Here is a 57,671-nt window from a genome sequence, read left to right on the forward strand (position 1 = left end):
GAAGACGGCATGCTAAGGGGCAGGATCGAGTCTCAAAATTATTTACATACCACTCTGGTCCAATTGGGAATGGGCCAGGTTGCTAGAGTGGAATTCGTGAAAAACGCAAGGAAACCTGATGACGAAACGGCTGCAGAAGGCACCCTGCATGATCGGCTGCTGGATCAGTGGGGGGCGGCCATTGTAGATGGCACCATCGCTCCGGGAGACCGGCTACCCGCCCCTGACCTGGATAGCCAGAGGCCTTCGCGCACGGTCACCCGCGAGGTCACCAGGGTTCTTGAGGCCATGGGTCTGGTCACTGTCAAACGCAAGGTCGGTGCCACAGTCAATCCTCGTCAACTCTGGAATATCTATGATCCACAGGTGATCGAGTGGAGACTGCGCGGACCTGACCGGGGACGGACCTTGCATGAGCTGTCTGAGCTCAGGGCATGCGTGGAGCCCATGGCTGCCCAGCTGGCGGCCGGCAACGCTGATCAGGATCAATGGGCGAAGCTGACGCGGGCCGCCATTGATATGGTGGCCAACGCTGACCGGGCCGACGGGCCGGACTATCTTCGGGCTGACGAAACGTTTCATCGAACCCTGCTTGAGGCATCGGGCAACGCTATGTTCGCGGCCTTGGGCGATGTGATTGCATCAGTGCTGTCTGGGCGGACCCGGCATGAGCTTATGCCCAGGAAGGCCGATGAGAAAGCGTTGCGGTTGCATGGCGACGTGGCTGCGCTGATACGTCGGGGCGATGCAGGGGGGGCCCGCCACGCCATGGATTGGATCGTTGACGAATCCGATCGGGCTGTCGAACAAATGACAAGAAAGGACTCCGAAGACTCCGCTCCTGCTGCGGATAAGGGATCTTCGGAGTCCTGAGATCTGTAGAGGCTCTTGGTGCAGAAGGCTCAGTTCAGTTTCGAGGCGGCATCAGCGTCCAGGAGCCAGAGGGTCTCTCGGGTGCCCCTGGCATAAGAGGAGGGGACATGGGGATTGTCTGTGGTTCCCAGGGCAGCAGCCACGGCCGAGGCCTTTTCGGCAGTTGAGGTGAAGAGCCATACCTTGGGGGTTCTGCGGATGAATGGCGTGGTCATGGTGACCCTGAGCGGGGGCAGCTTGGGGGAGTTGCTGATGCCCGTCACCAGCAGATCGTCGCCCTGCAGCCTGACCTCGGGGCGGTCGGGGAAGAGGGAGGCATAGTGGCCGTCGGGGCCTACACCGAAGACGGCCAGATCCATCCGGCCCTCAGGGCCCAGTTGGTCGATAATCTCCTGCTGATACGTGGCTGCCGCCTGGGTCAGAGCCCGTTCGTTCTCCTCTTGGTCGGCGGCCTCAACCTGAGCTGGGCTGCGAGTATCCACGGGCATGGAATGTACGTTGGCCTGCGGCAGCAGCCCCTGGTCGATCAGCGAGCCATACCAGGCCCGCAGTGCCTGTTCGTCGTTGCGGTCCGGGTCTTCCAGGCCCACGAACCGCTCATCGCTCCACCAGAGGTGGACCCGGCTCCAGTCCACGCTCTGGCTCAGGGGATCAGCACCCATCAGGGCATAGACATCCGCCGCATCTCGCCCGCCGGTCAGCGCCAGGTCGGCCCGGTCCTGACGGGCCAGAAGGTCTCCCAGCTCCAGCAGGATGCGGGCTGCTGTAGCTTGGTTGAGCAGCTCGGTTGTGGCATAGGTAACGATACGACGCTCGGTCATCTGATCCTCCTCGCATGCAGGTGATGCTTGCCTCAGCCTACACCCCTGTGTTTGCATATGAATTCAGTCGCTGCCGGGGCCTACTGGTGGTCGACCATTCCCCAGCCGGCGTGGATGACCTCCTGATAGACCTCGTCAGGATCCAAACGACCCAGTTCCTCGCTCATGCAGTCCACAGCGGTGCGCAGGGGCATGGAAATGGTCTGTGAAGCTTGTCCAGGTTGGTTGATTCGGGCCTGGTCGTCATTGTGGCGCTCCATGCTCATGATTCCGTCCGGGCGTTCGAAGTAGACGCCGGTGACGGCCTGGGCCTTCGGATCGCGCTCGACGGTGACCGGCACCTTAAGTTTCAGTGCCAACCAGGAGGCCAAGAGCTCCAATGGCAGGTAGTGGGCCTGGCCGGTCACCCTGACCGAACGGATGGGCAGGTGGGGCGGCTGCTGCACCATTGAGGTCAGCTGTGCCCGCCAGATGGTGATCCTGGTCCAGGACAGGTCCACGTCCTGAGCGCGCGAATGGGCCAGCAGCCCAGCGAAGGCAGCCTGACGATCGTCGGCCTCCATGGCATCAGTGATTCTACTTGCGGCCATGGTTCCGATGGAATCCTGCGAGGGATCCAGTGGCGGATTGGTAGGCCACCAAACCACCAGAGGGGCATCAGGCACCAGGAGGGGGATGACCAGAGCATCTGAATGGTTCAGCAGAGCCCCCACTGGTCGCAGGACCACTACCTCGCCGGCACCGGCATCCGAGCCGAAGCGGATCTCGGCATCCAGTGTGCGGTCGCCGTCATGGTCGGTGTTCTTGTAGGAGACGCAGTCTTCAGAGGACTGTGCTGCAGCGAACCTCTGATCCGCTTCCTGCTCGGCCTGATGGTCTTCGGCGTCGGTCACCATGGCGATAACCCGGCAGGGGTGTTCGCGGCTTGCGGCGTTTACGGTTTCCAGGGCCGTCTCCAGATGGGCCTGCTCGGTGACGATGACCAGGGTCAGCACCCGTCCCTGGGCCGCCTCTCCCCGCTCCACGTGGAGCTCGTCAATCTCCCGGGCGATGGCGGAGGTGGTGGTGTTGTTCAGTCTGACGATCATGGCATCCTCCAGTGGTATCCGTCGCGGGCCAGCATCAGATCTGCCTCCCGCGGACCCCAGGTGCCGGCGCGGTAGGGCTGGGGTTGGCCCTGTCCGGCCCAGAACTCCTCGATGGGGTCCAGAATCTTCCAGGACAGATTGACCTCCTCGGTGGTGGGGAAGAGGGGCGGGTCTCCCAGGAGCACGTCCAGGATCAGCCGCTCATAGGCCTCCGGGGAGGCCTCGGTGAAGGAACGTCCGTAGGAGAAGTCCATGTTGACGTCACGCACCTCCATGGCCGAGCCAGGGGTCTTGGCTCCGAAACGCAGGGTCACGCCCTCATCAGGCTGTACGCGGATGACCACGGCGTTGGCGCCCAGTTCCCGGGTAGCTGTGGCCTCGAAGGGCAGGTGGGGGGCACGCTTGAAGACGATGGCGATCTCGCTGACCCGCTTGCCCAGGCGCTTGCCTGTCCGCAGGTAGAAGGGGACGCCGGCCCAACGGCGGGTGTCCACATCCAGCCTGATGGCCGCGTAGGTTTCGGTGGTGGAGGAGGGATCGATCCCGTCCTCGTCCAGGTAGCCGACCACGTGCTGGGAGCCCTGCCAGCCGGCCGTGTACTGGCCTCGGGCGGTGTGGGCCGCCAGGTCCTTGGGAAGGTGGACAGCTGAGAGGATCTTGGTCTTTTCAGCTGTCAGATCTGAAGCCGAGAAGGAGACCGGCTCCTCCATGGCTGTCAGGGCCATCAGCTGCAGGAGGTGGTTCTGGATCACATCCCTGGCTGCTCCGATTCCGTCGTAGTAGCCGGCCCTGCCGCCGATGCCCATGTCCTCGGCCATGGTGATCTGCACATGGGAAACGTAGTTGGAGTTCCAGACCGGCTCGAACATCATGTTGGCAAAGCGCAAGGCCAGGATGTTCTGCACGGTCTCCTTGCCCAGATAGTGGTCGATGCGGAAGACCGAATCCGGCTCGAAGACCTCGGAGACCACTCGGTCCAGCTCCTTGGCCGAGGCCAGGTCGTGACCGAAGGGCTTCTCGATGATGACGCGGCGCCAGGCCCCTTGGGTGGAGTGGGAGAGCCCCGACTCGGCCAGCTGACGGGCCACCTGGGGGAAGGCCTTGGGCGGCACCGACATGTAGAAGGCATGGTTGCCACGGGTGCCACGGACCCGGTCCAGCTCAGAGACGGTGGCCGACAGGTGGCGGAAGGCCTCGGCATCGTCGAAGCTGCCTTTGACGAAGCGCATGCCCTGGCTCAGATGTCGCCAGGTGGATTCGTTGAAGGGGGTGCGGCAGTGGGCGCGGACGTTCTCCTCCGCAAAGGCGACGAATTGCTGGTCGCTCCAGTCGCGCCGTCCGAATCCGATCAGCCCGAAGCTGGCTGGCAACAGTCCCCGGTTGGCCAGGTCATAGACGGCCGGCAAGAGCTTTTTCTTGGCCAGATCGCCGGTGACGCCGAAAATGACCAATGAGCTGGGTCCTGCGATGCGCGGCATGCGCAGATCGCGCGGGTCCAGCAAGGGGTTGTGCCAGGGCGCCTGTCGGCCGCCGTCCTCGTCGGGGGGAGTGGGCTGGTCGGCGGAGCGCGCAAGTGGTGAAGTGTCCATAGTGCTCCTCGTGAAATACCGTGGCTCCCAGTGTACTGTCGGCAGCAGAAGGGCAGGGCTGATTATCCGCTGAAGTGTGCATAAGCGTCGCAAAGGTCACATTTGCGGCAAGGATCCCTAGAATGGTCGGTATGATTCCCAATGTTCCCATGGCTGAGGCCCTGCATCGTCAGTATGCGCCCTCCCAAGCCGCCTATGAACTGATACACACCCACTGCCAGATCATTGCCGCGCTCGCGGTGCGCATGACCGACCAGGTCAACGAGCGCCTGTCGCGTGGTGATGACCCTGACGGGGTCCTGCCCGAACGGCCGTTGGACCGTGACCTGGTCCGCATAGGCGCCCTGCTGCATGACATTGGTACCTACCGGATCCTCAAGGACGACGGTTCTCAGGGCCGGCCCCTGACCTTCCAGGGTGAGCGGTACATCGAGCACGGGCTGGAGGGCTATCGTCTGCTGCTGGACGCTGGCGTGGACGAGTCGGTGGCCCAGTTCGCCCGCAACCATACCGGGGTGGGGCTGACCCGTCGCCAGGTGGAGGAGGAGCATCTGAACCTGCCGCCGGACGACTACCTGCCGGTCAATCCTGAGCAGGAGGTGGTCATGTATGCGGACAAGTTCCACAGCAAGCACCAGCCGCCTATCTTCGTCTCCGAGCCTACTGCCGCCAAGCGCACGGCCAAATATGGTCCCGACAATCTGGCCCGTTGGAGGCAACTGGTGGCCCGATACGGGGTGCCGGATCTGCAGCCCCTGGCTAAGTACTACGGCATGACCATCGTCTGATCCGGTCGGGTCGACCCCCAGGAACTGCGGAAACGACCAGCGAATTCGCGCGCCATCCACGGGTCTGGTTGATAGGGGTCGACTGGATCGGTCCGGCAGTCCGCGACGGCTTTCAGAAAAGAGATCATGCCCTGTGGCCCGTAAGCGTAAGGGGCTGCGCACCAGACTGGGTTTCCCTCCAAAATCAGCGGCCGATCCGACCCGCGGAGGAAGGCCAGGTCCACGCTGATTGAAGCAGAAGATCGACCATTGGCTGCCTGGAGGGCGCAGTCCTCGGCGATTGTTCGGTGTTTGGGATCGAAAACTGCACCGTCAAAAATCGTGGTGATGACTCTGGAGTCCTCGCCCTCATGCAGGCAGTATCCGCTGGATGCTGCAATCCGTCCCTTGTTGATGATGACCCGCCACTCCTCTTGGATATCGGGCAGGTGGGTCTGGATGCGAATCAACGATTGCGCAGGGGCCGTCCGCAGCTTGCTCTGCAGATCTTCAAGGTTTCGCCGGGCTGCAGGCAGGCCCGATACACGACCGACGGCCAGCTGCGACCAGGGGCGCTGCCCCAAGCCCGATGGCAGTCGGCGCCAGGTCAGAATGGTTTCGGCCGTCACAGTCAGAATTCTGCGTCCGGTCAGAGACTGGTCCAGTCCATCCAGCCACATGGTCGGTGGGGCTGACAGGGCCCATGAGGGACGGCCGTGGGATACCAGCCAGGCGTTCTGGGCAATCAGCAGCCCTGGGGTGATCCATATGGCTTCCTTGACGCCGACATCCCGAATGGGTCCGAATCCATGGTGATGGTGCAGAATGATTCCCCGTTGCCGATGTGGGTCCTTGTTGCACAAATCGATTTGTTCGGCCATGACCCGGGGTATCCACTCCTCATGGGTGATGACCGAACAAATCAGTGCAGTGCCATCCGTCTTCGGTCCGGAAGGCTGAGGCTCAATCGACGATGAATCGGTCGTCGTAGGTGCCCTCGTCTACAGTGTCCGAACCGCCCGAGGTCAGGATGATCACGGTGCAGTCATGACGGCGGGAGACCCGCTTCAGGGTGGCCAGCAGGGTATCCCAATCGCCCGGCTCCAGCCCTTCGGTGGGTTCGTCGGCGATAAGCACATCGCACTCGCAGCACAGGGCTCGGGCCACGGAGGCCAGGCGGAAGTCCAGGTGGCCCAGATCAGCGGTCAGTTTGTCCTGCAGACGCTCCGGGAAGCCGACCTCGTCCAGCAGTTGACGGGCCAGATTGTCCTTGGGGCCCAGGAAGGTGCGGCCGCTGGCATCCATGGTGTAGACAAGATTCTGCACAGCGGTCAGGTCGTGCCTCAGGGCATCGGTGCCAAAGATGGCCCCAATTTGGTGGCCCCGATAGTCGGAGGCCAGCAACTGGCGCAGATCTGTGCCCCGGAAGAGCACACTGCCCTGGGTGGGGGCGCGCAGGCCAGTCATCAAGGCCATCATGGCGGCTCGTACGGAAGGGGAGGTGGTCTCCACCGAGTAGATGCGGCGACGCTGGAATTCCAGATCGACATCGTCCAGAATCTGTTCGGAGCGACCCTGGATCTTGCGCGTATAATCCACGTGCTTCAGGGAAAGCACCGGGTAGCCTCCAGGAACCAGCACCCGTTGGTCATCGGTATCCAACAGCGGGTCCTCTTCCTGATCGTCATCGAGATCTTCGGTATCTTCATGCTCAATGACCACTTTGAAGGCAGCCAGTGAGACATCTTCTTCTGAAGAATTATCCTCCTCGGTCTTTTTGTCCGTCTGAGTGGTTGCTTCTTCCTTGGATTCCGTTTCCGTCTCCGACCCTGTGCTGGGTTCGGACATGGGTTCGGCGTTGGTGCTCTCGTCGGCTGTTTGCTCAGCTTCGGCCCTTGTCTGAGCGGCTTGCTTCTGATCGGTCTGTTTCTGATCAGTAGTTGCCTGGGACTCTTCGTCTGGCTGCTGGTCCGATGTCTTTTCGCTCATGCCTCGTCCTCCAGGTCGTTGGTGTATAGCTGGGCGGTTCTGAAGGCCGCTACTCTGGCGGCTGCTGCCAGAGCGAGGACCAGGCAGACGGCCAGGCCAATCAGGATTATCTTCCAGATCAGGCCAGCATGAGGCATGCTGGCCAGGCTCCCCAGATGGAAGAGCGACCGCCCCAGCGGCCGACTGATCGCGGTGCCCAGCGCCAGGCCCAAGGCCAGTCCGGGCAGGGTGAGCAAGAGGGTCTCCAAGGCAAACTGCCAGCCCAGCCGGGCCTTGTGGACACCGATGGTGATGGCCATGCCGATTTCGTTGGTGCGGCCGTGCAGCATGAGGAATAGGCAACCCAGCAGAATCAGCCCGCCCAGCAGGCAGACCAGGATGATGACAGTTCGCGCCTGGTCGGCAGCCTGGTGGACCGGCTCCATCCGCCGCTGATAGTCCTTCAGGCTGGGAGAGTCTATGTCGTACTGCGAGGCCTTGAGCCCGTCCTTGCGGAGCTCCTTGATGAACTTTTGGTAGGTGCTCGGCGAATCCAGGACGAAGGCCACCAGCAGCTCATGGCCAGGGTCACCGGGTTTGCTGGCCGTATCCAACCCCAGCATGGCAAAGGTGGGATAGGCCGTGTAGATGGCCCGGTTGGCTGCCTGGTCGGCGGCCTTGCGGTAGTGATAGATGCCCGAGACGGTCAGCTTGACCTGCTGATCCTGCTGGCGGGGATCCTTGATGGTCAGGGTGTCGCCCACCTTGAGCTTGTTGGCCTGTGCCATCTGCTTGGAGATCAGCACGGTCTGGGTGCCGGAGGTATTCTGCGAGGCGTAGTCCAGCCCCTTGCCCTGGTCCAGCACGAAGGGACCATGAGGCAGGGTGGGCTCGGCCTGCTTGTCTGAGACGCCCACCAGGGAGTAAGTGCCTGACTGGGTCAGTCCCTCCGGGTTGATGTCGGCGGTCTCATGGAAGTAGGCCTTGTACTGCATGCCATCCATCTGCAGGCGCTGGGCGTACTTGGAATACTCGTTCCAGCCCAGGGGGGAGGCCTTGGTCCCCTTGCGCGGGCTGATGACGGCATCCACCTGTTGGGATTCGTAGTCTGTGGTACGTGCCTTGGTGTCAGCTTGGAGCACGGTGGCTGCTGCCGTGGCCAGCGCCGCCACGACCAGACAGGCCAGAACCATGACCAGGCTCCGCGCCGCATGCCGCCTGATGGTGAACCAGGCGTTCTTGAGAACGAACATGACACCCTTCCTGATAGCGTTCCAGGGATGACCGGGCGGCCCGCGATGGCGGGCCTTAAGTCCGGTCGCCGTCCTCCAGTCTAGCCAGGGACGTTCCCAAGCTAGCGGTGCGAACTTGGAGCTTGCTGAATGTCTCGATCGGCCTCTGGCTGCTCGGCGTGGGAGAAGTTGCGCACCTTCAGGGAGACGGCCAGAGCAGCCAGGATCAGCACCAGGGTGAATATCAATCCATAGTGGGTGCCTCTGGTGAAGGCCTGGGCTTTATCAACACCGGCTGCCTGCCCTTCGCCCATGGCCAGCAGGGAGGTGGTGATGGCTGTAGCCACGGCTCCTACAATCTGCTGCATGGTGTTGATGATGGTGCTCCCGTCGCCGGACTGCGGGCCACTCAGAGAGTTGAGCGCGTAGGTCTGTGCTGGCGACATGGCCAAGGGGCAGCCGATCATGAGGATGATGTGGGCTGCCACCACCAGGGCCACAGGGGTGTGCGGGCCGGTGAACAGGAGGATGATCGTGCCGAGCAGGGCGACAAGGAATCCGCAACGGACGGGAATTCGGGCCCCGAAGCCGTCATAGAGCCGGCCGGCGAAGGCTGAGACCAGGGCGTTGATGGCGCCGCCGGGCAGCATGAGGATGCCGGTCATGGCTACGGGCAGAAGCAGCCCCCGCTGCAGGAACTGAGGCAGCAGATACATGGAGGAAAGGATGACTGCGAAGTCAAGCATGACCAGGGTGGCGCCGTAGCGGAAGGCCGGGATGGAGAAGATGCGCAGGTTGAGCACCGGGTGTTCCAGACCCAGCTGACGACGAATATAGAGGACCAGCGCAGCCAGGGCCACGACCAGGATGATCAGGGTGACCGGGGAGAGCCATCCGAACCGGCTGGCCAGGCTGACATCTGCCACCAGTCCGCCGAAGCCGACAATGGATTCCAGAATGGAGGCCAGATCGGGCCGCTGGTGGGTGATGGTGCCAACGTTCTTCAGGAAGCAGACGGCGAAGATCAGGGCCACAACCAGGAATGGGGTGAAGAACCAGAAGATCCAGTGCCAGGTCAGCTTGCCCAGGATGATCCCGGTCAGGGTCGGGCCGATGGCGGGGGCGAACATGATGACCAAGGCGCACATGCCCATGACCGTGCCCAGACGGGCAGGCGGGAAGATCAGCATGGCCACGGTGAACATGAGCGGCAGGATCAGGCCCGTGCCGATGCCCTGGATTAGCCGTCCAGCCAACAGGACAGGGAAGGTGGGTGCCATGGCCGAGATCACCGAGCCCGCCAGGAAGGCGACCAGACCGAAGATTACGGTCTGCCTGGTGGTGAACCACTTGGAGATCAGGCTGGAGAAGGGCAGGACGATGCCGATGACCAGCATGTACCCAGTCACCAGCCATTGCACGGTGGCAGCGGGGATTTGGAAGCTCTCCATCAGGTTGGGCAGGGCGATATTGAGCGAGGTTTCGCTCAGCATGCCCACGAAGGCCCCGATCATCAGCGCGGCGATGGCCGGCCAGGGGTGTGGGACGGCCGGGCGTGACCGGTGAACGGAGGCAGAGGTGGACGTGTTTTGCACGATAATGATCTCCTTCTTCAGACAAACAGCACGCCATCTTAGGGAGGCGGCAATTTTTTCGTAAGTCGGCATGTCTACTCGCTTCGCCGAAGGCGTGCCGCGTCGGGATGGAAAAGGTTATGCTCGGGAATGGTCGTCAGAGACCATAAGGAGGGTGCGTGTGGATTGGCATGCAGCGGTCTACGGGTCAAGAGCCGGTGGTTCAGGAGGCCATGGCTTCTATGATCCGGGTGATGAGGAGGAGGGGCGGACCTTTGGTGATCCGGACACCATCTCTGACGCTGCTCTGCGTCGATTGGGCGGCAAGGCCTACTTCCGTGCCCATCAACTGCTGGATGACCGTCGCTTTACAGACTTGCGCCTGCGACACCTGGGGGCTTTGACTGTCCTCAGGGGACGTGTGCCCGCCACTTATCAGCCGGATGGCGACTGCCTGGTTCAGGCTCGGCTGGACGAGCAGGCCCATCGGGTCATCGACTCCTCCTGCACCTGCCGGGCCTTTGGGCGCCAGGGTCCTTCATGCAAGCATGTAGTCGCCCTGATCATGGCCTATAACGAGTCCAGCCAGGCCTTTGCAGGATCGGATGACTGGACCGGCGACCAGGATCGATCCCGGTCCGCCCGGTCGACCTCGGGACCCCTGGCAGCCTACATGCACCGGCAGGAGGGTCGCCGGCGGCAGGCCTTTCGTGACCGCCAGCTGAGCTTGCTCAAGCAGGAGAACGGACCGGTCGGCGGCCGTCACCTGCCCATCGGCTCGGTCGGACTGATCCCAGACCTGACCAGCGAGCGCGGAGGCTGGCTGGTCCGTCTGCATATCACCCTGCCCTCCCATGGGGTCGCCTATTTGGTCAAGGACCTTCCGGCCCTGCTGCGCGCCGTGGACCAAGGTGAATTCATGTCTTACGGACGGCGGCTGGCCTTCATCCATTCTCGTGACACCTTTGATGACCGGGCCCAGGCTCTGCTGACCATCCTGGAGAGGGCTGGCGCCATCCGCCGCAGCCTGGCCGAACAGGAGGGGGGCATGCGCCGCCGTCTTACGCGTGCAGGATTGGCGGGGATCCGGCTCAGCGACGATGAGGTGGCGCAGATCCTCGACCTGTTTGTGGATTCCGGGCTCACCCTGGACTACACGCCTCCTGAGGACTCCTTCCTGCAGACCATGCCTGCCCCCGTGGTCGGCGGAGACCCGGACCCTGGCATCGCAGTCAGCAAGGAGGCGGAAGGCTACCGGATCACTCATGCCCTGGCCGTGGAGCGCTTCATCGTAGGCCAGGCCCATTCCTTCGTTATCGTGCGCCCCTCTCAGCCCGGTTTAGGGCTGGATTCGGGACCAGTCATCCACCGTTGCAGCGCGCGTTTCATGCGTCATCGGGACCTGCTGGAGACCCTCTGCCGCCCTGGCGAGGATCGGGATCTGCATCTGGATGCCGACGACCTGGACTTGTTCGCCCGGACTGTCCTGCCTGACTTGGATCAGGGTGCCCAGGAAGGATCCGGGCTCTCCGCCACACTGCCTGAAGAGCTGGATGCCCGCCGACGGCCGCCCTGCAGGATCGAGCTTTACCTGGACAGGGATCAGCAGGGGGTCAGTTGTGACCTCAAGGCCCGCTATGGAGATCGTCTTGTGTCCGTCGGCGCTGATCCCGGCTCCGAGGATGAACCTGGCAGGGATCGGGAGAGCGAGTCTCTGGCCCGGCAGACGGTCCGCCGCTATTTCCCCCTGATGGAGGAGGGATTGGCCCGCATCCCCGAAGAGAACGAGGAGGCCATCCACACCCTGCTGACTCGGGGCCTGCCGGTGCTCAAGAGTCTGGGACGGGTTTTTTCCACCCCGGCCTTCGACGGACTGAGCGTCGTCTCTCATCCGCAGATTCGTGTGGGTGTGCGGGTGCGCTCTGGTCTGGTTGAGATCTCTCCCATCGCCGATGAGGTACGGCCCGAGGAGGCCGCCGCCATTCTGGCTGACCATCGCCGTCGTCGACGCTTCCATCGTCTGCGCAATGGGGCCTTCGTCGAGTTGGCTGATCTGAATACCGATGCTGTGGATACCTTGGCCCAAGATCTGGGCATCGACCCGGCTGATCTGGCCAAGGGGCCGGTCCGGGTGCCTGAATTCCAGCTCGGCTACCTGGATGCGCTGGTACCCGAGCAGGACCGTGATTCCAGCTTCCGCGAATACCTGAAGGAGCGCAAGCCTGACCCTCAGGTGTTCAAGGTCCCCGACGGGCTGCGCGGGCAACTCAGACCCTATCAGGTAGAAGGGCTGCGTTGGCTATGCACCTTGAGTGACCGCGGATTCGGCGGCATCCTGGCCGATGAGATGGGCCTGGGCAAGACCATACAGATGTTGGCTTACCTGCTCTCCCGTAAGGATCAGGCCAGTGATCGAGGGCCTTCGCTGATTGTCTGTCCGGCCTCCTTGGTCTACAACTGGGAGGCCGAGTGCCGTCGTTTTACGCCGGATCTGCGGGTGGCGGTCCTGGCTGGGGGGCGTAGCCAGCGTCAGGCACTGCTGGATCGGGCCAGGTCCTACGACCTGCTGATCACCTCTTACGACCTGCTTAGGCGGGACCTGGACCGGTATCGGAGCCTGCCCTGGTATGCCTTGGTCTTGGATGAGGCCCAGTACATCAAGAACCATGCCACCAAGGCAGCCCGGGCCGTACGCGCTCTGGACAGTCTGCATCGGTTCGCCCTGACCGGCACACCCATCGAGAACCGGCTGTCTGAGCTTTGGAGCATCTTCGACTTCCTGATGCCCGGGATGTTGGGCCCCTACTCCCGGTTCCGGGACCGCTTCGAAATGCCTATACTCAGCGGCGATCAGGATGCCCAGTCCCGGCTCCAGGCCTTGGTGGGACCCTTCATTCTGCGCCGGCTCAAGTCACAGGTGCTGACCGATCTGCCCGAGAAGATCGAAAACGTGATCAGCGTGCCCCTGCAAGGTCGTCAGCGCAAGCTCTATGCTGCCCTGGAGCAGGAGTTGAGGGCCACGCTCAACAAGGAAAGGGACCAGGAGTACGAGGTCGGCAAAATCCAGGTTCTGGCTCAGCTGACCAGGCTGCGTGAGGTCTGCTGCGATCCGCGTCTGGTCTACCAGGATCAAGGTCGTGACCGGCGGGGCGATTCGGCCAAATTGGATGCCATTGAGGATCTGGTGGTCTCCTGTCAGGATGCCGGGCGCAAGATGCTGATCTTTTCCCAGTTCACATCCTATTTGGACCTGATAGCGCAACGACTCCGTCGGCTGGACGTGTCCTACGATCTGATCACCGGCGCCACATCAAAGAAGCGTCGGCTGGAGCTGGTGGAACAGTTCAATAGGGATGCCACGCCGGTTTTCCTGATCTCCCTGAAGGCCGGCAACACCGGGCTTAACCTGACCGGAGCCTGTGTGGTGGTTCATGCGGACCCCTGGTGGAACGCCGCTGCCCAGGAGCAGGCCAACGACCGCGCCCACCGGATCGGCCAGACCCAGGACGTCAACGTCTACCAGATCGTAGCCAAGGACACCATCGAGGAACGCATCCTCAACCTGCAGCACAGCAAGAGCGACCTGGCATCGCGCTTTGTCGATTCGGCCGCCTCCACCGGCGCCTCCAGCGTGGCCAGGCTGAGCAGAAAGGACCTCCTGGCTCTGCTGGGCTGATCCCGTACTGACATGAATCTACTCGAAACTAAGACTCAGCGATTTTGAATGTGCTGCCATCATTGATGGCGAGGTCCTCGGGCCACGGTTCCGGTTATTCTTGATGCGGTAGTCAAATCGAAAGACTATGTGTATGAGCAGATTGACGGTTGTGCCACTGCGGGCTTGTCGATTTGGCAACGGTCGATTATTCGGGTTATGGGAGCCTGGCCATTTTTCAGCTCCTTTGATTACGGGAAGCTAAAGGAGAGAGCATGATCAGCGGTGTGCAGATGTTCTGCTCGGAGTTCATGGGCACCGCCCTTATGATGGCCATCGCGGTCATGGTCGCCGCCAGCAGGTCGCTCCCCAAGACAGGGGCTTATCGATCCGACTGGATCAACGCATCGCTGGGCTGGGGTCTTGCTGTCTATGTGGGCGTATATGCGGGGTGGAGAACTGGCGGCCATCTGAATCCGGCAGTGACGCTGGCCAGGGTGGTCGGCCACTGGATTGATCCACAAGCGACCTTGAACGGTCTGGCCATGGGCAAGGGCGGCATTCCGGTCACCATGGCCAATGTGGCCATCTTCATTTTTGCCCAGTTCCTTGGGGCTTTCTTTGGCTCCTGCCTGGGCTACCTGGGCACTCGCAAGCATTTCGAACTTTCGACCGATACAGATACCAAACTCATGGTTTTTTGCACCAAGCCGGCCATACGTTCGAATTTCTGGAATCTGACGTCGGAGGCCATCGGCACGGCCATACTGGTTTCCTGGGTTTTCCTCAACGGGGGGACTCCTACGCAGGTCGGGCCTCTGGGTGTGGCCCTGGTCATCACGGTTCTGGTTATGGCCTTGGGTGGGGTTTCTGGTGCGGCCATGAATCCTGCACGTGACTTTTCCGCACGATTGGCATACTGTCTTCTGCCCATGTCCGGCAAGAAGGACGCGGACTGGAGCTACGCATGGATACCCTTTGTTGGGCCGATCATTGGAGCCTGCATCGGTGTGCTGGCTCCTACCTGGATGGGACTTCTGCCTTGATCGTCGGCATGGAAAAGCCCCTAGCCTTGTCAGGGGGTTATTACGACAGGACCGGGGGTCGAGTTAGTTAGACAGCTCGAACTCAGTAGCTGGCTGAGGTGGGCTCCTGGAAGCGGACTGTCAGTCCGCGGCCGTGGTGAAGGAACATCTCCGCACCGTGGCGGTCGACATCGCGATGGGTGAAGAGCATGCGGATGGCAAACGCCGTCTGGGCATCATCGGGCAGGTCCAGAAAGGCCTTATGGGCATCCCAGCCATCAGCTGCGACAGCCTTATTGGGTACGTAGGCATATCCATAGCCGTCTTCGTCCACGTAGCCCAGGAAAGGCAGGTCCCATGCCTGGTGGTAGCTCAACTGATTCTTGTAATCCTCGACCTTCTTGAGGGCTTCGTCGCTGATGCCGTACTTGCGGGCAACCTCGTTGGCCTTGGCGGTCTTCGCCGCGGCATCTTTTCCGAACATGGAAGTATCAACAACAATGACTGTATCGTCTACCATGACTGACCTTTCTGTGTGACGGCCTGCACGTGTGACAATCAACGCCATGACCATGCAGGGCCATGACCTTTCGGGTGACCGTCCATCGTCGACAGCGACCCCTGGATACAAGATTCCTTCCACTTGCAAGAATACCAAATTTCGCCTGCAAATAGGGGCAAGGAACCGTGAGGTTCGCCATAGGTGCCTGACATTGGCGAAGAGGAGGGAACTATCAGTCCAGCTCGGTCTCCTGATCCCTGCGATGCCCAAGCAGATACATCAGCGCCAGGCCGAGAACGGCAGTGCCGACAGCCAGGGCTGCAGGAATGACTATGTCTGAGCCGGAGTCGGCTAGGGACGGGGAATTCGTAGAGGACTTCGCTTGGTCATCAGAAGATCGGCTTCCTGGCACTGGTTTTTGGCTATTTCTGGTTTGATCCGGTTTGCTAGGTGCATGATCGGACTCGACCGGCTTGCTCGGTTCCACCGGCGGATTCGGCTTGTCATGCTCTCCGGAGTTGTTTGAGTTGTTGGAGTTGCCGGAGTCGCTTGGGTTGCCGGTGTTACCGGTGTTACCGGTGTTGTCGGGGTTGCTGGAGTCGCCGGTGTTGCTGGGGTTGCCGGTGTTGCTGGGGTTGCCGGTGTCGCCAGAGTCAGAGTTGCCAGAGTTGCCGGAGTTGCCAGGGTCGTCGGGCTTGGCCGGCTGGGTCTGGTAGGTGTTGGTGAAGACCGCCGTGTCTACCTTGATGCCCTTGCTGTCAGTCCATTGCGCCTTGGCGGTACGGTGTAACTGAGCTGAATCGGTTGTCAAAGTGATGGTCAGGATTGCAACGCTCTGATCATACGTCAGGCCAGGAATGGAGCCGGTTTCCTGGTGAATACGATACTTGTAGCTGCCATCGTGGGGCAGAGCATACACGTTGACGGGCACCTGGATATCTTGGTTGTCGGTGTTTATGATGATTTGGCTGGGCAACGCTGCGGAGGGTGCTCCTTCCAGGGGCTCGACGGTTAATGTAAAGGAGTCTGTACTGAGCCAGTTCCTGCCTTGAATCCGTACTTTGACTCCGGCAGACACTTCATCGGTGTCCATTGTTCCCGTCAGACCGCAGTTGTTGTAGTCCAGGGATTGGCTGGCTGCGTCCACCATATCCTCGGCCTGCTGGAACTCAATATCGTTGATGACGGCGCCTTTCATGGTTCCGTCCTCCAGTACGTCGCTGGCTGAGGAGTTTTCGCTCGGGCTGGCTCCGCTGGCCTTTTGGACTGTTGTAGTCAGGTGGGTCCAGTTCGTGTTCGGGGCGGGGGCGAAGCGCAGGTGGAATTTCCCTGCCGGTATATTGGTCAGTTCGTACTTGCCCTGGGAATCAGATTTTGTGCTCAGAACATCATGTGGGGTGACGACCGACTTGGCGGGCTCGTTGGTACCGTCCTTGATCAGGGTCACTTTCACATCTTTAAGCAGAATATCTTCCGAAGAGCGGACACCGTCCCCATTGACGTCGTACCATACGATGCCACTGATGGAACGTTGAACAACCATGGCCTGGGCAGGCATTTGGTTCAGTGCATTGCCCCAGCGATTCCGATAGAGGTCGCCGGAGGAGTTGTTTCCGGGGTTTATATGGAAAGTGATGTCATAGCGGAATTGGTTGGGCTGCCCATCAATGATGAAGGCCCAGGCGACCACGTTTCCAGGCATTTTCACTTCGCCGCTTGTTGGGTCAAAGTCAGCCTTGCTCCAAGAGAGGTAATCCTGGGATTGTATGGAACTCGTGTCATTCACCCGCCATCGAGAATCTGTGGTGTAGCGGATGGTGATTCCGCTCAGACCAGCCCCCGCCGAAGCTTTTATGCTCATATCGGCAAAAGTGGGTTCCCCGTGGAAGTCGGGTTTGCCGCTTGCCTGTTTGTAAGGCATGATGTCGATGGCATAGTGATGCCGCTTGCCACTGCCTGCGGTGCTGCTCAGCATGTTGGTGAAGCCGATTGGTGCACCGGCTTCATTGGTATCCCGTACGGCCGAAGTGGAAAGGCTGGTGGTGTTGGTCCGCCAAGCGTGGATGGTGAAGGAGTCGGCAGTCTTCAAGTATGTGTTGGGCTGGGACATATTCTGTTTTGACTGGACTGTGGCCGAGGTCATCAGATTTTCGTCGGGACCGATGTCTTTGCTGGGGTCAGTCAGGTCGCCTAGGGAGGTGGAGAAGTGGATGATGCGGTTGTTGCCGTCCACAGGAATGTTGGTCAGTGTCCAGGACAGAGTGGTGATTCCGGTTTCGGAGTCCGTGCTCACTGATGGCTCACAGGCGGTTCCGCCCTCTATGTGGCCCATTTCAGGCGTGGCTTCCGTATATGTGCCGCCCAATCGGGCGCTGCCGGGGATGTAGTGGAGCTTTGCTGGTAGTTTGTCGGTGATGTAGAGTTCGGTTTTGGCGCCCTTGTTGGCTTGGGAAGCTGAAGTGCCGGTGTTGATGGTTAGCTGCCAGTCAACGAACCGTTGATCGCTGTCTATGTCAAAATAGTCTTTGGGTTTGGAATTGGTGCTTGTTTGTGCTACGGCGTTGGAGATGGTGTTGGTTTCGCCGGCTACATAGAGGCTGTCCCCGTGTTCATTGCCGCCGGTGTCTCCGCCCAGGTAACCGTTTATTTGATCATAGCGGGCCTTGGTATAGCCTCCGACGGGGGTGGTTAAGACAGGAGATTTTATTTTGGCCAGATCGTATGGGTTCTGCTTCTCGGCCCAGTTCTCCCATTCCTGATCGCTGGAGTTCTCGGGGCTCAGCCCGGCCATAGCTGCTAATTGGCTGCGGGTGAAGGTGCGCGACACTGATGTCAGCTGGGCTACCGAACCTACTTTGGCGTCGGGGAGGACGTTGATCACAAATCCGCCGAAGCCGAATCGGGAATTCTCTTCGGCAAACCTGGAGGGCGCGGCGGTGCGGCCGCCCAGCAGCATGCCTACAACCGTGCCATGCTTCTTTGCTTCCTCCTGTGTGCTGTAGAAGTTCAGATTCTCTATGTCGGCATTGGCTTGCTCAGTGTCGTTTTTCCAGTCCTTCCCGTCGGGTTTGGTGGCGTACATGACCAGGTCCAGCAACGGGTTTTTATCGCTCGTTGTATCGTTGTATTTGCCGTTCTGCCAGATGCCATTGCCCCAGGGAAGATCCAGGCTGTGGGAGTCCGGCAGTCCAACTACCTTTGGGTCGATTTTGACCAAGGACATTCCCAGCAGAGGCAGATCGGCCTTGCTGGTTTTGAAGTTGAAGCCGGCCGTTACCCGCACTTGGGTTCCTGAGACTGCTGAGTCGGTCCCCCGTAGATTGTCAGGAGCGTTCCACCACCCGCAGTCCACGCCGTTATCAAAAAAGTTGGAAGCCGTCATGCAACTGTACTGAATGATGTTGCTGATGCCTGCCTTTGATGTTTCGGAGCCTAGCGTGAAGATGACGTTGTGCCACATGTCATCGGACTGGTCGGGTTGGTTTGACGTGTCCGTTGCGTCAGAGGCAAGGGGTAAAGACTGGTTTGATAGCGATTTCGCACCCAGGTTGCCGTCATTGACCTTGCTCTGCAGGCTGAGACCGGTCTGTCCATAGTAGTTGGCCACGTCCTTGCCTCCGACAGTGGAGGGGTTGAAGACATATAGGTAGCCAGTGGAGATTTCGGCCACTTCCTGTCGCGTGCAGTCAGTCGAGGCCAGGGCAGGGGTGCAGTTGGTGCCTGGCGCATGGGTATGCCCCAGGTATGGGAAGGGGTCGTTGGTTTTATAATCCTTCAACGTCAGGTCCAGCCTAAGGCCCTGGCTGCTGCGCTGTTCAGCCACGGTGTATTGACCATTGCCTTGGACCCGGTCCTTCCCGGCATCGCCACCCGTGGATCGGGCATAGCCATAGTTGCTGAGAATGGGTTTCCAGCCCTGATCGCCGGTGTTGCGCCCGCTGTTGTTGAAGTCGCCATCGATGGTGCCGATGTCCCAGAAGTAGGGTTGCAGATCCTCTATTTTCGGGTAGGCATCTCCGCTGGCGGTCTGCCACAAATTGCTCAGCGACAGGGAGAAGGTTATGGGGCCAGTGGGAACCTCCAGACCCTTGAGACCCTTGGTTCGATCGGGCCAACGCATGTCAACGGCCCAGTTGAACTTGCTGATGATCCCCTTGCGCTTGCCCAGCTCATGGTTGGGGTAATTGCTGGCGGCTGGGGTGTTGAAATCGAAGGTTTGGTTGCCGGAGCCTTCATTGGTTCCGCCAGTGATTCGCAGGTTCAGATTGAGCTTGGCCGATACGGTGATCTCATCGGACGTGGCTGAAGCAGGATCGGTCTTGGTGGTGGCATCCGGAGCGCCCCAGGCCTGGATCTCTGGGGCGAATTTGCTGCCATTGGGCATGCTTCGGACCCGGAGGACCAGAGTGACGCTGGAGGATCCCGGAATGACGGTAGACATATTCTGTGTGGCAGCGAGCAGCCTGTAAACGGTAAGCACCTGTGTGGGCTGACCGTTGATGATCTCTGTAGTTTGCTTTGGCTCGTATCCCTGCGTATTGTCCACCCAGCCCATCGAAGCCACATCAAAGGTGACCTGATCCTCAGGCTGGCTCAGTTTGAATTGGAAGCCTATTCGACCCCGGCGGTAACTGGTTGTCTCGCTGCGGGTATTTACGGCGAAAGAGTAGGTGTAGGACATCTTATCGAAAGTGCGCACTATGGCATTGTCCGCATCGTGGTCGTCGCCTGGGTTGTTGTCGCTGTCGAAAGGGGCCGTGCCAGTGGAGCGGGAGGCCTGGGACAGTGTGGTGACCACGGCGTCGTCGGTGTCCAGCGTGTCCTTGATTACCGATTTGGCGGTCGGCCTTCTGCTGGGTTGTATGGGCGCGGCCTGGTTCGGGGAGGTTGACTTCGACTTCTGAGTGGTTTGGGCTGCTCCAGACGTGGCAGCGTCTAACTGTGGAGTCGAGGTTTGGGTCGACGTGGATGATGCCTGGTTTGTCACAGTCGTCTGCTGTGCTTGCGTCGTTGCGGATGTTGATGTGGAGGCGGTGGTCTGTGCACCAGCCGTCTGCCCACCATCTGCTATAGCCATGGTGGGTATCAACATGGCCATAGCCATCAGGCCGGCCAGGACTTTTCCACTCAAATTACCCTTTGCCACGTTTCTCCTTTTGAGCGCCGACGACCGCCTGGGGCGTCGGGCCGGGCATCCCCTTCAGATCATCCGGTCGACTGTCTACTATGGTTCTCGAGTCATTCGATATTAGTTCTGTAGAGCTAGTATACAAAGTCTTTGGCTATGATTCCGATTTGATATGCGCCTCCGGAGAAAAGGGACAACCATGGACAAAACAGGGAGGTTCGCATGAGTGAACGGGATCATCATGAGCTCTCGGTTGCCGATTTTCCGGGTCACGGAATGCGCGAGCGGCTGGCCGTTTATGGGTTCTTCATCATCATGGGTATTGGTACATCGGCCTGGATTTCTCGACTGCCAACCGTCAAGGCCAGTCTCGGTCTGCAGCCTTCGGGCCTGGCTCTGATGACTATCCTGGGCGGATGCGGCGCTCTGGTCGGCATGCTGGTTTCGGGAGTGTTGACTGATCAGCTGGGCGTGCGCCGGGCCATGCTGCTGGCAGCCTCGATCTGGTGCCTGGGTATGGTGATCGCGGCCCTGGCCGTCACTTTGCGATCAGTGCCGGGGGTTATCTTGGGGCTGCTCTTCAATTCGGCGGGAATCAGCCTCTGGGGAACGGTCAACACTGTTGAGGCCGGCGCAGTGGAGCGATTCTCCTCCCGGTCCATAATGCCGCGCTTCCATGCCTCATATAGTCTGGGCATGTTTCTTGCCTTGGGTCTGGGCTCGCTCCTGTCTCATCTGGGCGTGCCCATAGGCGCGCATCTGGCGGTCAATGCACTGATCAGCCTAGCTCTGGTGGCCGCTTGCGTTCTGCTCTGCCCGGCTCGGCCTCTAGGGGACTACAAGGGCGGCGCTGACGGCAAACGTTCGGATCGTCATGCTGATTCAGGACGATCATCCGCCTTCAGCAGGCAGTTAGCGGCTTGGGGTGATGCCTTGGTGCTCATCCTGGCCCTGATCAACGTGGCTCTGGAGGCCAGCGAGGGTGCTGTCAACGACTGGAGCGGGATCGGTCTGGTCGATTCCTTCGGTGTCCCCGAGTCTCAAGCCGGTCTCGCTCCCACGATCTTCGCTGCAGCCATGATCGTGTCAAGGCTGCTGGGGACGCATCTGATTGAGCGGCTGGGGAATATGCGCTCGCTGGTTCTGACCCTGCTGGTCTCGGCTCTGGGCATCCTGGTCTATGCTCTTTCGCCCTCTTTCGTGCTCAGCCTCGTGGGTACTGGAATTTGGGGTGTCGGAGCAGCTCTGGGTGTACCCATCGTCACCACTCTGGCAACCAAGGATCCAGCCATGGCGGCTCAACGCGCTTCGGTCATCTCCACTGCTTACTACGGGGTCTCTTGGATCATTCCTCCGGCTATCGGATTTTTGGCCGACCACACAGGTGTCAGGCCGGCGTTGCTCCCCTTGGCGCTCTTACTGGCGGCGGTCACCCTCCTGGTGCCTAGGGTGTCCAGACTCACTCGGGAATGATGCTTTTCGGTTGGCAAAGGGCACTCTTTGGGCAGACACTCGGATTCAAACAGCCCTTACCCAATATTGCCGTACACGTCAGCGAATTTTATGGCCACAGCAGTCAGTCGGCACCGGCCCTGAGGATCGGCCTTAGGACAGATGGATGCCCTTCCCCGCCAGGTTCTCCAAGCACTCCTGCAGGTAGGCTGAATCATGCTCAGGATAGATGGGGTCCGTCAATGGCACTGCAGACAGGTCCTCGTAGGGCGGACAATGTCTGCCGCGGTAGAGCGGATCATACCAGGCAGGATCAGGATGGTAGCCGCGCTCGCGCATCGTTGCCATGACCAGCAGATGAAATTGAAAGAGCTTGTATGGGCAGTGGCGGAAGACATAGTCAACAGTGGCGTGCCGTCTACCCCAGCCCAGGCCCCGCAGCGCGGTGATCTCCCGATGCTGACCCAACAGCTGCTGTCTGGGGAGCAGTCGAATCAGATCCTGATGCCACAGTCGCACGACGCCCCTCCTTCAGCCTAGCCACTTGCCTTACTGTAAAGCGGACTGGCAGAAGAAGGGGTTCCGGCAATTCCTTGCCGGAATAGCTCACTGGGCGATGAATCCACCGTCCACAACGAATTCGGCACCCAGTGCGAACTTGGATTCGTCGCTGGCCAGATAGACGCAGATCTCGCCGATGTCCTGGGGCTCGCCGATGTGGCCCAGGGGGGTCAGCTTGCTCATCCTGTCCTCAAGGCTCTGGCTGATCAGAGGGGTCTTGATGAATCCGGGATGAACCGAGTTGATGCGAACACCATAGTTGTTGTTGGCGGAATCCAGGGCCGCGGACTTGGTCAGCAGCCTGGTGCCGCCCTTGCTGGCATTGTAGGCTCCGGCTCCGCTCAGGCCTACGAAGCCCTCGATGGAGGAAATGTTGATGATGGAGCCGCCGCGGCCTTTCATCACCCTCATGCCATGCTTGGTGCCCAGGAAGGTTCCGTTCAGGTTGATGGCGATAACCTTTTTCCAGTCCTCGTAGCTTTCCTGGTCCATAGTGGCCCCGCTGCCGCCTATGCCGGCATTGTTGACCACGGTGGTCAGCTGACCCAACTCCTTTTCAACGGTGTCGATGGTGGAGACCCACTGGTTTTCATCCGTCACGTCCAGGGTGTGGAAGACGACCTGCCCGGGGTGCTTCTGCATGAAGCTGCGGGAAGCATCGCTCTCCTTGATGTCAGTAAGGGCCACCTTGGCTCCCTCGCGGACGAAGCATTCGGCGATGCCTACGCCCATGCCACCGGTTCCTCCGGTGATGATGGCTACCTTACCTTGTAGTCGATCAGTCATATCCACTCCTTTATAGAGATGTGCTGTCGTATTCCATCTTATGGGATGGCATGCCCACGGTGGTGACCGACGTACCGATTATCCTGGTTCCGTTATTTCTTCAAAGTTGTCCATAAGGTGCCAACGGTTCTGCTAACTGGGTTATGTTCGGATGTTGAGCAGATGGCGGTAGAGCGCATGATCCACAGATCGGTCAAGACGGAGATTGGTGATGGTGACAGACACTCGGCCCTTGCCGTCCAGCCCTGCTTTCTCTGCGGCATATGATGGCTCTATAGAGGTGACGTGGCCCAGGTAGTGGTAGCTGCGGTCTGCCGCCTCCTGTCAGCCCATGACGCAAGGTGGAATTTTGCGGAGGCTGCTAGTTGCAAGATTCGGTCAGTTGGTTTGAGTAGCTGAATTGCGCGTGCCCTTCAGTGGGATAATGCCCAGGAACAAGGCCGCAACCATGATCAGGATGCTCAGACCGAACATGATGATGTAACCGTGGGGCTGGTCAGCTATGGCGCCCCAGAAGAGAGCGGCGAAGGCCGAAGCCAGGGAGCCCACCATCTGAATGCGGGCGTAGATGTTGGTGTAGTCATGCGAGCCGAAGACTGCTGTAACCAGAATAGGCGTCTGCACTGTAGTGCATGCGTAGACCAGGCCGAAGGCAAAGGCTCCCAGCAGGAGAAGCGCAGGCAATCCGGGGAAGGCGACCATGAGGCAGACGCCGAGAACGCCGCCGCCGATGCCCAGGCAGAGCCCGCCCACGATGCTGCCGTCGTTGACCATGCCCAGGATGACTTTGCCGATGGCCTGGCCGGCCATGCAGGAGGAAGCGATCAGGCCCGTGTAGGCCGCCATGGATGGCAGGGATGCTGCATAGGAGGGCAGGAACTGGTAAATGGTCTGATTCATGGTGATCAGGCCGCAGAAGAGCGCCAGCGCCCAGAAGGCAGGGGAACGCAAGGCCTGGGAAGCAGTCATGCCCACAGTCGACGCGATAGGCTCTGGGCTCTTTTTGTCTTTACTCCCGGTGTCTGTGCTGTTGGAGGTAGCCTCAGCTGCAGCAGGCTCCTGGTCGGCGGCGCCGTAGGGATGCAGACCCATTTGCTCGGGCGTGCCGCGAATGACGAAAATGGTGAAAGGCAGAGTGACCACCAGAATGAGAATGGCAAAGACCAGGTATCCCCGCCGCCATCCATCAGGGGCGGATCTGATGATCATGGTGCCTATCTGGTTGAAGATCACGCCGCCTATGCCGGTAAAGGCCATGCATAGGCCGATGAAGAACCCGACCCGTTTGCGGAACCAGGCGTTGATGAGCGTGGGCACTGACAGATAGAGGATAGGTGGCATGCCGATTCCCAGAACTACTCCGCATAGGTAGAACTGCCACATGGCGGATGATCGGGACATACCCAGGCAGCCCAGTCCGGCAAGGATTGTGCTTGCCGTCAGGACGATGCGCAGATCGTAGCGGTGCATCAGCCATCCGGCCACCGGCAGGAAGATGACCATGGTGATGCTGAATATGCTGAAGTACCCCGTAAATGCAGCCTTGGGAACATGGAAGTAGTTGCTGACAGGAGTGAAGAAGATACCGGCGCAACTGCATACCAGCGATACGGGGATGGCCGTGAAGACAATGCCCGACAGCACGATCAAGTACGGATAAACAGCCTGTTTTCGTGATGACGGCTGTGTCGGTGTGGTCGACATGACTGCGACCTTCCTCTTATGGGATCGTGGCTAGCCAACTGCTGCTTGGTTTGTATGCTCCCATTGATTTGCGGTTTGTCTGCTCTGGATGTCCACTATGGGAAATTTAAGAACTAATTGTAGTTCAATATTTGACCCTCATCTATCGTTAGAATGCAGATTAGGCGGTTTGCGGCACTGTCGTTTTTACTTCTTGCGATGGGATGATCGAGCCCGCTTTTGGCTGGCGGCCGCCTTTCTCCGTAGATTACCGCGTCGATTCTCCATAGCCCATGCTGGTGCTGTCCTGACTGATCTGTCATTCTCAGAAGATTCAGCCCTGTTCCACGCGCATTTGGTCATGGTTGTCGATGTGGACCTGGTTGTAGTAAAGACTTGCACCTCCAGCGACTTGAGGTTGTACCATCAGGCCGACCAAGGATTAATGAAAGGTGGGACTGTTATGACTGTTGCAGATAAGACAGTGCTGATCACCGGAGCTTCGTCCGGCATTGGGGAGGCCACGGCGCGACTGTTGGCACAGCGAGGGGCCAAGGTGGTGCTGGGCGCTCGCCGCAAGGATCGGCTGGATAAAATCGTCGACGACATCGTTCAGGTGGGTGGTCAGGCGGTCTCCATGGCTCTGGATGTGACCGATCGGCATGCCAATGAGGACTTCGTGGCTTTCGCCAAGAAGCAGTTCGGCGGGGTGGACGTGGTATTCCTCAACGCCGGGCTCATGCCTAACTCGCCACTGTCTGCCCTGCATGTGGATGAGTGGGATCGGACAATTGACGTCAACCTCAAAGGCGCACTATATGGCATTGCTGCGGCTCTTCCGGAGTTCACCGGGCAGCGACACGGACAGTTCATCGCCACCTCTTCGGTGGCTGGACTCAAAGCCTATCCGGGTGGAGCGGTCTATGGGGCGACCAAGTGGGGTCTGCGCGATCTGATGGAGGTGCTCAGGATGGAGTCCGCCCAAGAGGGGACCCATATTCGTACCTCTACCATTTACCCGGCGGCCATTCGGACTGAGTTGCTGGATACCATAACGGACAAGCAGACCCTGGCCGATATGAACAAGACCTACGACAGCTACCAGATTGATCCAGAACGGGTGGCCCAGGTGGTGGCCTTCGCTATCGATCAGCCTGAGGATACCAATGTATCGGAGTTTACTGTAGGCCCTACCATCCAGCCCTGGTGAATTCCTCTGTCGCTGCCCCTAGTCGCTGCTGGAGGAAAGCAGACGAATGCCGGCTTGGGCCATGGCCTTTCGAGCCTCGACGCCCTGATCCTCGCTGACCGGTACGGTCAGATCCTCGAAGACCGTGACCTGGTAGCCAAGTTTTATAGCATCCAAGGCCGTCTCCTTGACGCAGTGGGATTCGGCGATGCCTACTACATCCACTTGGTCGACGCCAGCTTGTGCCAGGGCATCGGCCAAGGTGACTCCAGATGCCTTGGCTGCAGCGAACTCCTGCCTGCTCTGGATTTTATCGGTGTTGTCTTCGATGCCTTCGAATCCGGAGTAGGCTGCTGAATACTGGCCCTTTTTGAAGTGATGGGTGATGCCCAACTCCCGGATTTTGGAATGAAGCTCCGCCCCAGGTGATCCGGCCACGCCGTGCTTGGGCCAGGTGTCCACGAAATCCGGGTGATCGGACCAATGAGACCCGGGTTCGATGTGCCAATCCTGGGTGGTGGCCATGTAGGCGTAGTCCTGGGCATGATTGTGGACATAATCGGCGATTTTGCCAGCCGTGGCGTCGCCTCCCTCGACTCCGAGTTCACCTCCTTCGCAGAAGGTCGGTTGAACATCCACGACGATTAAAGCCTTGGACATGGTGATCACTCCCTTGGTCGATGCTGACGGTAGGTAGAGGAAATACCGGTTGAAGCTCCTCAATCATTTCCTCTTACGTATTAGTCTAATTCTCGCAGGTGAGCCGGTCCTCCAGGTTGAGTGCATGTGGACAAATGCGGCGGCGAATCAGCATCTTGCGCACAAGACGATAAGACAGGTAGCGAGGGAGGACAAACGTGGTTGCACGAGGCGGACCCATACGGACTTTTGGGGTGTTTACTTGGTAGTCTAAGTGCCAGGGTTGTACGGAGTTATAGCTGATGCTTCTGGGGCTACCTCTTCCGTACGTGACAGAGCGGGCATCGTTCCACAGGAGATGCGGGTATGAGGATCAATGAGTTTGGGCAACCTATTGGTGATGCGATTTCGTTTCCCGGGGCCATTACGCCGGAGCCTGTCATCTTGACTGGCAGCACTGTTCTGGCAGTGCCCTTGGACGGCAACCAGGGTGATGCATTCTATGAACGGATTTTCAGTCCAGAATGCGACAAAGCCATCATGACCTATAGCACTCACGATCTCTACCCTGATAGACCAGCATTCGACTCAGGGTTCGAATCCATGATTGAAAGTCGCGATCCTCTCTTCTTTGCTATTCTCCGCAATCCGTCTGCACTTGGACTCAGTGTCGGTCACTCTACAGATGGAAAGGATGCGGATATACGGAAGCATGTGAAGCTTCTTGATTCGTCGGATCTGTTGGGCATGTATGCCTTGCAGCGGATAAGGTCCGATGTGGGGAGCGTCGAGATGGGGCACGTTATCTATACCCATGAGTTGCAGAGAAGCAGGCAGGCTACCGAGGCCCAGTATCTGATGGCTAGGCATGTCTTCGAGGACTTGGGCTATCGACGATACGAGTGGAAGTGCGACAGCCTCAACGCGCCCTCACGGGCGGCAGCGCTGAGGCTGGGATTCAAGGCTGAAGGCCGGTTCAGGAACGATATGGTCTACAAGGGCCGTACTCGGGATACGGATTGGTTTTCCATATTGGACAGCGAATGGCCAGCAGTGAAAGAGCGGTTGGAGACTTGGCTGGATGATGACAATTTCGATCGGCAGGGCAGGCAGAAGCGCCGTCTGCAAGATTGCTGAACCATTGCTGATCTGACTGCAACCCCTTATGGTTACACTGCTGCATCATTGAAGAAGCCGAAATAGGCATTCATGGCTCGGGCTGTAGGAGTGTCATTGTGGCGCATCAGCGCAAGCGGAGTTCCTTCAAATAGCACTTTTCCGCCCGCGCTTCCGGCTCCCGGGCCCATATCGATCACCCAGTCGGCCTGGCCGATGAAGCGCAGGTTATGTTCTATGGCGATAATAGTGAGACCTTTGTTGGTGATGAGTTTGCGTAGGAGCGCAATCTGCTGCAGGATATTGGATTCATGCAGGCCGCTGGTGGGCTCATCCAAAATCAGGGTCTCGCGAATCCCCTCCTTGAGCAGCCTGGCCAGCTTGAGGCGTTGCAGCTCACCGCCGGAGAGCGTATCGAGGGCCTGCCCAACGGATAGGTAAGACAGACCCACATCCTCCAGGGCCTTCATAGCTGGCCCCAGCACTTCACGATATTGGTGCATGGCCTCGCTGGCAGTCAGTTTCAGCACCTGGGCGATGCTGAGACCACGGTATCTGGCAGACAAGGCCTGCGTTGAATACCTGGTTCCATGGCAGCTTTCGCAGATAGTGTTGGTGTCGCCCATGTAGGCAATATCCAGGGTGACGACCCCCTTGCCCTTGCAGACCGGACAGGCTCCGGCAGCGTTGAATGAGAAGAGCGAGGGGGACTCGCCTGTGGCCTTGGCAAAGGCCTTGCGCAGCGGGTCGAAGACACCCAAGTAGGTCAACAGGTTGGAGCGTCCGCTGGTCTTGATTGGTTTCTGATCCAGGAGTAAGGCCTCATGTTGAGCCATGAAGCCTTCCTTAATAAGGGTGCTCTTACCTGAGCCGGCCACCCCGGTCACCACAGTCAGCATTTGCCGGGGTATCTTGGCGTGGGCTTCTCTGACGTTATGGGCAGTGACCTTGTCTATTGTATAGAAGCCATGCGAAGGCGCCGATGGTTCATTTACCATGCCTGGATCTGCCAGGGCTCTGCCAGTTGCTGTGCCGCTTCTCAGCAGAGACTGATAGTTCCCTTCAAAGACGATCCGTCCGCCTTCACTGCCTGCCCCTGGCCCCATATCGACGATATGGTCCGCAATGGCGATGAGCTCGGGGTCATGATCCACGATCACTACCGTATTGCCCTTGTCTCGCAAGCCTTCAAAGATTTTCTTGATCCCAGTCAGATCATGGGGGTGCAAGCCAACGCTTGGCTCGTCGAAGATGTAGAGGACGTCATTCAAGGGGCTGTTCAGGCAGTTGGCAATTTTCAGACGCTGTCCCTCTCCTCCGGAAAGTGTGGAGGTGCCGCGTTCCAAACTCAAGTAGCCCAGACCAACCGTTATCAGGTTGGCTATCTTGCGCATTAGGTCCTGCAGAATGGTCTCAGCTTGATCGTCATGAATCTTCCCAAGCCATTCCTGGAGGTCTGCCACGCTCATGGCGGAGCAGTCAGCTATGTTCAGTCCGCCGATTCTGGCTGAGCGCACCTTGGCGTTGACTCTGGCCCCCTGGCAGTCGGGGCACTGGGTGATTCGCGTAACCTCTTCCAGCTCATGCTGGTACTTGTCGTTGCTCTGGTTGATGAAGGTCTTGGTGATCCTGGGCACCAATCCCTCATACATGGCTGTCTTGTGCCAGTTGGGGCCAGGGTGTGCCGGTTTTTGCCTCTTGCCGTAGAGCAGGAAGTCGAGGTCATCCCTGGTCCACTCCCGTAGGGGCAGATCGTTGTCAAAATAGCCTGAATCCATATACCTGGTCAGCCTCCAGCCGCCCGGCTGAAAGGTGGGAAAGTTGATGGCTCCCTGGTTCAGCGAGAGATCCATGCTGAGCAGGCGATCAAGCACCAGAGTGCGCACAGTTCCCAGTCCCTGGCAGGTCGGGCACATCCCCGCAGGATTGTTGAAGGAATATGTCATGGAGTACCCGATGAAGGGCTGGGCCATACGGGAGAACAGCAGGCGTAGGGCGGTGTAGATATCGGTGTAGGTACCCACGGTCGAGCGGGCATTTCCAGAGAGCTGCTTCTGGGTGACGACAATGGAGAAGGGCAGGTTATCGATGCGGGCGACTTCCGCGGGCTCATACTTGGGCAGGAGCTGCTGGATGTAGGAGCTATAGCTGCGGTTGATCATGCGCTGTGACTCGGCTGCCAGCGTGGAAAACACCAGAGATGACTTTCCTGAACCTGACATACCGGTGACCACGGTGATGGCCCGTTTGGGTATGGCCAGCGAGACTTGCTTGAGATTGTGCGTGGAGGCCCTATCAATAAGGATGGATTCCGTCCTCATCAGGCGATCCGCTCCTGGCGGAGCTTGGCGATGAGCCTGTTGGCAAGAGCAGTGAACTCTTCCTGCTCGTCTTCAGACCAGACCTGTCTGGCGTCTTCCTCAAGGGTCTTATGCTGTTGATCGATGATGCCGAGCATGTCCCGACCGTCCTGGGTCAGGCAGGTCTCCAGCTCTCGCCGGTCACGGGTATCGGGCGTCTGTCTGATGTATCCGAGATCGCGCAGCGTGCTCAGGTTCTTGGAGACCTTGGATCGGCTCATACCAAGTAGCTGACCAATCTGTGAGGGCCTGAAGGCTCCAGTACGCAGAACAGTGAGGATATCGAATTGTTGCCAGGTGATGTCTCCTGGGTTGACCCTATTACGCTCCGCTACGAATTCGCACTGCAGATACATGAGAGCGTTATAAAGGGAAGAGGATTTATTTGATTTCATAATAGAAACTATATCATATTGGAAACTATCAGTTGATTGATTGGGCTCATCATGTATCAACTTCAAGTCCGTCCGGTTTTCTTGGTCTGCTGAAGGGGTGGGCGGACTTTTCGACTGTATGCCTGGGTGCCACTCTATTGCAGTCCGATACTGAACACTTATGGAATTCCTTGTGCCAAGGCTCATCCTGAGTGGAATTCTGATGCTATAGAAGGGTTGCGTATGTGCCGTAGAATCTATCGCGAAATAGGCTTCGGCGCATAGGGCTTTCTAACGGTTTCAAACTGGATTTGATCGATGGCAGGATTGCATTTCCCGCGAGCGGCGCTACACGGCAGCGTGGATTTGCAGTGCTAGCTGTGATCTTCGAGTTGCTGGATTGTCAAGGCAAAGACCAGCCCGCCATTGTCGAAACCTTCATCTCTGCTCGTGTATTGTGTCGGTCTACCTGGAGGGGTCTTTGCCAGATACCCCTCCAGGTTTATTGTTGCTTGTTTTGGGGTTACCGAGAACCTTTGGCCAGAATTTCTTCTAAGGTCGCATCCGTTCGGCGTATGGTGCATTCTCGATTAGTCATGTCCAAGGGGGATAAGGCCTTTCGCACCTCCGCCTCGCTTCCATTCATGACCCGCAAGGTCTTGCCGTCCAGAGTGACCGGCAGGTTCGCCTGCTTCAACAGTGCAAAGGCATTCCGCCACCTGCTTGTCTGGACCATGATGGAGGAGTGTCCACGTAGGACTTCTTCCAAGGTGCCTTCTGCCTGCGTGTGGCCATGTGAGAGAATAAGGCAGCAGTCACACTGTGATGCTTCGCTCATATAATGCGTGGTTACCAATATTCCTACCCCGTTGGCGGCTGTGCGGTGAAGCTCACGCCACAAGCGCATTCGTGATACCGGGTCCATTCCGGAAGTGGGTTCATCCAGAACCAGCAGTTTTGGCTGGTGCTCGGCAGCGATGGCATAGGCCAGGAGCCGTTGGGAGCCAAGCGGCAGATTGCCGACTGGTCGCTTTCCCAAGGAATTAGCATAGAGGGAGGTCCATCCGCGCGCTGCCACCTTGTATATATCAGCTGAAAACTGCATATTTTCTGTAGCGTTCAATGCTCGATAGAGTCCAAGGCCTTGAGGGACATATCCTATAAGACGACGTGTAGAGAAGCCTGGCTTTCCGCCAAACATGGACACCCATCCCTTATCCATTGTTTCAAGCCCAAGAAGAATCCTGATGAGCGTTGTCTTTCCTGCACCGTTCCCACCGATAAGTCCAAATATCTGACCTGGATTGACCTGTAGCGATACCTCATTGAGAGCCTTGAATGATCCGAATTGCTTGGTGATCGACATAGCATTGACGCATGGCTCGCTGGTATGCCTGATGGTTTCTGAACCCTTGTGGGGCCTCTCTGCAGAATCCGATTCCGATGACGCTGATATAGAAGCAGTGGTATGCTCCTTTTCTTCGTCGGAGAGAAGAAAAGCGATGGATGCATTCTCCAAGTCAAAATCAGTGCGGCGAAAGTCTTGAGGTGTTCTGCTGTCCTTTGGCGATGTCCAGATATAGACTGTATTGCCCCTTTGCCAGTTATGGTAGGCAAGCTCCGGAGGGCGTGCTCGCAATGAGGATCCGAACGAAGATTGCAGGATCATCGGCTTTCCGATGTCGAGCGCTGCCTCCCATAATTTGCCCGGCGCATCGTTCTGCATGGCTTGCGGATCGCCCACATACAGTGGTTTCCCCTTGTTCATCAGATACAGAGTCGAGGCACGGGCCGCCTCGTCCAGATATGTTGTAGCAAACAATACAGTTCTACCCTCGACCGCTTGGGATGATATCAGAGCGAGAATGTCTTCGCGACTGGCCGGGTCTACGCCTGTAGTCGGCTCGTCGAGCAGAAGGAGGTCAGGCTCATGCAGTGCTGCCATGATTACACCAAGCTTTTGGCGCATTCCTCCTGACAGCTGTCCTCCTAACCTGTTCCGGGCGTCTATCAATCCTGCGCTTTCAATTAAGTAGTCAATGCGCTCTTGAGCGTGTGCAGGGTTCATGTGGTAGATGCCGGCAACAAATCGCAGATTTTCCAGCACGGTCATGTCACGCCATACTCCTGAATCCGCAGGTTGGTAGCCGATGCGTTCCTTGTCGGGCAGTCCTGTAATCTTCCCGGAAGCTGCTTTTACCCGGCCTGCCAGCAGCTTCAGCAGAGTGGTCTTTCCTGCGCCATCTCCGCCTGTGAAAGCGGTCAGGCTGCCTGCAGAGAATGTCCCTGTGAAGGAATCAAGCGCTTTGACGCCATCAAAGGTTACATCGACGTCTCTCAATTGAAGACTGTTGTTCTGTCTGTTCATTTTCTTAAAGTCCTGATCTTTGCTCATCGTGCCCCTCCTCTAGTGAGTAGGCGGCGCAGTTTCAGCGAGGCGAGAGAAAACAGCACCACTGCTTCAGCAGTCAGTATTGCCACCGGCAGCCACAGCGATTCCCATGTAGACCCGCGCAGCATGATTCCCTGAGCCATCTGATTGAACCAGGTCAGTGGAAGTATGTACCCGATCCATCGAACCGATGCGGCCATGGATTCAAGCGGGAAGATGATGCCGCCAAGCAGCATTTGCGGCATGACCAACATCATCGCCATCTGTACAGCCTGCCCTGAGTTTTGGGATATGGTCGAAATAAAAATGCCCATGCCCAGCACTACAAACAGGAACAGGACTGTTCCCAGCAGAAATATCCAGAAATTACCGCGGAAGGGAATTCCGAATACCCATATGCCCAGGATGGTGATGATGGCCATGTCCACCAAGGCAAGCAGGAAGTAGGGGGCTATTTTCCCGACAATGATGCTGAATGGGCGAAGCGGCATAACAGCGAGCTGTTCCAATGTGCCCTGTTCTCGTTCCCTGACCAGACCGATGCTGGTGATCATGGTGCCGATCAGCGTGATAATCAGGCCGATAAGTCCTGGAATCATGACAAAAGAGGTTTTCAGGTCGGGGTTGAAGAAGATCGTCATAGCTGATGTGTTGATGTCATTTGCGGGAGCGACGTTGGTTTTCTCTGACATATCGCTGTTCTTTTCCAACGACAGCTGAGGTCTTGGTGGTGCGGGCTGGCCCTTTGCTGCTGCCTGTTGAGCGTCGAGCTGATACTCCTGAAGTTGCTGCTCGAATTGTCTCATTTTTTCTTGTTGTGTTTTCAGAGCATTCTTTTTGGCTTCCTTTGCGCTCTGCTGCATATCTTCACCGGTGAGTTGCAAAACTGTTTTTCTGGCGGACTGCGCGGCGAATAGACCTGAACCGTCGATGTAGGCATGAGCGTCTGTGCCAAGAATTCTGCTCTGCTTATCTGCGGCATCGCCTTTTACGGTGATGACTGCATCTGCCTTTCTGTCTCGCAAGAGAGTCTCGGCGTCGTTTCTTCCATGCATGTGCTCATCTATGCTGGTGATGGTCATTCCATCCTTGTAAGCATCGTATTTTTCCAGCTTTTCAGCGTATTGATTCGCGTTCTCTCCGATGACGATGACCGATACCTTGTCAACTGAGAAATTCGCGGCATAGCCAAAAATGAACAGCAGAAGCACAGGCATGAGGATAAGCATGGCCAGAGTTCTTTTGTCTCGCAAAAGCTCTCTGAACTCTTTGATCATCACGGCTTTCATGTTTCTCCAATCACTCACTCTCTCAGACCGGCCTTGATGGCCGTCGTGCATTTATTCATCATCGATGAACAAATGGTATGCTAGCACATATTCATCATTGATGAATTCTTGAGTTTCAGCTAGTATTTCCTGTTAGAAATAGAGGATGGAGAAAATGTCAGCCGAGGGAAAGTCACGCACGCGAAAGTCATCCGGAAAGAAGAAGGCAATGCCTGATAAGACGGCGGTAAGGGCCGCTAAGCGTGCAAAGGGGGATTGCTCCCGTAGGCAGCGACGCGGGCGCCCTAGCAGGGCGGAGAATTCTGCTGCACGGGAAAACCTACTTGAAGCGGCTTGCCGAGCTTTCTCCACCAGCCCATTTGATAAGGTCACCATGCGGGGGATAGCCCGAGATGCTGGTTATGACCAAAACCTCCTCTACTACTATTTCGGCAACAAGGATGATCTATTCTCACAATCCGTTGAACGGATAATCTCAAGCAACCAACTTACGGTTGATTTTGGGTTCGACAAGCAGACTCATAGGGCGCCATCGCACATTTCAGGAGCGGAATTCATGAACCGCTTCTTCCAATTTCTGGAACATTCCCCGTCAGGCGAAACATATATACGTATAGTGCGCAACGCGGCAGGCAATGATCATGTCCTTCACCTCTTGGTGAGCACCATATCCCAACAACTCGCCAAGGCGCGTCCTGAGCCTGCGGATATCGATCATAAAGATGAACGCATGATGCTCATTGCATCGCAGCTGTTCGGAATCGTCGTTTTGCGGTACATATTTCGGCTGGAACCGCTGTCCTCCATGCCGGCTCATGAGGTGGAACAGGCGGTTGCGCCGGTGATCGACCATTACCTATATGGTGATATCGCTTTTCAAGGATGAGGTCATAAAGGTATGCAAAATCATGATATAGGCGTTATTTCCGTGGTCAGAACTATGTATCGGAACTATGCATGTTGGAGTGACTCGTTCTTTACATCAACTTATATCAGCCTGTTCTAGCAGTAATTCATCAGCAAGTGAATATTCCGATACCCCCTCAATGAGCCAATCCTATATGACTGGGTACTGCAGACCGGTTTATATTGGATGGGCTTCCTCGAATCTAGGGATTGAGATAGTTGACCCATCGTGGTATCGAACAAGAAGAGTCCATGCTGTAATTCTGAATGCAGTTATTTAATCATTTATTCGATGCACATGGGAAAGGACAAACAGAACGTACCATTTGTTACCTTAAGTTCTCCATACTAAACGACCCGCTAAGACGAAGCAAAGTGGAAACGAATCAGATTGACAACGTAAAGGGCAACAATGCCGATATACGAGATTCGAAACGCGGGGTACTACTTTCGGCTTGGAACCAACCTTTTTAAGGATGACGCTTATAAGTGCTTGACTGTTTTATCCTCCGCTCATACAACGCGTCGTGATGCGGTAAAACAGATCATTATGAATCTCAGGCTGGCAGAGCAACCTGCGGACATAATCGATGCCTTGGAAGAAAACGCGGGGAACGGTTTGTCCAATATTGCCGGGTAGCGCCGAGCGTGTAAGGGAGGGGATTGTCCCTGTCGCTATGCCGCATCGGTAAGGAAGATGTGTTTGTGATGGTACTCGATAAATTCGTGGGAGGGTCGGCTGATCGATGGCAACGTGATCCTCTGGTCTTCGAAGGCATAGAGCCATTGATCGTTGATCGGTGAGTGCCTTACCTTGTCATGGTTGACCATGATGCGGTAATCGTCATCGATGGAGATAAGCCCTTGGTCAAAGGCTCGGTCGTGGAATGCATTGAGCAGCAGGCCGTTCGATGCAGCGGTTTTTTCGGTCGGGGTTGATGCTTTCCAAGGTTTGATATGGCTGGCAATCAGCATCGAAGGTATCTGCATACCAGTGATGCAGCATGTGTACTGGTAGTTCAAGAGCAGCGAATTGCGGAAGTACGACTGGTTGATCCGCTGAATCGTGGTCGCTTCGCGCTCACCGTCTTCGGGATTGGGCTTGTCAAACAGCAGTTTTGTTGCGGTTTCGAGCGTGGAGTACCGGTCGGAAGCCAATGGTGCTGGGTGGAAGTCTTGTTTGTTCGCTTGTAGGAGTGCATGTTGGAGCAAATTGAGGCATTCTGCCATGAAGGCATCGGGATTTTCCGCGTACCATTGCCAGACTAGGGAATCCAGCTTGCTGCCATGCTTCATACCTGCCTTGCCCTGTGCGATCCGATTGACGTCATGGGATGCGACGTTTCAGTTGCTGTTTTATTCTGGCTATTATTGCTTTGTTCCTGAGCGCACTGTGGAAGGAGAGGGACGGATGACAAGGGAGTTGGAGCTCTCGCCACGGCACGGCAGCGAGTTGGTTTCTGTTCAGTATTCGTTGGAGCTTGCGAACGACAAAGGTATAGAGGCTGGAATTAGCGTTGCTAAAGCGACCGGAGATTTTGGTGATGGAATCTACGTGGAATCCATTGAAGAAGATGCTGCATCTGACCATGTGCAAGATGACGCGCGGCTTGATTACAAGATAGCTGCAGCTTGTGGAGTGGTTGCTGGTTTATGCGATTCGATTTTTGTTGGCAAGTTCTCTCTGGACAGGGCGAACGAGTGGGGTTCGGAGAAAGTCAATGAATTCGTGGTTTGGGTGGCAAAGCAGCATTCTGATTTTAGAGGAGAGTCCCTGCGTGATGCCATTAATTTCTTAGAAGATGAATATCCTTTTGTTAGCGATAAGTACACAGCCGAATTTGGCGGCGGTTTGCAACATCATCTCAGAGATTTTTCTCACCACTTCTCCCTTGAAGGATTGGTGTTCTCGATACTTACGCAATTTACCGGAAAGGTATACGGCACCAATCAGTATGGGGATTTCATTGCAGTCCCGGTGGAAGAACAATGGTTTAAGGAAGGACTGATTGGCGATAATTTCTGCGAAAAGCTGTTTTTGGGCACGGTGCGATGGTTCTTGCACATGGCGTCAGACATGGCGGGTTCAAGTTCGAATCCCGGTGAGGGCACGGGGATACCTGGGCCTTTGCTCTCTATGATTAAGGAATTGTCCGCCTTGCCCCTGTTTAAAAATGCCATGGATTCTGGCATGGGGGCACGTAAATTCATTTCCAAAATGTTCAATGGGACCTTATTTGCGCAAGTTGATGACGAAGGTCGTGAAGTGCCTCGTAGATTCAACCTGCGGACTGAAATCGGAATTGTGCATGAACTGGGGCGCCAGGCGCTTCCGGTGTTGCTGAATGAATGCTTGACGCGGGGCTGCTATTTTCTTCGTCATCTTTATCTGGAGATGAAAGATAATGATGTCCGCTCTTTGTCCGATTTGAAACAGCTTGACATGGACCGAATTCTTCCATTCAATAATTCCAGAGTCGTTCGCATGGTATCCATCGCCTCGGCCACTTTTACTGCGGTGGATCTAGCGGATGCTGCTATTCGGGCTGCATTGGTCGGGTTTACGGAAGGCAGGGTACTTGCCGGCAAGGAGTTCTTGCTGAGAGTCAACTACGTAGGTGTGACTCGTCTGGTTTTCGCAATAGGTGTGGATGTCAAAACGGTATGGGAACGAAGAGCAAGTCACAGGCAGCGGCGGCAAAACGATTCGGTCGATCAAGCGACAATGGAAACGCTCTCGTTGAAGCCGGAGCATCTATCTGTTCTGTTCTCGATAGAGCGACTGGCGCTTTATGAGGACATAGATCGAAGTAAGGCAGTGGATCGAGGCGAAAAAGAAGAATGGTTTGGCAAATGGTCTGAAAGCCTCCCTGCTGACTGCGTTCTTCTTAATCGTGGGCAAGTGAAAGAGAGAATTGAAGAACTTGTTGCACGAGATGGAACTACATGGAAAGCCTTGGTTCTGATTGAACTTGCACGGTTTGTGCCATATGACTCCTATCGTTCTGAAATGGAGTCAGAGGATCCTGACGGAAGGTCAGACTCCTCAATCAAAAGGACTAAACGCCCAAAATTTGATTCAAAAATTCTCGAAGAATTATGGCGTGATGTAAGCGGCGATTCGGACAAATCCCCTGTGCAACAGACCGCTAAGGCGCTGAATAAGAATGCAGGCGTATTGGATGGTAGCCGAACCAAAATAATTGTCGGTGCTGCCGGAACTGCCGCGGTTGCGGTTGCTACGGGAGGTGCAGCGTTTACATTAGCGCCAGTCATAGCGCCGTTGTTTGCCGGATCGGCTGTTGCCGGCCTATCTGGTGCTGCTCTTACCAGTGCGAGCCTTGCAGCGGTTGGCGGTGGTGCATTGGCTGCAGGAGGACTCGGTATGGCAGGTGGCACGGCCATAATCGCTGGTGGCGGCGCAGTCTTGGGTTTGGTTGGTGGTAGTGGGGTAACTGCTGTTACTTCGCTTCTCACTGATTCCAAAGGAGCGTTTGCCCTCGACGAGTGTTCGAAGCTCCTAACATTTTGCCAATCCGACTTTGCTCAAGCTGATATGAAGCCAAAGACGATTGAACGGATGCGACAAGGCCTGCTCGATCAGATTGAACGCATGGAAATTCAGCAGGAGGTTCTCTCTAGACGTTCTGGAGACAAGGAATTAGATAAGTCTGAGAAAAAAGAAACCAAGAAAGAGCTCTCCGGTCTTAAGAAGAGCTTGGGTTACATGCGTAATTGCGAAAAGGAATTGTTGAAGCTGATTAATCAAAAAGGTCGCTCGTAGGAGATTACGGTAGCCGCCAAAGACGATGTCGAATTGGTCTGATCAAGTACAGCGCTGGAGCCGGAATCATGACGAGATGTGTATGCATCGGATTCTGCAGATTGTCCTCTTGGGGAATGCAGGGGATATCTCTGATTAAAGTCTTGTTCTGCTTTTTAGTATTCCAAGTTACTGATTGCATTGGAAATGTTAAAGGGGGGTCCAGTTCTCTCTGCTGCCAGACTGTTTGTTTAAGGGTAGTTTTAACTGAATTCAGTTATCCTTTACCGGAATTCAGTGAAAAAGTATATAATTCAGTTAAGGCCAATAGCTCAGAACAGGTGGTGGACGACGGATGGCGTGTGAGTACGGCAAGGAGACTTTGTCCAAGGAATTCAAAAGTGATCTCAAGAGCTTGCCGGACTCCGAATTGGTAGAAGCAGTTGTTGCCTTGGCCAATACGGATGGCGGATGCTTATACTTGGGCGTTGAGGATGATGGCACGCCTACCGGTGCGCAGCAAAAGCATCAGGATCCGGTTGGAATGGCTGCAATGATTGCCAATAAGACTGTGCCACCGATATCGGTTCGTGCGCAATTGGTTGGCAATGACATCGCGGTTGTTCAGGTCGAGGTGCCCAAGGCGCAGAGCGTGGTATCAACAAAGTCGGGTAAGATTCTCCGTCGCATGATGAAAGTGGATGGCACGCCTGAAAGTGTACCCATGTATCCGTATGAGTTTGCAACTCGTCTTTCTGATCTGGGAAAGCTCGACTATTCAGCTCAGCCGGTGAGGGGATCAACTCGGGAAGATTTTGATCCGTTGGAGCGTGATCGTCTGCGCAGAATCATCGCCTCTTATCAATCTGGTGACCAGAACCTTCTTGAGCTTTCGGATGAGGATATGGAAAAATCGCTGCGCCTTGTCGTATCGGTCGATGGGGATTTGACACCAACCTTGGCTGGCTTGCTGCTCATTGGCAACGAAGATGCATTGCAACAGTTCGTTCCGACGAATGAAGCGGCTTTCCAAGTTCTTAACGGCACTGACATCAAGGTGAACCAGACGTATCATGGCCCTTTGCTCAAGACCATAGAGCAAATATCCGCTTCGTTTAAGCCGTGGAATCCGGGGACGGAGCTGAATGTGGGCCTGTTTTCTTCGATGGTCCCCGAGTTTGACGAAAGGGCTTTTCGAGAGGCTTTGGTTAACGCATTCGGCCATAGGGACTATTCGGTTCTCGGACGTGTGCGCGTATTGGTGGACGATGCTGGCTTGACCATTGCCAATCCCGGTGGGTTTGTGGAAGGCATAAATGTTCATAACCTGCTTACAGCTGAGCCACATGGGCGTAACCCATGTCTGATGGATGCATTGAAGAGATCTGGCCTCGCCGAACGCACTGGGCGTGGGATCGACCGCATTTTCGAAGGTGCCCTGAACTATGGCCGTCCTCTGCCTGATTATTCGAGATCCAACGGGCGTGGGGTATCAGTGCTGTTGCCGCGCAGTGCGCCCGATAAGGCGTTTGTGGAGCTGCTGGCCGAGGAGCGTGAGCGTAGTGGCAAATCCATGTCTCTCGATGGGTTGCTTATTCTGGACAAGCTCAAGAGAGAGAGGCGCTGCAGCTTTGACGTGTTGTCGAAATCGATGGACATGAGCGACCAGCGTCTACGCACGGTTTTAGGGCAACTGACTGAATCTGGTCTTATCGAAAGCGCCGGCACCGGGGCTCGCCGAACATATATGTTGGGTGCGAAGGTGTATCGGCGTAGCGGCAAGGTAGTGGAATATGTTCGCCAATCGGACATCGATAGAGTTCGGTACTCCGAATTAATCATCAAGCTGATCCATGAACAAAAAACGGTGAGTAGAAACGACGTAATGGAACTGCTGCACCTTGGCGCGAATCAGGCGTATTACCAGTTGCGGAAGCTCGTTGATGAGGGGCGTATCAGAAAAGTTGGTAGTGGAAAACGTAAAGCACGGTACGAGGCGGTGTAGTGGATAAATCAATTGGGATATCGCTAATCGAGTCTACCTGAATTCAGTTATTTTTAACTGAATTCTGTAAAACCAGTGTCCGTTTTATTCTGTTTCTCAACATACACGGTCGCATACTCGCGAAATGTGATCTTGCTTCCGGTATTGGCCTTGCCCGGAACCTTCGGCGGAGTCCACGCATTCAAGTTGATAGGGCACATGCCTTATTGAATCATGTCTTGGCCTGAGTCTCTTTCTCTTCATCGAAGTTCTTGTGGATGCGGACAGGGTTTGTACTTTGCGAAGTGCGTGCCATGGTAATCAACCCCAGCTGCCGCAGACGGATGAACAACGTCGTTTTTGGACTGAATGCTTGAGCGCTAAGGCGATACCGCTTAACCTACTCCAGATAACGGGTCAAAAGAAAAGAAGACGGAGCAGGGACAATCTTTGAAGCGTCGCCAAAAATGTTGCAATCCCGCCCTCTAAGCGACAAAAAGGGATTTTTGGAAAACCAAAAATCCCTACTGGCGGAGGATACGAGATTCGAACTCGTGAGGGCGTGAACCCAACACGCTTTCCAAGCGTGCGCCATAGACCACTAGGCGAATCCTCCAAGGCTGCAGTGAACGGGGCCGTAGCCTACGTGACCCTGATCAAGGCAACTAGGAAATAGTAACACAGGGCAAGGATTGCAGGCCAGTCCAGACGTGTCGCCGACAATCCTCGCCCTGTTTCTGTTTTCTGTGTTACTTGATCTGATCCATGGAAAGGCCAAGAGCCTCGGCAACACGCTGGCCGTAGTCGGGGTCGGCCTGGTAGAACTGCCTGGTCTCGAGAACCTGGATCTCCTGGTCATCAACGGATCCCAGGTTGTTCTTGATGGTCTGGATCAGACGGTCCTTCTCTTCCGGGCTCATCAGCCTGTAGAGACGGCCAGCTGCGGAATAGTAGTCCTTGTCATAGGGGCGGGAGTATTCGGTCTGCCCTTGGACGGCATCGCCGTGCATCCGGGCATCGTTGTCTTCCACGGGGCCGCCCTTGCTGTTGGGCTCGTAGTTGACCGATCCATCCTGACCTTGGGACATGAACCCATCGCGCTCGTAGTTGTGGACCTCGTTGACCGGGCGGTTGATGGGCAGCTGTTCGTAGTTGGCACCCAGACGGTAACGCTCGGCGTCCTTGTACCCGAACAGGCGGCCTTGCAGCAGCTTGTCGGGCGAGGGCTCGATGCCGGGGACGAAGTTGGCGGGGGAGAAGGCCGCTTCCTCCACGTCATCAAAGTAGTTGGTCGGGTTGGTGTCCAGCACGAACTCGCCTATCTCAATGCGCGGATAGTCCTTCTTGGAGACCACCTTGGTCACGTCGAAGATGTCGTCCTTGTAGTCCAGGCCCTCCTGGTAGGGCAGGATCTGCACGCAGACCTTCCACTTTGGGTAGTCGCCCCGGTCGATGGCATCGTAGAGATCGTGCAGGAGGAAGTCCGTGTCCTCGGAAGCGACCTTGGCTGCGGTCTCGTCGGTCATGTTCTTTACGCCCTGCTCGCTCAGGAAGTGGTACTTGACCCAGAACTGCTCGCCCTTGGCATTGACCCACTTGAAGGTGTGGCTTCCGTAGCCGTTCATGTTCCGGTAGCTGGCCGGGTTGCCCCTGTCGCCCATCAGGTAGGTCACTTGATGTACAGACTCTGGGGAGTGGGACCAGAAGTCCCACTGCATCTCCTGGCTGCGCAGATGCGTGGCCGGGTCCCGCTTCTGCGAGTGGATGAAGTCGGGGAATTTCAGGGGGTCGTTGACAAAGAATACGGGGGTGTTGTTGCCCACCACGTCGTAGTTGCCCTCCTGCGTGTAGAAGCGCAGGGCGAAGCCGCGCACGTCACGCAGGGTGTCGGGATAGCCTGATTCACCGGCCACCTGGGAGAAGCGCAGCAGGATGGGCGTGGTCTTGCCGGCTCCGTTGAATACGTCGGCCTTGGTGTAGGCGCTCATGTCCTTGGTCAAGGTGAAGGTTCCCTTGGCCCCGGCCCCCTTGGCGTGGACTACGCGCTCCGGGATGCGCTCGCGGTTGAAGTGGGCCAGCTTTTCGAGGAGCTGGTAGTCCTGCATGAGGATGGGTCCGCGGGTGCCCGCCGTCTGGCTATGGTTGTTGTCCGCCCAGGGCTGCCCTTCGTTGGTAGTGAGTTTGTCGTTCATATTTGCTCGATTCCTCTGACATCTTTGATATTTGCGGTCGACGGTCCCATGCGGGCCAGGTCTGTGACCCTGCTTCTGGCCGGCCGTCCGATCGTTGATAGCAAGACCCTTGATAAAATCCTGCTATCCTCCACCGTATCTGACAGGCACTGGAGTTGGTGGATATGCGCGCTGAGCGAGAGTCAGATATCTCACTAATCAAGCGAGGCGTTTATGGCATCTCAGACAGAACCATAAGAAAGCCGCCGACATTGCCTCATTCATTCGGCAAATGGCGGCGGCTCTCATCAGAGCACTGGTGTTCAGAGCATCTGTATCAATTCGCCCACATCCTGGATGACCAGCTGGAGGTTGAGCCCGGTCAGGACAGCCACGACAATCCAGGCCAGGAAGGCCATCCATCGAGGGTTGGCATACTTGCCCATGATCTTCTTGGAGGAGGTGTACCAGACCAGGGGGATCATGGATATGGGCAGGGCCACGCACAGGAAGACCTGGGAGTAGACCAGCAGGCTATCCAGGGCGGACTCCTTGCCTCCGAAGGCGATGGTGCAGATCAGCACGGGGATGATGGAGATCACACGGGTGACCAGCCTGCGCAACCAGAGTGGAATCCTCATGCGGATGAAGCCCTCCATGACGATCTGCCCGGTCAGGGTGCCGGTGATGGTCGAGTTCTGACCGGAGGCCAGCAGGGCTACGGCGAAGAGGGTGGAGAGCAGTCCGGAGGCGACCGGCCCGGCGATGGTCTTGTCGCCAAGGGCGTTGTAGAGGGCGGTGAAGGTGTCCAGCCCTTCGCCGTGTCCGAAGAACATGGCCGCGCCCAGCACCAGCAGCAGGCAGTTGACCACGAAGGCGGCGGATAGCTGGATGTTGGAATCCCAGGTGGCGAAGCGGACAGCGTTGGCAACCTGACGGTCGTCGCTTCGGTCGAAGTCGCGGGTCTGGACGATGGATGAATGCAGGTAGAGGTTGTGGGGCATGACCGTGGCGCCCACAATGCCCAGAGCCATGGTCAGCTGTCCGTTGCCCAGGATGGCCTTGTCGGGGATGAAGCCGCGGAAGACCGCGGGCATGTCGGGCTTGGCCAGGAAGACCTCGTAGAGGAATACCGCCATGATGACCAGGATCAGGGTGGCCACGATGGCCTCGATGCGGCGGAAGCCGATCTTGGTCAACAGCAGGAGGATGAGCACATCCAGGACGGTCAGCGTCACGCCCAGGACCAGCGGAATGCCAAAGAGCAGCTTCAGGGCAATGGCCCCGCCGATCACTTCGGCGATGTCGGTGGCCATCACGGCCAGCTCCGTGCAGATCCAGAGGACGAAGCTCAGCCGGCGGCTGGTGTGCTGGCGTGTGGCCTGGGCCAGGTCCAGACCAGTCACGATTCCCAGCTTGGCCGACATGTACTGCAGCATCATGGCAATCAGGCTGGAGATGAGGATGACGCTCATGAGCAGGTAGCCGTATTGGGCACCGCCGCCGATGGAAGTGATCCAGTTGCCAGGATCCATGTAGCCGACTGCCACCAGGGCGCCTGGGCCTGAGAAGGCAGCCAGGTTCTTCCAGAAGGAGGAGGTCGAGTTGGGCACGGAGACTGTGGCGTTGATCTCCTCCAGGGATCGCCCATTGGCCGTCTCGATGATCGGATGGGATTGGCGCTGCCGATTGGACGGCGGAGTCCTGACTTCGGATCCGGCTGGACTGGCGGACCCTGAGGAGGGTCTGGTCTGAGTGTTCGGCATGACACCTTCCTTGATTCTGGTTGCTCAAAGGTCTGAAAGAAAACTTCGACCCTTCGAAGTCTAATGGTGTCACATGAAAATTGCGAGACCTTGACGAGGACATGTCTGTGACATTGTCTACATGCCAGATTCTGCTGATGCTTGACTAAAAATTGGGGGAGGGGCTAAGGAATTGTGCTATAGACTGTGCACATGGACGTCATTCAGCTTTCCACCAATGTCCAAGACTATCTAAAAGTCATTTGGGATCTGGAGGAGTGGGACGATGGCCCAGTCCACCCCACGGATATCGCTGAACGGACCGGCATGAAGCAATCGACCATTTCGGGCGCGCTCTCACGTATGGTCAATGCCGGCTTGGTGGAACACAAGCCTTATGGACGGGTTGGTCTCACTTCGGCAGGTAGACGCTCTGCTGTTACCATGGTCCGTCGTCACCGCCTTCTGGAGACTTTCCTGGTGGAAGTCCTGGGCTATAGCTGGGATGAAGTGCATGAGGAGGCTGATGCCCTTGAGCATGCCGTCTCCGAGAAGATGGTTGACAGGATTGATCGTTATCTGGGCCATCCATCCCAGGATCCGCATGGGGATGCCATACCGACCGAATCCGGCAGCATGCCCGATGTCCCACTAACGAAGTCTCTGTCTCAGGTGGAAGATGGGCAAACCGTTCGGGTATGGCGAGTAAGCGATCAGGATCCAGCATTGCTCAGGTACTTGAGCAAGCACAGGGTGCGCCCAGGGACCTTGCTGAAATTAGTCTCGCCTGGGGACGCATCACAGGGGGCGCAAATCCGCGTTCAGAAGATATCGGCCGGGCAAAGTAGTCCCAATAGGGATGAGAATGAATCGAAGGGGATTGCTGAGCCTTTGGAATTGGATGATGCACAGGCTTCAAGAATCCAGGTAGTTGTTCAATAGATTTTATGCACTGCAGATGTCACGGCAGCAACGATGGTTGTGCTGTCCATCAGGGAACACGTCCATCATCTCCGGCTATGAGTTCATGGATTATTCCACCATGCAATGTTTTTCTGTTGGGAGTCACGGTGTTGGGGGTCATGGCATCCCCTGCATCTGCGGGAAGCTCCAGCTAAATTCCCGAAAACGTCCAGACTCTGTCCGGCAGCAAATGAATGGACGTATCGCTTATCGTCTTCAAGCAAGGTTCCGGACCAATACATACGCCTTTTCTTAGGCTGAGGTGTCCGCTCGGCAGGCCTTGGAGCTTTCGGTGACGCTGGAAAGTCTGGTATCTGGTATGTTTCGAAACCAATTCCGCGATCATTGGACGAACTCGGCTTTACCTCCTAAGCTGGTACCAGTGTGGTTGGTGGGTTCATTGTTGCATGACGATTGAAGGGGAGCCGTAACAGTGCTTTGGTCTGTGATTAAAAATATTTTGGTTATTGCTGCCTCTGCTGCAATGGCTGGCCCTATGGGATTTCAGCCCAGCGCACCTGGATCCACGGCTGCTGAGTGGAATACACAGTCAGCAACGCAGGAAAAGGTGGCGGAGGAGGGGCATGCGAGCCCCCCGACAATAGGTGATCAGGACCAGTCGCAGAGCACATCTATGCCGGACAACCCCAATCAACCACTGCCAGAGAAAATCAGCAACGCCATCCCTAAGGATTCGACCGTAGTTGCGAATGATCTGGCTTTGACACCAGACCAGCAGCTTAAGCAATTGGACTCAGGCAAGAAAGTCACCGATCCGAAAATCGTCGGGACATCAACCCATCAGGCAGATCCTTTGGCTAAGACCAATGGAGAATCATTCATCCCTGTTCATGTGGATAAAGTCAGGAAAGCCATAAAGGATTCCAAGACGGATTCCGATCAACAGACCAAGGGCAACCAAGGTGAAGAGGCGAGACCGGCAACAGCTGATTCCTCCGTACGGTCGCGTACATTCTTTGCCTCCTTGCAAAATAATGAATACGGTGCTCACTGGGGCTCGTATCAAGGTTCACAGGCATTTTTTGAGGCTGATGGTACTCTCTTCGCGGAACAGGCCAAGGGGGTCATCGATGTTTCTGTGTGGCAGAACACTATAAATTGGGAGGCTGTAAAGAACTCCGGAGTCGACGGCGCCATCATTCGCCTAGGCTACGGTTGGGGCAATGGCCTGGATAAACAAGCCAAGAGAAACATCAGCGAATGCAAGCGTTTGGGAATACCTTTCGGGGTCTATATCTACTCATACGCCTATGACGCCAATACGGCCGCTGCCGAGGGCGACAATGCGGTCGACCTGTTGAGGCAGGCCGGGGTCAGCCCTTATGATCTCAGCTATCCCGTTCATTATGACTTGGAAAATTGGACTTGGGCAGGTCACAATCATCCCACCAATCCTGGAACCTATGATCAAATAGTCAATACCTGGTGGGGCAAGTTGTCATCTGCCGGATACAACAGGCTTTCCTTGTACTCATACACCAACTATCTTTATTCTGCCTTGAATTCTGATAACCTCCATTCCAAGACGCATTGGGTGGCTAGCTATGGTCCGCGTACTGGTTTTCATTTCAGAACTGCTGATAAGGGTTGGCAATACAGTAACAGCGGTTCAATCAGCGGCATCAATGGGCACGTGGATTTGAACGCCTTTAGCAACACACGCAGTCAGCCTGACTTTAATGGAACCGACCCCAATTCATTCGCTGCCAAGGTAACGGACGTGCCTGAAGGGCGTTACTATATCGCCAGCCTGTTTGACAATCGCTATGTCGACGTAACAGGAGCCAGTCCCGACAATGGCGTGCCTCTGGATATCTGGCCCTACAACGGGCAGGACAACCAGCAGTTCTATATCAAGCCGGCCGGTGGCGGTAATTACACCATTGCGACTGGCTACAGCAAAGTGGTGGATGCATCAGGACCTTCGGCTGATAACGGGACACCATTGATTCAGTTTTCGGCAAATGGCGGTCGTAACCAGCAGTGGACCCTGTATCGGTGCATCGATGGTTCGTACTACATCGCTTCTGTATATGCCGGAAGCCGGAACAAGGTTTGGGACATCACTGCCTCGAATGGCGCACCGGGATCCAGGCTGGAATTATGGGCGGCTAATCAAGGCGAGAACCAAAGATTCAAGCTGGTCAGCGTTAATGGAAGCGGCAACGGCAACCCTTCAGCATCAGGTCAGTTGGTGAGCGCTGATGGTGGGAAGTACTGGTATGAGAACGGAGCGAAAGCCCGTTCCAAGGAGATATATGATTCTTCTGCCGGACTCTGGTACTGGGCAGGTGACGACGGTCAGCTGGCCCAGGGCTGGAAGACGCTGCCTGATGGGCGAAGGGTGTATTACGATCCCCGAACCTTGGGAATGGCCCATGGCGAGAGGCTCATTGATGGAGCCTGGTATTACTTTGCCTATGACGGCAATATGGTCAGAAGCCGGGATCTCTACCTCACTTCAAACGGCGGAAAATATGTAAGATACGCCGCTGATGGAAAAATGGTCAAGGGCGAAAGCAGCAAGGCCGGCAAATGGTATTTCTTCGACCCCGTTACCGGCGCTATGGCTAAGGGGTGGAAGCATGTGTCGTCCAACGGCGGCAAGTGGGTCTACTACGATCCGTCCAATGGCCAGATGCTCCATGGAGAGGCCTATATCAATGAAAATTGGTACTACTTCAACGATTGGAGCGGCGCCACCACTTATGGATGGAAGCACTTGGCATCCAACGGCGGCAAGTGGGTATATTACGATCCGGTTATGGGGTGGATGCTCAAGGGCTGGCAGCGGGTCGAAGGCTCCATGCGCCACTTCGATGAGACGACTGGGGCGGTGCTCAATTGATTGATAGTTTGTCTTTCTAGCAAGCCTTCGCTGGTATCCTGCAAACTTGGTTGAGCATGGGTTTAAAGTTAGAAACCATGAACACTGCTGGGCAATTGAAATCGGATCTGCCTAAAAGCCAGACAGCCGAATCTGATCAGGGTTGCGGTAGGGGCGCTCCGCAACTCGCCTTGGTGATTCCTTGCTACAACGAGCAGGATGTTCTGCCTATCACTTTGCCCGTCCTGAATACCAAGCTCTCAGACTTGGAAAAGCGTGGGTTCATCACAGAGAACAGCTACATTCTTCTTGTGGATGATGGCTCTCACGATTCCACATGGTCAATTGTCGAGTCGAGTCATTCCCAGTACCCTACGAGGGTGCATGGCCTTAAGTTTTCTCATAATAGGGGACACCAGAACGCCCTGTATGCAGGGCTTATGGAGGCTCTGAGTCGTGGATGCGACGCGGCCATTTCAATGGATGCGGATTTGCAGGATGATCCCGATGCCATTGATGCAATGGTGAAGGAATATGCCAAAGGAAACGACATCGTCTACGGGGTCAGGGACAACAGGGATACCGACACCGTTTTTAAGCGATCGACAGCGGATCTGTTTTATAGGATGATGTCATGGTTGGGAACCGACACGATACCGAATCACGCTGATTACCGGCTTATGAGCCGTACGGCCTTGGAGGCTCTTTCACACTACACTGAAGTCAATTTGTTTTTGCGAGGAATCGTTCCTTCTCTTGGTTTCCCCCATAGCAAGGTGTACTACAAGCGCGGCTCAAGAGCAGCAGGCGAGTCCAAGTATCCTTTGAAAAAGATGATGTCATTCGCAGTGGAGGGCATTACTTCTTTTTCGATCACCCCGCTCAGGGCCATCACCGGCATCGGTCTCATCTCGGTCGCGGTAGGCATAGTGATCCTTATTTATGTGCTGGTCTCCTTCTTCTCTGGTCGTGCAGTGGCCGGTTGGGGGTCCGTAATGTGTTCAATCTGGATCCTTGGAGGGCTGATCCTGTCAGGCATCGGAGTGGTGGGTGAGTATGTTGGCCGAATCTATTTGGAAGTGAAGCATCGACCCCGCTATATCGTCGAAGAACGCATCTGATATGTACGTCAAACCGCATTTCAACCGGGAAAGTCTCGACAAGATAATTCAAAAGAGGTATTGAACGTGAAATCTGTCCTCTCTCGGCATGCACTGATGCCTATCGAATCGCTGAAGCGTCACGCTGGCATTGCTCTATTGGCCTTCATCCTTAACGTTGTCGCCTTTGCTCCCCTGATTGCCCGTCGACATTACTCGGTGGATTCCTACCATCTGATCGACGACCAGAATGCCCCCTGGTATTTACAGAATGGCCGATACACATGGTGGCGTTTGACGCTGACGGCGGACAGCCTCGGTCTGAACCTGGTTTTGCGGCAGCGACTGTTCATGGCAATCTGCATTGTCGGATTCTCCATCTCTTTGGTTATTCTCACAGCCTCTTTTGCCAGGCTGGGTGGAATATCATCCTTTGCTGGGCAGTGCTGTCTGTGTCTGACCTTGTCGGTGGTATGGATCAACGTATTCGTACTTGAATTCCTCTTGTTCCCCGAAAGTGCTGTGTCTGCGGCCGTCGGTTCCATATTCGTCAGCTTGGCCGTCAGCCTCATCCTCGGCAGACGGAATGCTTGGCTGTCGGCTGCATCGCTGATTTGTCTGTTGATTGCCCTGGGGTGCTACCAAAGCTTGGTAGGCGTGTTTTTAGCGCTCGCCTTGCTGGGCGGCTGCCTGACTTCTTTACGGGAAGGACACGAGCCTTTTACATGGGTGGTGCTTCGTTGGGCCAAGGTGCTGGGCATGGCTGCATTCGGCTCTGTCTTTAATGTCATCTGCGTAAGATATTTGATACATATTAAGTACATAGCCGATCCCGGCCGTGGAGCCAGGCTTTCTTTGCCGACTATTGTCTCCAACGTCAAACAGGTATTGAAATACCAGCTGTCTCTGCTCAATAATGCCGATGGACTCATGCCCAAATTCAGCGTCACCCTGATAATGCTCTTTCTGATTGCCCTGCTGGTGCTGTCTTTCCGTACCAGGCACAATCTGCCTTATGGGCAATTGGCTTGCGCCGCCCTGGTTACCTATCTGGCAGTCTTTGCTCCTCACTATATCGAGAAGAATATCCTCTTGACCCCGCGCAGCAATATGGCTTTTTGGGCTTGGGTTGCGTCAATGACCACGGTTTTTGCGGTTTCCCTGCTCGCATCTCGGCATCAGCCGCTCATGGTCAGGACCTCGATCGAGCCCATGCCAGAACCAGAGCGAAAGGCCGAAGTCACAATTGAGGGGACCGAGGCCTTCCCGGGCTCTGGCAACGGTGCTCAGCATGCTGCAAGGCTTATCGCCGTCTCTGGCGTCTTCCTCCTCTTTTCAAGCGTATGCATGGCGGATATAGCTTATGATGCCTATGTCAGTAATACCCAGGATCAAGCCTATGCACTAAGCGTCGCCCAGAAGATCAAAGAGCATGAGGCTTCCACCGGGCAACGTGTAACAGCTATCGCCATAGTTCCTGATGCAAGGGTGCATGTCAAATACGACAGTGTGCGTTATCAGAGGTACGAACTGAACCGGCGCATTATGAATACCCCTTATTCAAATTATCAGATGATCAATTATCTGAGTCATTCGAACCTCAGCAAAATTGAGATGCCTCGGTCGGATTATCGCCGGTACTTTGCCGGTCGAGACTGGAACCAGCTCGATTTGGATCAGCAGCTGGTATTCTCTGGCGACAAGGCCTATCTGGCCTTGTATTAGCGGCTTGCTGTCTGTTCAGATACGCGAACTGGTTTCGAGCCAGGATGATGCGTTTGCGCTCCTCGGCTGCCATGATGTCCAGGATGATGCCGGCCACGATGAGCAACAGGCCCGCGATGACGAGCATTACGGATCCGATAAGCGTGGGGAAGCGTAGAACCACGCCGGTTTTCCAATAGTCGATCATGACGCTCAGAGTCAACAGCAGTCCAACCATGGATATCAACAGTCCGGAAATGCCGAAGAACGGCAACGGCTTGTACTCGCGTATCATGCGAAAGATGGTTGACATGACTTTGATCCCGTCACCGAAGGTATCTAGTTTGCTCACCGATCCATTTGGACGGTCGCGGTACTGGATGGGGATTTCGCAGATACGCAGGTTGTTATCCAGGCTATGAATGGTCATTTCGGTTTCGACCTCGAAGCCCGAGGAGGTTACGGGGCAGGTTTTGGCAAAGGCGAAGGATACGGCTCTGAAACCGGTCATGACATCCGTCAGATGGGCTCCGAAGAGCAAGTTGATCGAAGACCTGACCAGTCGGTTACCAAGACCATGCAAGGGCCGTTTGTTCTCTTGGAAATAGGTGGAGCTGAGACGATCACCTGAGACCATGTCATATCCCTGGAGGATTTTGGAGACAAGCTCTGGCGCCGCTTCGGCCGGGTAGGTGTCGTCCCCGTCAACCAGCACATAGACATCCGCATCAACTTCCTCGAACATGGCTCTGATGACATTGCCCTTGCCCTGCCGAGGCTCCTGGCAGACGATGGCGTTTCGTTGCCTTGCTATGGAAGCCGTCGCATCCGTGGAATTATTGTCGAAGACATACAGGTCGGCCGTGGGCAAAGCCCGACGGAAATCGTCGATTACCTTGCCTATAGTCATCTCCTCGTTGTAACAGGGAATAAGTACGGCCACACGTGCTTCCTCGTTCTTCCTTATCTCTTCCACAAGGCACAAGCTTACCAATCAACGCAACAATGAATCAGGGTCGTATTCTGTGGTTTCCTGGTGGTGTTGCAAGGTAGGCAGGGAGGATAAGCTTGGATTATTGACGTATCCATCAGTATGCAAAGGGAATCATGGTCGGACTTCGCAGGACTGATTCGAATCGAATCAGGCCGATCGCACATGGCAAAAACCGTGACGTGTTGCTGCAAGGCAGAGCAATGGAAGGTTGCGTTTTTCCTTTGCTGTTGGGAGTGCTTTTCTCTCTGTCTTCAGATGCGGGAACCTATGGTGCCATTCAATGGGGTAAGGCGCATCTGTATCTGAATATTGTGCTCTATGGAGTGCTCTTCTGGGTCTTGTTCGCTACGATGTTCCGATTCTGCTTTCCAGATAGGATCGGTTCTTTTTCGGATGACCAAACCGGAAAGCAAAAAAACAGCCTGATACGACGGCTGTACTTCAATCATATTGAATCGCCCAGAGGCGTGCTCTGCGATGGCATACGGATTCTCATCTGCTGGCTTCCGTACCTGATACTTCTATACCCGGGTTCGCTTTTTTGGGACACCGGTGATCAACTGGCCCAATACTATGGGATTGCGGCTTTCAGCCAGGCCCCTGGCGTCATATCTGACCGCCATCCCTTTTTTGATACTTTTCTTTACGGTTGGTTTTCCGACCTTGGCCGGTTCCTGACGGGCAGTCCGAATTTCGGTTTTTCCTTGTATGTCATAATTCAGGTCATACTTTTTGCGCTCTGCATCGCCTGGCTGCTGGCCTATATGTCCACAAGGGCGATGGGGAAAAGAATCATCGCCCTTTGCACAGTCTTCTTCTGCCTTTTCCCTCTGGTTCCCATGATGGCTATGATGATTTGCAAGGATACGACTCATGCCTTGTTTTTCCTGCCCTGGGCCATCCTGTTTGTAAAGCTGGTCGATGGCCGGCTGGAACCCTTGAAGAACCCCCGTTTTCTCAGCGCCTTTATTGTTCTGACCCTCCTAAGCTCGCTGACGAAGAAGATGGGCCTTTACATTATTGTGGTGAGCCTGCTCCTGCTGGTCCTCGGCCATTTCCGAAGGACAATGAAGGTTCTGGCCGCTTGCCTGGCGGCATCGATATGGCTGGTTGTCAACATGCTGATACCTGCCTGTCTTTTTCCTGTGCTGCACGTGGTGCCGGGGGAGAAGGTCGCAGCAATTGTCATGCCCGTACAGGTGCTGTCAAGAACGGCTCATGATCATCCAACAGCAATCGCTGATTCCCAGAAAAAAGCAGTGGATGAGATGATGCCTTTTGGCTGGGAGGGAATGGCTGCAAAGTACATACCTTATATATCCGATCCGGTCACCGGCTATGGGGCGAACGGTCCTCAAGGGTCCCTGCCCGGTTTCGCGCGTTTGTGGGTGAACTTAGGACTTCATCATCCCTTGTCGTATTTGAATGGCTTCTTCTGTTTAGAGGGTGGCTGGACGAGTTTTGTCGGCCCGCAATCCACCAAGGCCCAGAAACCCCCGTATAAGCAAGATCCCATGGTGATGCGCGTGTATACATGGACCATGACGAATCCTGATACATACTGGCGGCTGCAAAAGGATCCGCACCCCAATTGGCGTCAACGGCTGGCCGATGAAACATTCCAGATGCTGACAACCATACCGGTGCTGAATGTCTGCTTCTACGTGGCTGTCTGGTCATCGGTCATACCCTTCTTCATTCTGTATGCCGCTTGGCGAAGGCGTGGCAGGGAGCGCTTGATGGTATCGGCCATGCGGCTGGCGCCCTATTTCGTTTCAGTGCTCAGCCTGCTCGCATACCCCATATCGTTTTCCGTCCCGGGACGGATGGATCCCACAAGGTATGTGTTTCATGCAGTGCTGATGGCTCCCCTGGCCCTGGGGGCTCTGTATTCAGCCAATAAAAAGATGTCTGAAGAAGGGGGTTTTGCCGCCGACCCAGCTTATAAAGGCAGCAATCAAAACAATAGCGGCCACCAGCACAAGATTGATGAGCATGGGCGCCTTGTAGAATAAATGGAAATGCAGGATCAGATCACGAATCACCAATATCAGCATCAGATGCAGATAATAGATGCCAAGCGTATTGGATCCGATAGCCGTGACGATTGCGTTCAGGCCTGACGGGATTTTCCTGACCTGTATGAATAACTGGAATAGAGCGATGGCCAGGATAAAGGTTAGAACGTTCTGGTAACCGGACTCTATATCGAAAGATATGCCCTTTGTCCGAGCCTGGAACCGTTGCAGAGTGAAAAGTAAACCCCAGGCCAATAGGGCCACGAAAGAAAGGCAGATGTTTTTCGCCCTCGCGCTTGAGAAGCGACGAGACAGCCAGGCTGCTATATCGTGCCCGTAGCCTCCGGCAACGAAATACACCAGGGCGTAACCATAGTCTCCCAGTATGTCGTATTGGCTGATCGAAGCGAGCACTTGCGGAACCTGATGCCCGCTGTAGCTCGACAGTATGTCTTTGGCATTGTCTCCTAGCGTTACAGCAAATATCAGAGCACCAAGCACAATCGTGACATAGGCCAGGTATCGTTTCCCGTGCGGGTCGTCGTAGGCAGTCTTCAGTACGGGAAAAACAATGTAAATGGCCAGCAGCGCATTGATGAACCAGAAGTATCCCAGAGGAACCACATCGTAAGAGCCACCCAGAAGATACTGGGGAACCAATTTCCAATCTATGCGTTTGCGCATCAGGGCACTGAGTATCGGCAAGCTGATAATCTTCCATGCCAGTAGGATGAATACCATCCTAAGGATTTTATGAAGATGCTTGTCCGCCGAAAATCGCGAGTTCATCAGAAGATACCCATTGACAGCAAAGAACAAGGGCACTCCGATGACTGAGAAAGCTGAGGCGAGGTTGTTCAGTGCGGTGTCGCTGACAAAACCGGTGTAAAAAATGTAATGTACAAAAATAACAAGAAATATTGCCAGTGATTTTGCCAGATCCAGGCCAGCGATTCGATCCTTATGGACTCTCTGTCTTACTGCATGTTCAGGGGGAGCAGCTCTTTGCAGGTTATACATCTGCAGCCTCTTTCGTGTGAAAACCCCAGAGCTAATCACGCGTGTGATCATGCGCAATAGCCGACGAGAACTGGATCCGACATCTATTCCATACTCGATTCTGAAATGTCAGCATAAGCCGCAACCAACCACCTCAACCTGTGATACTGACTTTACTCCCCTTGAAGAAACTGTGACCCACATGGTCATTGGGTGATGTTTACCTGTTCCCGTCATGATCAGGCTATGCATAAAAAACAATCGGTGCGATTTCCAGGTCGTTCCTCCAGGGCTCTGCTATCGAGCTGTTGGAGAACTGATGAGAGTTGTTGCCTACCGGTAAGGAATATGAGCCCAGCCTGGTACAACTAGACTTTATGGCATGCTGACTGCAAGGAATCCAAGTTCTTAGCGATCCAGACGTGTTTATCTTTATAGGGTTGCCGAAGGTGAGGTGGAGTTTATGTCTACGGGCCTGTCTTTGAGGGAGAAGCGCAACAGGCTGAGGCGTCTTGGTACCCGATGCGGTCGGGCCCTGGTGCCTGGCCGTCCACGAATCATTGCCTCTATGACCTCATACCCTGCCCGCATCGAGACTGTCCATCTGGCAATAAAGTCGCTGTTTGCCCAAAAGACCCTGCCAGATTTGATCATTCTTTGGCTCTGCCGATCTGATTTTCCAGGTGGAGAGCGTGACCTGCCTTCCAGCTTGAAAGACCTGCTTTGGATGGATGTCCAGGTGCGTTGGGTCGACGATGATTTGAAACCGCACAAGAAATATTATTGGGCTCTGCGCGAATTTCCGAACGACTTGGTTGTCACAGTTGATGATGATTTAATCTACCGGAATACCATGATTGGGGATCTTCTGGCGACCCACCGCCGCTATCCGCAAACCATAGTGGCTTCCCGCACCCATCTCATCACTTTTAACAGCGATGGCAGTCGTAAAAAATACGAGGATTGGATTTACGAGGCGCCGCATTATCATCCCCGTCTGGTGGGCGTCCCGTCCATGCGTCTTTTTGCCACGACTGGTGCCGGCACGCTCTTCCCTCCACACTTGATGCCTGACTCTACCTTTGACAAGAACTTGATCATGTCTCTATGCCCCACCACGGATGACGTGTGGTTGAAAATTATGCAAGTAGGAGCCAACCAACCCATTCCGGTAGTGGCTTCCACAGATGATCAACTGCTGCAATATGTGCCCGGTACTCAAGAGGAGGCACTCTGCCACGTCAATACTGAGAGCGGAGGCAACGATCAGGTTTTCCAACGAATACTCGGCTATCTCAACGCAAATGGATGCCGGCTGGATTTCGACAAAGCTGTCCGAGACGACAAGCTGGATGACTTGTTGTGATCGGCTATTGCTGCGCAAAGGGAAATTATAAGTTCAACGATTTGCTTACCGTGACTAAGGGCGAGGTTTTAAGTAGAAAACAATCTGATAGATAAAGATGCTATACTTTATAAAAACCAGCCATGCTGGCATCTCGGGGAAGGAGTAGCTATAAAACCTAACTGGATTAAATTGACAAGGATTCGCAGGTCAATTTTTCCAATAGTGTGTCACTTTTATGACACACTCAATTGTCAACAGCACAGGGCAGTGTATAGTGATGTTGCGAAGGGGCCGGTTGGGTTCTTTCCGGATATAAGAGAATACGTAGTACAACTTATAAGATGAAGGAGAGTAAGTTGTCACAAGTTAAGAAATCCCTACCGTTGAAGCTGGGAGCCAGCCTGATCGGCGGAGCCACATTGCTTGTATGCGTTGGAGCTTTGACGCTTCCAGCGCGTGCTAGCTCGAGTTGTGGAGAAGAAAACACTCTTCGCGAGTGTGTACCAGATGATACCTTGAGAGGTGCCATTAAAGCCGCTTTTACCGGAGTCGGTAAAACTGTGAATGATGGTGACCAGATTGGTAATCTGGGAGACACCAAGAATTTGGTTATAGATTCGAATTATGTTGGAAACCCAGGCGATAAAAAGATCCACGACTTAAGTGGGTTGAGTACTTTTAAGAATACTAAGAGTCTGCGTCTGGCAAACAACGATATTCGTGATGTTAGTGAACTTGCCGATTTGGATCTTTTGGAGACTCTGAATCTTTCCGGGAATCCTATCATTACTGGGCTGTCGAAAATTGGGCTGAAAAAACATTTGGATACTCTCGGTCTTGATTCAGACGGCTCGCATCGTTTAAGCGATATCTCAGTTTTAAGCAACTTCCCGAACTTGACTACTTTGACACTAAAGGATCAGAAGATTACCAATGTAGCGCCGTTAAGTGGTCTGACCAAGTTGCAGAATCTCTATTTGAACAAGAACGAAATCACCGACGTCTCTCCTCTGAAGTCACTGACTAATCTGACTAAGCTTGATGTAAGTGAGAACCACATAAAAG

At 55.8% G+C, this 57,671-nt stretch carries 37 protein-coding genes, 1 tRNA gene and 2 pseudogenes (1 of these 40 running past the window's edge); 17 read left to right on the forward strand and 23 right to left on the reverse strand.

Annotated elements, in window-relative coordinates; genetic code table 11:
* Positions 1 to 96 precede the first annotated feature (96 nt).
* A complete protein-coding gene (locus tag ACVWNW_RS05840; RefSeq protein ID WP_198191565.1) occupies positions 97 to 873 on the forward strand; it encodes a FadR/GntR family transcriptional regulator in 777 nt (258 codons plus the stop codon).
* 29 nt (positions 874 to 902) lie between these two features.
* On the opposite strand, the gene pgl is transcribed toward ACVWNW_RS05840, so the two are convergent.
* The 3 genes from pgl to zwf all read right to left on the reverse strand — a co-directional run bounded on the left by pgl (position 903) and on the right by zwf (position 4,260).
* Entirely contained in the window at positions 903 to 1,694 is a 792-nt protein-coding gene (gene pgl, locus ACVWNW_RS05845) for a 6-phosphogluconolactonase (RefSeq protein ID WP_198191564.1), read from the reverse strand.
* Positions 1,695 to 1,774: 80 nt separating this feature from the next.
* Positions 1,775 to 2,782, reverse strand: a complete 1,008-nt coding sequence (locus tag ACVWNW_RS05850; RefSeq protein ID WP_198191563.1) for a glucose-6-phosphate dehydrogenase assembly protein OpcA — start codon at positions 2,780 to 2,782, stop codon at positions 1,775 to 1,777.
* Positions 2,779 to 4,260 carry a glucose-6-phosphate dehydrogenase gene (gene zwf, locus ACVWNW_RS05855; protein WP_232339538.1) on the reverse strand — a complete coding sequence of 494 codons (1,482 nt, stop codon included), beginning with the start codon at positions 4,258 to 4,260 and terminating at the stop codon, positions 2,779 to 2,781. Before zwf ends, ACVWNW_RS05850 begins: the two co-directional genes overlap by 4 nt.
* Positions 4,261 to 4,493: 233 nt before the next feature.
* Here zwf and ACVWNW_RS05860 point away from each other — a divergent pair, with 233 nt between their 5' ends.
* Entirely contained in the window at positions 4,494 to 5,159 is a 666-nt protein-coding gene (locus ACVWNW_RS05860; protein ID WP_198191562.1) for an HD domain-containing protein, read from the forward strand.
* Here the strand turns inward: ACVWNW_RS05860 and ACVWNW_RS05865 are convergent.
* From ACVWNW_RS05865 to ACVWNW_RS05880, 4 genes are all read right to left on the reverse strand, one after another.
* On the reverse strand, positions 5,138 to 6,019 hold the full coding sequence (locus ACVWNW_RS05865) for a hypothetical protein (protein WP_198191561.1): 882 nt from the start codon (positions 6,017 to 6,019) through the stop codon (positions 5,138 to 5,140). The two genes, ACVWNW_RS05860 and ACVWNW_RS05865, sit on opposite strands and share 22 nt — an antisense overlap.
* Positions 6,020 to 6,101: 82 nt before the next feature.
* The gene (locus ACVWNW_RS05870; protein ID WP_198191560.1) at positions 6,102 to 7,127 is read right to left on the reverse strand and encodes an ATP-binding cassette domain-containing protein; all 1,026 of its coding nucleotides are present in this window, start codon (positions 7,125 to 7,127) and stop codon (positions 6,102 to 6,104) included.
* Entirely contained in the window at positions 7,124 to 8,359 is a 1,236-nt protein-coding gene (locus ACVWNW_RS05875) for an FtsX-like permease family protein (protein WP_198191559.1), read from the reverse strand. The genes ACVWNW_RS05870 and ACVWNW_RS05875 overlap by 4 nt, the downstream gene beginning before the upstream one ends.
* A gap of 101 nt (positions 8,360 to 8,460) precedes the next feature.
* Positions 8,461 to 9,933, reverse strand: coding sequence for a DHA2 family efflux MFS transporter permease subunit (locus tag ACVWNW_RS05880; protein WP_454481640.1), 1,473 nt, complete (start codon positions 9,931 to 9,933; stop codon positions 8,461 to 8,463).
* Positions 9,934 to 10,093: 160 nt separating this feature from the next.
* Here ACVWNW_RS05880 and ACVWNW_RS05885 point away from each other — a divergent pair, with 160 nt between their 5' ends.
* Both ACVWNW_RS05885 and ACVWNW_RS05890 read left to right on the forward strand, forming a co-directional pair.
* Entirely contained in the window at positions 10,094 to 13,588 is a 3,495-nt protein-coding gene (locus ACVWNW_RS05885) for an SNF2-related protein (protein WP_454481642.1), read from the forward strand.
* 254 nt (positions 13,589 to 13,842) lie between these two features.
* Positions 13,843 to 14,613, forward strand: coding sequence for an MIP/aquaporin family protein (locus tag ACVWNW_RS05890; RefSeq protein WP_454481644.1), 771 nt, complete (start codon positions 13,843 to 13,845; stop codon positions 14,611 to 14,613).
* 82 nt (positions 14,614 to 14,695) lie between these two features.
* Here the strand turns inward: ACVWNW_RS05890 and ACVWNW_RS05895 are convergent, their stop codons facing one another.
* Both ACVWNW_RS05895 and ACVWNW_RS05900 read right to left on the reverse strand, forming a co-directional pair.
* Positions 14,696 to 15,112, reverse strand: coding sequence for a hypothetical protein (locus tag ACVWNW_RS05895; RefSeq protein ID WP_015021278.1), 417 nt, complete (start codon positions 15,110 to 15,112; stop codon positions 14,696 to 14,698).
* A 214-nt stretch (positions 15,113 to 15,326) separates the two neighbouring features.
* On the reverse strand, positions 15,327 to 20,240 hold the full coding sequence (locus ACVWNW_RS05900; RefSeq protein WP_454481647.1) for an SdrD B-like domain-containing protein: 4,914 nt from the start codon (positions 20,238 to 20,240) through the stop codon (positions 15,327 to 15,329).
* A gap of 204 nt (positions 20,241 to 20,444) precedes the next feature.
* Between ACVWNW_RS05900 and ACVWNW_RS05905 the strand changes: the two genes are divergently transcribed.
* A complete protein-coding gene (locus ACVWNW_RS05905) occupies positions 20,445 to 21,695 on the forward strand; it encodes an MFS transporter (RefSeq protein ID WP_454481649.1) in 1,251 nt (416 codons plus the stop codon).
* Positions 21,696 to 21,827: 132 nt separating this feature from the next.
* Here the strand turns inward: ACVWNW_RS05905 and ACVWNW_RS05910 are convergent, their stop codons facing one another.
* From ACVWNW_RS05910 to ACVWNW_RS05920, 3 genes are all read right to left on the reverse strand, one after another.
* Positions 21,828 to 22,193 (reverse strand): TIGR02328 family protein, encoded by a 366-nt coding sequence (locus tag ACVWNW_RS05910; RefSeq protein WP_454481651.1) that lies wholly within the window; start codon positions 22,191 to 22,193, stop codon positions 21,828 to 21,830.
* An 87-nt stretch (positions 22,194 to 22,280) separates the two neighbouring features.
* Positions 22,281 to 23,021 carry an SDR family oxidoreductase gene (locus tag ACVWNW_RS05915; RefSeq protein ID WP_454481653.1) on the reverse strand — a complete coding sequence of 247 codons (741 nt, stop codon included), beginning with the start codon at positions 23,019 to 23,021 and terminating at the stop codon, positions 22,281 to 22,283.
* A gap of 378 nt (positions 23,022 to 23,399) precedes the next feature.
* On the reverse strand, positions 23,400 to 24,725 hold the full coding sequence (locus tag ACVWNW_RS05920; RefSeq protein ID WP_454481655.1) for an MFS transporter: 1,326 nt from the start codon (positions 24,723 to 24,725) through the stop codon (positions 23,400 to 23,402).
* Between the two features lie 442 nt (positions 24,726 to 25,167).
* Here ACVWNW_RS05920 and ACVWNW_RS05925 point away from each other — a divergent pair, with 442 nt between their 5' ends.
* Complete coding sequence (locus tag ACVWNW_RS05925) at positions 25,168 to 25,914, forward strand: SDR family oxidoreductase (protein ID WP_416517605.1); 747 nt, start codon at positions 25,168 to 25,170, stop codon at positions 25,912 to 25,914.
* An 18-nt stretch (positions 25,915 to 25,932) separates the two neighbouring features.
* Here the strand turns inward: ACVWNW_RS05925 and ACVWNW_RS05930 are convergent, their stop codons facing one another.
* The gene (locus ACVWNW_RS05930) at positions 25,933 to 26,553 is read right to left on the reverse strand and encodes an isochorismatase family protein (protein WP_416517606.1); all 621 of its coding nucleotides are present in this window, start codon (positions 26,551 to 26,553) and stop codon (positions 25,933 to 25,935) included.
* 693 nt (positions 26,554 to 27,246) lie between these two features.
* On the opposite strand from ACVWNW_RS05930, the gene ACVWNW_RS05935 reads away from it, so the two are divergent.
* Positions 27,247 to 27,669: a GNAT family N-acetyltransferase gene (locus ACVWNW_RS05935; RefSeq protein WP_454481657.1), complete on the forward strand. Its 423-nt coding sequence runs from the start codon at positions 27,247 to 27,249 to the stop codon at positions 27,667 to 27,669.
* 32 nt (positions 27,670 to 27,701) lie between these two features.
* On the opposite strand, the gene ACVWNW_RS05940 is transcribed toward ACVWNW_RS05935, so the two are convergent.
* From ACVWNW_RS05940 to ACVWNW_RS05955, 4 genes are all read right to left on the reverse strand, one after another.
* Positions 27,702 to 29,969, reverse strand: coding sequence for an ATP-binding cassette domain-containing protein (locus ACVWNW_RS05940; RefSeq protein WP_454481659.1), 2,268 nt, complete (start codon positions 29,967 to 29,969; stop codon positions 27,702 to 27,704).
* Positions 29,969 to 30,403 carry a MarR family winged helix-turn-helix transcriptional regulator gene (locus tag ACVWNW_RS05945; RefSeq protein ID WP_454481661.1) on the reverse strand — a complete coding sequence of 145 codons (435 nt, stop codon included), beginning with the start codon at positions 30,401 to 30,403 and terminating at the stop codon, positions 29,969 to 29,971. The genes ACVWNW_RS05940 and ACVWNW_RS05945 overlap by 1 nt, the downstream gene beginning before the upstream one ends.
* A 502-nt stretch (positions 30,404 to 30,905) precedes the next feature.
* Entirely contained in the window at positions 30,906 to 32,777 is a 1,872-nt protein-coding gene (locus ACVWNW_RS05950) for an ATP-binding cassette domain-containing protein (RefSeq protein ID WP_110416784.1), read from the reverse strand.
* Positions 32,774 to 34,063 carry an ABC transporter permease gene (locus ACVWNW_RS05955; RefSeq protein WP_110416785.1) on the reverse strand — a complete coding sequence of 430 codons (1,290 nt, stop codon included), beginning with the start codon at positions 34,061 to 34,063 and terminating at the stop codon, positions 32,774 to 32,776. The genes ACVWNW_RS05950 and ACVWNW_RS05955 overlap by 4 nt, the downstream gene beginning before the upstream one ends.
* A gap of 208 nt (positions 34,064 to 34,271) precedes the next feature.
* Here ACVWNW_RS05955 and ACVWNW_RS05960 point away from each other — a divergent pair, with 208 nt between their 5' ends.
* On the forward strand, positions 34,272 to 34,949 hold the full coding sequence (locus tag ACVWNW_RS05960; RefSeq protein ID WP_416517611.1) for a TetR/AcrR family transcriptional regulator: 678 nt from the start codon (positions 34,272 to 34,274) through the stop codon (positions 34,947 to 34,949).
* A gap of 695 nt (positions 34,950 to 35,644) precedes the next feature.
* Here ACVWNW_RS05960 and ACVWNW_RS05965 read toward each other — a convergent pair.
* The gene (locus ACVWNW_RS05965; RefSeq protein ID WP_454481664.1) at positions 35,645 to 36,265 is read right to left on the reverse strand and encodes an HNH endonuclease; all 621 of its coding nucleotides are present in this window, start codon (positions 36,263 to 36,265) and stop codon (positions 35,645 to 35,647) included.
* Between the two features lie 115 nt (positions 36,266 to 36,380).
* Here ACVWNW_RS05965 and ACVWNW_RS05970 point away from each other — a divergent pair, with 115 nt between their 5' ends.
* On the forward strand, positions 36,381 to 38,753 hold the full coding sequence (locus tag ACVWNW_RS05970) for a hypothetical protein (RefSeq protein WP_454481666.1): 2,373 nt from the start codon (positions 36,381 to 36,383) through the stop codon (positions 38,751 to 38,753).
* Positions 38,754 to 39,114: 361 nt separating this feature from the next.
* Entirely contained in the window at positions 39,115 to 40,737 is a 1,623-nt protein-coding gene (locus ACVWNW_RS05975; protein ID WP_454481668.1) for an ATP-binding protein, read from the forward strand.
* 507 nt (positions 40,738 to 41,244) lie between these two features.
* Here the strand turns inward: ACVWNW_RS05975 and ACVWNW_RS05980 are convergent.
* From ACVWNW_RS05980 to ACVWNW_RS05990, 3 genes are all read right to left on the reverse strand, one after another.
* Positions 41,245 to 41,332 (reverse strand) — tRNA-Ser (locus tag ACVWNW_RS05980).
* A gap of 133 nt (positions 41,333 to 41,465) precedes the next feature.
* The gene (locus ACVWNW_RS05985) at positions 41,466 to 42,908 is read right to left on the reverse strand and encodes a catalase (RefSeq protein ID WP_110412379.1); all 1,443 of its coding nucleotides are present in this window, start codon (positions 42,906 to 42,908) and stop codon (positions 41,466 to 41,468) included.
* Between the two features lie 302 nt (positions 42,909 to 43,210).
* Entirely contained in the window at positions 43,211 to 44,653 is a 1,443-nt protein-coding gene (locus ACVWNW_RS05990) for an Nramp family divalent metal transporter (protein ID WP_454481670.1), read from the reverse strand.
* A gap of 192 nt (positions 44,654 to 44,845) precedes the next feature.
* Here ACVWNW_RS05990 and ACVWNW_RS05995 point away from each other — a divergent pair, with 192 nt between their 5' ends.
* The 4 genes and pseudogenes from ACVWNW_RS05995 to ACVWNW_RS06010 all read left to right on the forward strand — a co-directional run.
* Positions 44,846 to 45,574: a metal-dependent transcriptional regulator gene (locus ACVWNW_RS05995; protein ID WP_198191543.1), complete on the forward strand. Its 729-nt coding sequence runs from the start codon at positions 44,846 to 44,848 to the stop codon at positions 45,572 to 45,574.
* Positions 45,575 to 46,028: 454 nt separating this feature from the next.
* Positions 46,029 to 48,464 carry an RICIN domain-containing protein gene (locus ACVWNW_RS06000; protein WP_454481673.1) on the forward strand — a complete coding sequence of 812 codons (2,436 nt, stop codon included), beginning with the start codon at positions 46,029 to 46,031 and terminating at the stop codon, positions 48,462 to 48,464.
* A gap of 56 nt (positions 48,465 to 48,520) precedes the next feature.
* A complete protein-coding gene (locus tag ACVWNW_RS06005) occupies positions 48,521 to 49,564 on the forward strand; it encodes a glycosyltransferase family 2 protein (RefSeq protein ID WP_461196340.1) in 1,044 nt (347 codons plus the stop codon).
* A gap of 96 nt (positions 49,565 to 49,660) precedes the next feature.
* Positions 49,661 to 50,650, forward strand: a pseudogene (locus tag ACVWNW_RS06010) (glucosyltransferase domain-containing protein); the annotation flags it as partial.
* 493 nt (positions 50,651 to 51,143) lie between these two features.
* On the opposite strand, the gene ACVWNW_RS06015 reads toward ACVWNW_RS06010, so the two are convergent.
* A complete protein-coding gene (locus tag ACVWNW_RS06015) occupies positions 51,144 to 52,223 on the reverse strand; it encodes a glycosyltransferase family 2 protein (RefSeq protein WP_461196341.1) in 1,080 nt (359 codons plus the stop codon).
* Positions 52,224 to 52,591: 368 nt separating this feature from the next.
* Here ACVWNW_RS06015 and ACVWNW_RS06020 point away from each other — a divergent pair.
* A pseudogene (locus ACVWNW_RS06020) lies at positions 52,592 to 53,977 on the forward strand (DUF6020 family protein); the annotation flags it as partial.
* A 156-nt stretch (positions 53,978 to 54,133) separates the two neighbouring features.
* On the opposite strand, the gene ACVWNW_RS06025 reads toward ACVWNW_RS06020, so the two are convergent.
* Positions 54,134 to 55,279, reverse strand: a complete 1,146-nt coding sequence (locus tag ACVWNW_RS06025; protein ID WP_454481677.1) for an acyltransferase — start codon at positions 55,277 to 55,279, stop codon at positions 54,134 to 54,136.
* A 442-nt stretch (positions 55,280 to 55,721) separates the two neighbouring features.
* Here ACVWNW_RS06025 and ACVWNW_RS06030 point away from each other — a divergent pair, with 442 nt between their 5' ends.
* A complete protein-coding gene (locus tag ACVWNW_RS06030; RefSeq protein WP_454481679.1) occupies positions 55,722 to 56,624 on the forward strand; it encodes a glycosyltransferase family A protein in 903 nt (300 codons plus the stop codon).
* 338 nt (positions 56,625 to 56,962) lie between these two features.
* On the forward strand, positions 56,963 to 57,671 hold the 5' end (the start) of the coding sequence (locus ACVWNW_RS06035) for a cell wall-binding repeat-containing protein (RefSeq protein WP_454481681.1). 1,364 nt of this gene lie beyond the right edge of the window; 709 of the gene's 2,073 nt are visible here — the first part of the coding sequence; it begins with the start codon at positions 56,963 to 56,965; its stop codon lies off the right edge, out of view.

Source organism: Bifidobacterium sp. JNUCC 75, assembly GCF_054819865.1.

Excerpts from the sequence above, each read along its gene's own strand:
- ACVWNW_RS05950 (WP_110416784.1), bottom strand. The coding sequence starts at position 32,777 with ATGAGCAAAGATCAGGACTTTAAGAAAATGAACAGACAGAACAACAGT.
- ACVWNW_RS06030 (WP_454481679.1), top strand. The coding sequence starts at position 55,722 with ATGTCTACGGGCCTGTCTTTGAGGGAGAAGCGCAACAGGCTGAGGCGT.
- ACVWNW_RS05890 (WP_454481644.1), top strand. The coding sequence starts at position 13,843 with ATGATCAGCGGTGTGCAGATGTTCTGCTCGGAGTTCATGGGCACCGCC.
- ACVWNW_RS05895 (WP_015021278.1), bottom strand. The coding sequence starts at position 15,112 with ATGGTAGACGATACAGTCATTGTTGTTGATACTTCCATGTTCGGAAAA.
- ACVWNW_RS05870 (WP_198191560.1), bottom strand. The coding sequence starts at position 7,127 with ATGAGCGAAAAGACATCGGACCAGCAGCCAGACGAAGAGTCCCAGGCA.
- ACVWNW_RS05970 (WP_454481666.1), top strand. The coding sequence starts at position 36,381 with ATGACAAGGGAGTTGGAGCTCTCGCCACGGCACGGCAGCGAGTTGGTT.
- ACVWNW_RS05955 (WP_110416785.1), bottom strand. The coding sequence starts at position 34,063 with ATGAAAGCCGTGATGATCAAAGAGTTCAGAGAGCTTTTGCGAGACAAA.
- ACVWNW_RS05930 (WP_416517606.1), bottom strand. The coding sequence starts at position 26,553 with ATGTCCAAGGCTTTAATCGTCGTGGATGTTCAACCGACCTTCTGCGAA.
- ACVWNW_RS05920 (WP_454481655.1), bottom strand. The coding sequence starts at position 24,725 with ATGTCGACCACACCGACACAGCCGTCATCACGAAAACAGGCTGTTTAT.
- ACVWNW_RS05875 (WP_198191559.1), bottom strand. The coding sequence starts at position 8,359 with ATGTTCGTTCTCAAGAACGCCTGGTTCACCATCAGGCGGCATGCGGCG.
- ACVWNW_RS05940 (WP_454481659.1), bottom strand. The coding sequence starts at position 29,969 with ATGAGGACGGAATCCATCCTTATTGATAGGGCCTCCACGCACAATCTC.
- ACVWNW_RS05905 (WP_454481649.1), top strand. The coding sequence starts at position 20,445 with ATGAGTGAACGGGATCATCATGAGCTCTCGGTTGCCGATTTTCCGGGT.
- ACVWNW_RS05960 (WP_416517611.1), top strand. The coding sequence starts at position 34,272 with ATGCCTGATAAGACGGCGGTAAGGGCCGCTAAGCGTGCAAAGGGGGAT.
- ACVWNW_RS06005 (WP_461196340.1), top strand. The coding sequence starts at position 48,521 with ATGGGTTTAAAGTTAGAAACCATGAACACTGCTGGGCAATTGAAATCG.
- ACVWNW_RS05850 (WP_198191563.1), bottom strand. The coding sequence starts at position 2,782 with ATGATCGTCAGACTGAACAACACCACCACCTCCGCCATCGCCCGGGAG.
- pgl (WP_198191564.1), bottom strand. The coding sequence starts at position 1,694 with ATGACCGAGCGTCGTATCGTTACCTATGCCACAACCGAGCTGCTCAAC.
- ACVWNW_RS05985 (WP_110412379.1), bottom strand. The coding sequence starts at position 42,908 with ATGAACGACAAACTCACTACCAACGAAGGGCAGCCCTGGGCGGACAAC.
- ACVWNW_RS05965 (WP_454481664.1), bottom strand. The coding sequence starts at position 36,265 with ATGAAGCATGGCAGCAAGCTGGATTCCCTAGTCTGGCAATGGTACGCG.
- ACVWNW_RS05925 (WP_416517605.1), top strand. The coding sequence starts at position 25,168 with ATGACTGTTGCAGATAAGACAGTGCTGATCACCGGAGCTTCGTCCGGC.
- ACVWNW_RS05865 (WP_198191561.1), bottom strand. The coding sequence starts at position 6,019 with ATGGCCGAACAAATCGATTTGTGCAACAAGGACCCACATCGGCAACGG.
- ACVWNW_RS06025 (WP_454481677.1), bottom strand. The coding sequence starts at position 55,279 with ATGTATAACCTGCAAAGAGCTGCTCCCCCTGAACATGCAGTAAGACAG.
- ACVWNW_RS05995 (WP_198191543.1), top strand. The coding sequence starts at position 44,846 with ATGGACGTCATTCAGCTTTCCACCAATGTCCAAGACTATCTAAAAGTC.
- ACVWNW_RS05945 (WP_454481661.1), bottom strand. The coding sequence starts at position 30,403 with ATGAAATCAAATAAATCCTCTTCCCTTTATAACGCTCTCATGTATCTG.
- ACVWNW_RS05860 (WP_198191562.1), top strand. The coding sequence starts at position 4,494 with ATGGTCGGTATGATTCCCAATGTTCCCATGGCTGAGGCCCTGCATCGT.
- zwf (WP_232339538.1), bottom strand. The coding sequence starts at position 4,260 with ATGCCGCGCATCGCAGGACCCAGCTCATTGGTCATTTTCGGCGTCACC.
- ACVWNW_RS05915 (WP_454481653.1), bottom strand. The coding sequence starts at position 23,021 with ATGACTGATCGACTACAAGGTAAGGTAGCCATCATCACCGGAGGAACC.
- ACVWNW_RS05990 (WP_454481670.1), bottom strand. The coding sequence starts at position 44,653 with ATGCCGAACACTCAGACCAGACCCTCCTCAGGGTCCGCCAGTCCAGCC.